At 63.4% G+C, this 55,187-nt stretch carries 58 protein-coding genes (2 of these 58 cut by a window edge); 29 read left to right on the top strand and 29 right to left on the bottom strand.

Annotation, left to right across the window (positions count from 1 at the left end; all coding sequences use genetic code 11):
• From KI611_RS03915 to KI611_RS03905, 3 genes are all read left to right on the top strand, one after another.
• Positions 1-272: the 3' portion of an alpha/beta hydrolase gene (locus tag KI611_RS03915; RefSeq protein WP_226418527.1), read on the top strand. 586 nt of this gene lie to the left of the window's left edge; only the last 272 of its 858 coding nucleotides appear in the window; its start codon lies off the left edge, out of view; its stop codon occupies positions 270-272.
• Positions 273-370: 98 nt separating this feature from the next.
• Complete coding sequence (locus KI611_RS03910; protein ID WP_226418526.1) at positions 371-637, top strand: hypothetical protein; 267 nt, start codon at positions 371-373, stop codon at positions 635-637.
• Positions 638-690: 53 nt separating this feature from the next.
• Positions 691-1,335 carry an HD domain-containing protein gene (locus KI611_RS03905; protein WP_226418525.1) on the top strand — a complete coding sequence of 215 codons (645 nt, stop codon included), beginning with the start codon at positions 691-693 and terminating at the stop codon, positions 1,333-1,335.
• Here the strand turns inward: KI611_RS03905 and KI611_RS03900 are convergent.
• A complete protein-coding gene (locus KI611_RS03900) occupies positions 1,332-2,066 on the bottom strand; it encodes a dinitrogenase iron-molybdenum cofactor biosynthesis protein (RefSeq protein ID WP_226418524.1) in 735 nt (244 codons plus the stop codon). The two genes, KI611_RS03905 and KI611_RS03900, sit on opposite strands and share 4 nt — an antisense overlap.
• Positions 2,067-2,196: 130 nt before the next feature.
• On the opposite strand from KI611_RS03900, the gene KI611_RS03895 reads away from it, so the two are divergent.
• Together KI611_RS03895 and KI611_RS03890 are read left to right on the top strand one after the other, a co-directional pair.
• Entirely contained in the window at positions 2,197-3,864 is a 1,668-nt protein-coding gene (locus KI611_RS03895; RefSeq protein WP_226418523.1) for a nitroreductase family protein, read from the top strand.
• Entirely contained in the window at positions 3,861-4,301 is a 441-nt protein-coding gene (locus KI611_RS03890) for an ankyrin repeat domain-containing protein (RefSeq protein ID WP_226418522.1), read from the top strand. The genes KI611_RS03895 and KI611_RS03890 overlap by 4 nt, the downstream gene beginning before the upstream one ends.
• On the opposite strand, the gene crcB is transcribed toward KI611_RS03890, so the two are convergent.
• Positions 4,298-4,705: a fluoride efflux transporter CrcB gene (crcB, locus tag KI611_RS03885; protein ID WP_226418521.1), complete on the bottom strand. Its 408-nt coding sequence runs from the start codon at positions 4,703-4,705 to the stop codon at positions 4,298-4,300. The two genes, KI611_RS03890 and crcB, sit on opposite strands and share 4 nt — an antisense overlap.
• Positions 4,706-4,851: 146 nt before the next feature.
• On the opposite strand from crcB, the gene KI611_RS03880 reads away from it, so the two are divergent.
• The 8 genes from KI611_RS03880 to KI611_RS03845 all read left to right on the top strand — a co-directional run bounded on the left by KI611_RS03880 (position 4,852) and on the right by KI611_RS03845 (position 13,203).
• The gene (locus tag KI611_RS03880; RefSeq protein ID WP_226418520.1) at positions 4,852-6,480 is read left to right on the top strand and encodes a methyl-accepting chemotaxis protein; all 1,629 of its coding nucleotides are present in this window, start codon (positions 4,852-4,854) and stop codon (positions 6,478-6,480) included.
• 96 nt (positions 6,481-6,576) lie between these two features.
• Positions 6,577-8,376 (top strand): glutamine--tRNA ligase/YqeY domain fusion protein, encoded by a 1,800-nt coding sequence (locus KI611_RS03875; protein WP_226418519.1) that lies wholly within the window; start codon positions 6,577-6,579, stop codon positions 8,374-8,376.
• On the top strand, positions 8,376-8,960 hold the full coding sequence (locus KI611_RS03870) for a DUF924 family protein (protein WP_226418518.1): 585 nt from the start codon (positions 8,376-8,378) through the stop codon (positions 8,958-8,960). Before KI611_RS03875 ends, KI611_RS03870 begins: the two co-directional genes overlap by 1 nt.
• A 4-nt stretch (positions 8,961-8,964) precedes the next feature.
• Positions 8,965-10,149, top strand: coding sequence for a class I SAM-dependent methyltransferase (locus KI611_RS03865; RefSeq protein ID WP_226418517.1), 1,185 nt, complete (start codon positions 8,965-8,967; stop codon positions 10,147-10,149).
• Entirely contained in the window at positions 10,146-10,958 is an 813-nt protein-coding gene (gene pyrF / locus KI611_RS03860; RefSeq protein WP_226418516.1) for an orotidine-5'-phosphate decarboxylase, read from the top strand. The genes KI611_RS03865 and pyrF overlap by 4 nt, the downstream gene beginning before the upstream one ends.
• A gap of 8 nt (positions 10,959-10,966) precedes the next feature.
• Entirely contained in the window at positions 10,967-11,842 is an 876-nt protein-coding gene (locus KI611_RS03855; protein ID WP_226418515.1) for a neutral zinc metallopeptidase, read from the top strand.
• A gap of 4 nt (positions 11,843-11,846) precedes the next feature.
• On the top strand, positions 11,847-12,386 hold the full coding sequence (locus KI611_RS03850; protein ID WP_226418514.1) for a protein disulfide oxidoreductase: 540 nt from the start codon (positions 11,847-11,849) through the stop codon (positions 12,384-12,386).
• A 4-nt stretch (positions 12,387-12,390) separates the two neighbouring features.
• Entirely contained in the window at positions 12,391-13,203 is an 813-nt protein-coding gene (locus KI611_RS03845; protein WP_226418513.1) for a peptidoglycan DD-metalloendopeptidase family protein, read from the top strand.
• A 6-nt stretch (positions 13,204-13,209) separates the two neighbouring features.
• Here KI611_RS03845 and KI611_RS03840 read toward each other — a convergent pair whose 3' ends face one another.
• The 6 genes from KI611_RS03840 to KI611_RS22090 form a co-directional block, all read right to left on the bottom strand.
• Entirely contained in the window at positions 13,210-13,782 is a 573-nt protein-coding gene (locus KI611_RS03840; RefSeq protein WP_226418512.1) for a diheme cytochrome c-553, read from the bottom strand.
• 43 nt (positions 13,783-13,825) lie between these two features.
• Positions 13,826-14,785: an alpha-ketoacid dehydrogenase subunit beta gene (locus KI611_RS03835; RefSeq protein ID WP_226418511.1), complete on the bottom strand. Its 960-nt coding sequence runs from the start codon at positions 14,783-14,785 to the stop codon at positions 13,826-13,828.
• A 10-nt stretch (positions 14,786-14,795) separates the two neighbouring features.
• Positions 14,796-15,758, bottom strand: coding sequence for a thiamine pyrophosphate-dependent dehydrogenase E1 component subunit alpha (locus tag KI611_RS03830; RefSeq protein WP_226418510.1), 963 nt, complete (start codon positions 15,756-15,758; stop codon positions 14,796-14,798).
• Positions 15,759-15,893: 135 nt separating this feature from the next.
• Complete coding sequence (locus KI611_RS03825) at positions 15,894-17,231, bottom strand: GAF domain-containing protein (RefSeq protein WP_226418509.1); 1,338 nt, start codon at positions 17,229-17,231, stop codon at positions 15,894-15,896.
• Complete coding sequence (locus tag KI611_RS03820) at positions 17,228-17,704, bottom strand: pyridoxamine 5'-phosphate oxidase family protein (protein ID WP_226418508.1); 477 nt, start codon at positions 17,702-17,704, stop codon at positions 17,228-17,230. The genes KI611_RS03825 and KI611_RS03820 overlap by 4 nt, the downstream gene beginning before the upstream one ends.
• Positions 17,705-17,794: 90 nt before the next feature.
• Positions 17,795-17,923, bottom strand: coding sequence for a hypothetical protein (locus tag KI611_RS22090; RefSeq protein ID WP_264180028.1), 129 nt, complete (start codon positions 17,921-17,923; stop codon positions 17,795-17,797).
• 65 nt (positions 17,924-17,988) lie between these two features.
• Between KI611_RS22090 and KI611_RS03815 the strand changes: the two genes are divergently transcribed.
• On the top strand, positions 17,989-18,306 hold the full coding sequence (locus KI611_RS03815; RefSeq protein ID WP_226418507.1) for a hypothetical protein: 318 nt from the start codon (positions 17,989-17,991) through the stop codon (positions 18,304-18,306).
• On the opposite strand, the gene KI611_RS03810 is transcribed toward KI611_RS03815, so the two are convergent.
• A complete protein-coding gene (locus KI611_RS03810; RefSeq protein ID WP_226418506.1) occupies positions 18,303-18,824 on the bottom strand; it encodes a hypothetical protein in 522 nt (173 codons plus the stop codon). The genes KI611_RS03815 and KI611_RS03810 overlap by 4 nt on opposite strands.
• Before the next feature lie 258 nt (positions 18,825-19,082).
• Between KI611_RS03810 and KI611_RS03805 the strand changes: the two genes are divergently transcribed.
• Both KI611_RS03805 and KI611_RS03800 read left to right on the top strand, forming a co-directional pair.
• Positions 19,083-20,336 (top strand): HD-GYP domain-containing protein, encoded by a 1,254-nt coding sequence (locus tag KI611_RS03805; protein ID WP_264180027.1) that lies wholly within the window; start codon positions 19,083-19,085, stop codon positions 20,334-20,336.
• Complete coding sequence (locus tag KI611_RS03800; protein WP_226418504.1) at positions 20,333-22,009, top strand: ATP-binding protein; 1,677 nt, start codon at positions 20,333-20,335, stop codon at positions 22,007-22,009. Before KI611_RS03805 ends, KI611_RS03800 begins: the two co-directional genes overlap by 4 nt.
• On the opposite strand, the gene KI611_RS03795 is transcribed toward KI611_RS03800, so the two are convergent.
• Positions 22,006-22,500, bottom strand: a complete 495-nt coding sequence (locus KI611_RS03795; protein WP_226418503.1) for a VOC family protein — start codon at positions 22,498-22,500, stop codon at positions 22,006-22,008. The genes KI611_RS03800 and KI611_RS03795 overlap by 4 nt on opposite strands.
• A 22-nt stretch (positions 22,501-22,522) precedes the next feature.
• The gene (locus tag KI611_RS03790; protein WP_226418502.1) at positions 22,523-23,002 is read right to left on the bottom strand and encodes an SRPBCC family protein; all 480 of its coding nucleotides are present in this window, start codon (positions 23,000-23,002) and stop codon (positions 22,523-22,525) included.
• A 186-nt stretch (positions 23,003-23,188) separates the two neighbouring features.
• Between KI611_RS03790 and arsC the strand changes: the two genes are divergently transcribed.
• Positions 23,189-23,542 (top strand): arsenate reductase (glutaredoxin), encoded by a 354-nt coding sequence (gene arsC / locus KI611_RS03785; protein ID WP_226418501.1) that lies wholly within the window; start codon positions 23,189-23,191, stop codon positions 23,540-23,542.
• A gap of 73 nt (positions 23,543-23,615) precedes the next feature.
• Here arsC and KI611_RS03780 read toward each other — a convergent pair whose 3' ends face one another.
• From KI611_RS03780 to KI611_RS03725, 12 genes are all read right to left on the bottom strand, one after another.
• On the bottom strand, positions 23,616-25,268 hold the full coding sequence (locus KI611_RS03780) for a nucleotide sugar dehydrogenase (RefSeq protein WP_226418500.1): 1,653 nt from the start codon (positions 25,266-25,268) through the stop codon (positions 23,616-23,618).
• A gap of 197 nt (positions 25,269-25,465) precedes the next feature.
• A complete protein-coding gene (gene nudC, locus KI611_RS03775; protein WP_226418499.1) occupies positions 25,466-26,245 on the bottom strand; it encodes an NAD(+) diphosphatase in 780 nt (259 codons plus the stop codon).
• Between the two features lie 19 nt (positions 26,246-26,264).
• The gene (locus KI611_RS03770) at positions 26,265-27,476 is read right to left on the bottom strand and encodes an MFS transporter (protein WP_226418498.1); all 1,212 of its coding nucleotides are present in this window, start codon (positions 27,474-27,476) and stop codon (positions 26,265-26,267) included.
• 180 nt (positions 27,477-27,656) lie between these two features.
• A complete protein-coding gene (locus tag KI611_RS03765; protein ID WP_226418497.1) occupies positions 27,657-28,109 on the bottom strand; it encodes a hypothetical protein in 453 nt (150 codons plus the stop codon).
• Positions 28,110-28,363: 254 nt separating this feature from the next.
• Positions 28,364-29,011 carry a hypothetical protein gene (locus KI611_RS03760; RefSeq protein WP_226418496.1) on the bottom strand — a complete coding sequence of 216 codons (648 nt, stop codon included), beginning with the start codon at positions 29,009-29,011 and terminating at the stop codon, positions 28,364-28,366.
• Between the two features lie 50 nt (positions 29,012-29,061).
• Complete coding sequence (locus tag KI611_RS03755; RefSeq protein WP_226418495.1) at positions 29,062-30,831, bottom strand: DEAD/DEAH box helicase; 1,770 nt, start codon at positions 30,829-30,831, stop codon at positions 29,062-29,064.
• A 153-nt stretch (positions 30,832-30,984) separates the two neighbouring features.
• On the bottom strand, positions 30,985-32,211 hold the full coding sequence (locus KI611_RS03750) for an MFS transporter (RefSeq protein ID WP_226418494.1): 1,227 nt from the start codon (positions 32,209-32,211) through the stop codon (positions 30,985-30,987).
• A gap of 128 nt (positions 32,212-32,339) precedes the next feature.
• The gene (locus KI611_RS03745; RefSeq protein ID WP_226418493.1) at positions 32,340-32,684 is read right to left on the bottom strand and encodes a RidA family protein; all 345 of its coding nucleotides are present in this window, start codon (positions 32,682-32,684) and stop codon (positions 32,340-32,342) included.
• A 256-nt stretch (positions 32,685-32,940) separates the two neighbouring features.
• A complete protein-coding gene (locus KI611_RS03740) occupies positions 32,941-33,354 on the bottom strand; it encodes a hypothetical protein (protein ID WP_226418492.1) in 414 nt (137 codons plus the stop codon).
• Between the two features lie 9 nt (positions 33,355-33,363).
• Positions 33,364-34,557, bottom strand: coding sequence for a hypothetical protein (locus KI611_RS03735; protein WP_226418491.1), 1,194 nt, complete (start codon positions 34,555-34,557; stop codon positions 33,364-33,366).
• Positions 34,558-34,627: 70 nt separating this feature from the next.
• A complete protein-coding gene (locus KI611_RS03730) occupies positions 34,628-35,734 on the bottom strand; it encodes a two-component system response regulator (RefSeq protein WP_226418490.1) in 1,107 nt (368 codons plus the stop codon).
• The gene (locus tag KI611_RS03725; RefSeq protein WP_226418489.1) at positions 35,731-38,889 is read right to left on the bottom strand and encodes a response regulator; all 3,159 of its coding nucleotides are present in this window, start codon (positions 38,887-38,889) and stop codon (positions 35,731-35,733) included. Before KI611_RS03725 ends, KI611_RS03730 begins: the two co-directional genes overlap by 4 nt.
• A 202-nt stretch (positions 38,890-39,091) precedes the next feature.
• Here KI611_RS03725 and KI611_RS03720 point away from each other — a divergent pair, with 202 nt between their 5' ends.
• The 6 genes from KI611_RS03720 to KI611_RS03695 all read left to right on the top strand — a co-directional run bounded on the left by KI611_RS03720 (position 39,092) and on the right by KI611_RS03695 (position 44,440).
• Positions 39,092-39,679, top strand: a complete 588-nt coding sequence (locus tag KI611_RS03720; RefSeq protein WP_226418488.1) for a hypothetical protein — start codon at positions 39,092-39,094, stop codon at positions 39,677-39,679.
• A 9-nt stretch (positions 39,680-39,688) separates the two neighbouring features.
• Positions 39,689-40,837: an efflux RND transporter periplasmic adaptor subunit gene (locus KI611_RS03715; protein ID WP_226418487.1), complete on the top strand. Its 1,149-nt coding sequence runs from the start codon at positions 39,689-39,691 to the stop codon at positions 40,835-40,837.
• Between the two features lie 4 nt (positions 40,838-40,841).
• Positions 40,842-41,540: an ABC transporter ATP-binding protein gene (locus tag KI611_RS03710; RefSeq protein WP_226418486.1), complete on the top strand. Its 699-nt coding sequence runs from the start codon at positions 40,842-40,844 to the stop codon at positions 41,538-41,540.
• Positions 41,527-42,735 (top strand): ABC transporter permease, encoded by a 1,209-nt coding sequence (locus KI611_RS03705; protein ID WP_226418485.1) that lies wholly within the window; start codon positions 41,527-41,529, stop codon positions 42,733-42,735. Before KI611_RS03710 ends, KI611_RS03705 begins: the two co-directional genes overlap by 14 nt.
• A 2-nt stretch (positions 42,736-42,737) precedes the next feature.
• Positions 42,738-43,937 carry an ABC transporter permease gene (locus KI611_RS03700; RefSeq protein ID WP_226418484.1) on the top strand — a complete coding sequence of 400 codons (1,200 nt, stop codon included), beginning with the start codon at positions 42,738-42,740 and terminating at the stop codon, positions 43,935-43,937.
• A gap of 83 nt (positions 43,938-44,020) precedes the next feature.
• Positions 44,021-44,440 (top strand): MaoC family dehydratase, encoded by a 420-nt coding sequence (locus tag KI611_RS03695; protein WP_226418483.1) that lies wholly within the window; start codon positions 44,021-44,023, stop codon positions 44,438-44,440.
• Positions 44,441-44,502: 62 nt separating this feature from the next.
• Here the strand turns inward: KI611_RS03695 and KI611_RS03690 are convergent, their stop codons facing one another.
• Together KI611_RS03690 and KI611_RS03685 are read right to left on the bottom strand one after the other, a co-directional pair.
• On the bottom strand, positions 44,503-45,654 hold the full coding sequence (locus KI611_RS03690; protein WP_226418482.1) for a pseudouridine synthase: 1,152 nt from the start codon (positions 45,652-45,654) through the stop codon (positions 44,503-44,505).
• Positions 45,651-45,995 carry an FKBP-type peptidyl-prolyl cis-trans isomerase gene (locus KI611_RS03685; RefSeq protein WP_226418481.1) on the bottom strand — a complete coding sequence of 115 codons (345 nt, stop codon included), beginning with the start codon at positions 45,993-45,995 and terminating at the stop codon, positions 45,651-45,653. Before KI611_RS03685 ends, KI611_RS03690 begins: the two co-directional genes overlap by 4 nt.
• A gap of 197 nt (positions 45,996-46,192) precedes the next feature.
• Here KI611_RS03685 and rplU point away from each other — a divergent pair, with 197 nt between their 5' ends.
• The 4 genes from rplU to proB all read left to right on the top strand — a co-directional run bounded on the left by rplU (position 46,193) and on the right by proB (position 49,096).
• The gene (rplU, locus tag KI611_RS03680; RefSeq protein ID WP_226418480.1) at positions 46,193-46,504 is read left to right on the top strand and encodes a 50S ribosomal protein L21; all 312 of its coding nucleotides are present in this window, start codon (positions 46,193-46,195) and stop codon (positions 46,502-46,504) included.
• 21 nt (positions 46,505-46,525) lie between these two features.
• A complete protein-coding gene (gene rpmA, locus KI611_RS03675; protein WP_226418479.1) occupies positions 46,526-46,789 on the top strand; it encodes a 50S ribosomal protein L27 in 264 nt (87 codons plus the stop codon).
• A gap of 112 nt (positions 46,790-46,901) precedes the next feature.
• A complete protein-coding gene (cgtA, locus tag KI611_RS03670) occupies positions 46,902-47,978 on the top strand; it encodes an Obg family GTPase CgtA (protein ID WP_226418478.1) in 1,077 nt (358 codons plus the stop codon).
• On the top strand, positions 47,975-49,096 hold the full coding sequence (gene proB, locus KI611_RS03665; protein WP_226418477.1) for a glutamate 5-kinase: 1,122 nt from the start codon (positions 47,975-47,977) through the stop codon (positions 49,094-49,096). Before cgtA ends, proB begins: the two co-directional genes overlap by 4 nt.
• A gap of 313 nt (positions 49,097-49,409) precedes the next feature.
• Here the strand turns inward: proB and KI611_RS03660 are convergent, their stop codons facing one another.
• The 4 genes from KI611_RS03660 to KI611_RS03645 form a co-directional block, all read right to left on the bottom strand.
• Positions 49,410-50,534 (bottom strand): porin, encoded by a 1,125-nt coding sequence (locus KI611_RS03660; RefSeq protein WP_226418476.1) that lies wholly within the window; start codon positions 50,532-50,534, stop codon positions 49,410-49,412.
• Positions 50,535-50,707: 173 nt separating this feature from the next.
• On the bottom strand, positions 50,708-51,496 hold the full coding sequence (trpC, locus tag KI611_RS03655) for an indole-3-glycerol phosphate synthase TrpC (protein ID WP_226418475.1): 789 nt from the start codon (positions 51,494-51,496) through the stop codon (positions 50,708-50,710).
• Positions 51,493-52,515 (bottom strand): anthranilate phosphoribosyltransferase, encoded by a 1,023-nt coding sequence (gene trpD / locus KI611_RS03650; RefSeq protein WP_226418474.1) that lies wholly within the window; start codon positions 52,513-52,515, stop codon positions 51,493-51,495. The genes trpC and trpD overlap by 4 nt, the downstream gene beginning before the upstream one ends.
• Positions 52,512-53,084: an aminodeoxychorismate/anthranilate synthase component II gene (locus tag KI611_RS03645; RefSeq protein WP_226418473.1), complete on the bottom strand. Its 573-nt coding sequence runs from the start codon at positions 53,082-53,084 to the stop codon at positions 52,512-52,514. The genes trpD and KI611_RS03645 overlap by 4 nt, the downstream gene beginning before the upstream one ends.
• 128 nt (positions 53,085-53,212) lie before the next feature.
• Here KI611_RS03645 and KI611_RS03640 point away from each other — a divergent pair, with 128 nt between their 5' ends.
• Both KI611_RS03640 and KI611_RS03635 read left to right on the top strand, forming a co-directional pair.
• Positions 53,213-54,223, top strand: a complete 1,011-nt coding sequence (locus KI611_RS03640) for a glycosyltransferase family 2 protein (RefSeq protein ID WP_226418472.1) — start codon at positions 53,213-53,215, stop codon at positions 54,221-54,223.
• Positions 54,220-55,187: the 5' portion of a glycosyltransferase family 39 protein gene (locus KI611_RS03635; RefSeq protein ID WP_226418471.1), read on the top strand. 505 nt of this gene lie beyond the right edge of the window; only the first 968 of its 1,473 coding nucleotides appear in the window; the start codon lies at positions 54,220-54,222; its stop codon lies off the right edge, out of view. The genes KI611_RS03640 and KI611_RS03635 overlap by 4 nt, the downstream gene beginning before the upstream one ends.

Below are 55,187 nucleotides of genomic sequence, written 5' to 3'. Positions count from 1 at the left end.
ATTACTGGCAAGCCACCTCGCCATATCACCAGCTCGACCGACGCACCGCGCCCATCCTCGCCGTCTGCTCGACGCAGCGCCCGGAATCCTGTCCCCAGGCCCAACGCTTCGTCGCCAAGGCCGAGTCCTTCGGCACCCGTGCCGCGGTTCTCGCCCAGGACCTCAGCCACCGCGAGATCAGCCTGTCGCTGGGCGGCGAATCGCGCTACACGGCGGCCATCGAAGCCTTCATGCGCGGCCTCGACAAAGGGGTGGCGGCGGCCTTGCGCTAGGCGCGCTGGCACGGCAGTTGCACCGGGCCACTGAACACGGCCTTTTACGTCGACTTTCCGACAGGGCCGCCCCACTCATGCCACCGCCGGAGTCCGCCATGCCCGCCCAGCCTTCCACCCTCGACCGCCACGGCCTGCCGATCGCCCTCGGCGACCACGTGCGCATCCTCGGCATCACGCCCGACCCGGAGATGGACGAAGACGACCTCGACATGTTTACCGACATGATCGGCTCGACCTGCCTGGTCGAGCGCATCGACGACCAGGGCAACGCCTGGGTCGCCGTCTGGTGGAACGGTTTCGAAGGCCCGTTGCTGACCACCGTCGGCCTGAGCCCGGGGCAGATGGAGAAAACGGCCGGCTAAGCTCGGCCAAGCGTACTCCCGGACGAGGTAGGATGCCGGCCGAGGAGATTTTCATGACGAATTTAGTTGAACGCGTCGCCGGGCAGGTCAAAGCCCGGTTTTTAGCCGAGAGTTCCGGACACGACTGGCACCATATCAACCGGGTTTGGCGACTGACCCGCCAGATAGCCGCCGAGGAAGGCGCCAATCGACAAATAGCGGAACTCGGTGCCTTGCTGCACGACATCGCCGACTGGAAGTTTCACGGCGGCGACGACAGCGTCGGGCCGCGCCAAGCGGCGCTGTTGCTTGGCCAGGAAGGCGCCCCGGCGAGCCTGATCGAGCCGGTCGTGGACATTGTCGCGACCATCTCGTTCAAGGGGGCCGGGGTGGCTACCGGGATGCAAACCCTGGAAGGCAAATGCGTGCAGGATGCCGACCGCCTCGACGCCATCGGTGCCATCGGCATTGCCCGCTGTTTCGCCTACGGCGGCCATGCCGGACGCCTGATGCACGACCCCGACGTGCCGCCGGTCATGCATCAGACGGCAGAGGCCTACAAGGCATCGAAAGGCCCCAGCCTCAATCATTTTTACGAAAAGCTCTTCCTCCTGAAAGAACGGATGAACACGCCGTCCGGCCGGGCGCTCGCCGAAGCGCGCCATCAGGTGATGGCCGACTTCGTCGAGCAGTTCCTCGCCGAATGGGGTGAGTCCTAGTCGTCGACCGTCGCCGCGTTGTAGTTTTTCAGACGATTCTCGGCCGCCACGCCGAGAATCTTCAGCAACCAGGGCGGTGGCGATTCGGCCATGGCCTGCTGAAAGCGGCCGATCACCTGGTCGGCCGGCCCGCCGTCCGGCAGCTTGATCGGAAAGATATCGGCGCGGATCACCTTGGCCGCCGCCGGTCCGCCGATCGAGACGACATAGACCACGTGGCAGTCCTTGATCAACTGGCAACGCCACTGGTTGCGGTCCTCGGCCAGATCGGCCTCGACCGCATCGCGGATATCGACCAGCCGGCTCGCCGTCGGCGACACCTGATAGACCAGATAGCGGATGCACGAGCCGAAATGGCCGCTCAGCTTGTCGCCGCCATCCGAGGCAATGGCCACCCGGAGCGAGCCGGGCAGGTCGCCGTCGTTATATGGCTCGATCTTCGGCAGCGAGTCGTCACCCTGCGTTTCGCCCCACAGGATGCGCACCGCCAGCTTCATCGCCTCGAGACCGATGCCGATATCTTCGCCATCCTCTTCGCCGTCGGCACTGGCAAAACCGGTTTTCAACTGGGTCACCGTCACCCGGCGCAAGTTGTCCTCGTCGATCTGTTCGCCGAGCTGGCGTTGCAACAATTCGATCAGTGCCGGCAGGCTCACCTTGGGCATGGCACGGGCCGCCAGCGCCACGCGCAGCGCGGCTTCGCGGGTAATCGGAGGTGTGGATTGTTCCATCGGTTTGCTCCTCGGTTGGGTTGGGGTTTGAACCTTCTCGCAGAGATAGTGCCAACCCAGCCAAGCCCATGATTTATAACGGGCACAGGCCTTGCTCAACAACAGCCAAACAGCAGAAAGCCCCCCAACCGTGTCGGATACCCCACAAACCAACGCCGCTGGCGCCGCCGTCGTCCGCGCCTATCACGCCCGCACCAAGCACCGCTTCGAGGCTTATGCCGAAGGCCCCGGCCAGCTCGACTGGGACGCCCAGCCGGCCGCCTTCCGCCACTATGCCGGGGCGCCGCTGAGCGAGTTACCGCTCGCCGCCGAACGCTTTGAACGCCCCTACGGCCAACTGACGGAGCCGCCGGCAAGCCCGGTCGCCCCCGACCTGCACAGTGTCGGCGCCCTGCTCGAACTGGCTTTCGGCCTTTCGGCCTGGAAAACCTGGGGCCCGAGCCGCTGGGCGCTGCGCTGCAACCCGTCGTCCGGCAACCTGCACCCGGTCGAAGCCTGGCTGTTGAGCGACGGCATCGCCGGGATCGCCAGCGGCTTGCAGCACTACGACCCGGAAAACCATGCCCTCGAAGGCCGCGCCCTGAAGCCGCCTGGGCTGGCCGCGCCCTGGCTGGCCGTCGGCCTGAGCAGCGTGATGTGGCGCGAGGCCTGGAAATACGGTGAACGCGCCTTTCGCTACTGCCAGCTCGATGTCGGCCACGCGGTCGGAGCGCTGGCCTACGCCGCCGCCCTGCTCGGCTGGGAGATTCGCCCGCTGCCGCTGGTCGCCGGACAACTGGCGCATTGCCTGGGACTGGACCGCCCCGCCGATTTCCCGCCGTCGCGCTACGCCTTTACCGAAACGGAAGAGCCGGAAATACTGCTCGCCGTGCGCGGCCCCGGCCTGTCCTTGCCGCCGCTTGGCGCGGCGCTCGCCAGTTGGCTGGACAGCGCCGACTGGCAGGGCCAGCCGAGCCGGATCGACGCCAGCCCCGGCTATCGCTGGCCGGCCATCGATCAGGTCGCCGCGGCCAGCGGCGAAGCCATCTCGCCGCCGGCTATCGCGGAATTTCCGCCCCGACCGGCCCTGCCGCCGCCCGTAACAGCGGCCGGTACGGCGCAATTGATCCGCCAGCGGCGCAGCGCCCAGCGTTTCGACCCCAAGTGCAGCCTGGCCAAAGCCAGTTTCTATCGCCTGCTCGACGCCCTGCTGCCGCGCCCGCAGGCGCCATGGCCGGCCCACCCGACGCCGCCGCGCATTCACCTGCTGCTCTTCGTGCTGCGTGTCGATGGCCTGCCGAGCGGCCTCTACCTGCTGCCGCGCAATCCTGAGGCAGCTCCCGACCTGGCCGCCGCGCTGGCCCCGGCCGACGAGCGCTTTGCCGGGCGCCGGGCGGTGGCCGACTTCGACCAGGACTGTCCGGCCCACCTTGGCCTGATCCAGCTGGCCGAGATGAACCTGCAGGAACTGCAGCGCCTGGCCCGCTCGCTGTCCTGCCACCAGGACATCGCGGCGACCAGCGCCTTCTCGCTCGGCATGCTCGGCGAATTCGCCGACGCCACGGGCGACGGTCACGGCTACCGGGAGTTGTTGCGCGAAGCCGGCCTGGTCGGCCAGGTGCTCTACCTCGAAGCCGAAGCAGCCGGGGTGCGCGGCACCGGCATCGGCTGCTTCTTCGACGACCCGGTGCATCAAGCCTTCGGCCTGAGCGGCAACCGCTATCAAAGCGTCTATCACTTCACGGTCGGCACGCCGATCAACGATGCCCGGATTGAAACCGGACCACCCTACCCCCAACGCCAGAAGGACCACCGATGACCCCCTGCCTCGCCGCTTTCCTCGAAGAACACGCCTTCCCGTCCGACGATCTCTCCGCGGCGCAGGCCGACGGCCGGTTCACGCCGCTGATGCGGGCCGCCAAGCTCGGCCGGCGGGATATCGTCGACGAGTTGCTGGCCCACGGCGTCGATCTCGAAGCGCTCAATGCCGACGGCTGCAATGCGCTGTGGCTGGCCTGCTACAACGGCGACCACGAGCTGATCGAGCAACTGATCGCGGCCGGCATCGCCATCGACAACCAGAACGGCAACGGCGCCACCTGCCTGATGTACGTCGCCTCGAACAGCAAGCCCGATCTGGTCAAACTGCTGCTCGAAAAAGGAGCCAACGCCAAACTGAAGAATTTCGACGACTTCACCGCACTCGATCTGGCGGCCTCGCTGGAATGCCTGAAGCTGCTGAAAAAAGCGGCCTAGGACCAGATACGCGTCGCGCCGACGGTCAGCAAGCCAAGGTAGGTTGCCGTCAGCGAACCGGCCAGATGCACCGAAGCGAGGCCGATCGCCCAGGCCGGCTGGCCGGCCAGCAGGCGTTCAACCACTTCGGCGGAAAAGGTCGAGAAGGTGGTCAGGCCACCGAGAAAGCCGGTAATCGCGAACAGCTTCCAGGCCAGCGGGAAGTGCGCGTTGAGGTGAAACAGACCGACGGCAATGCCGACCAGATAGCCGCCGAGCAGGTTGGCGGCCAGCGTGCCGAGCGGCAAAGTGATGAACAGCGGGTTCAAGGCCATGCCGAGCAACCAGCGCACCCACGCGCCGAGCGCGGCGCCGGCGCCGACCACGAAAAAGTTGAGAAAGGTGAAGTTGTGCAGCAGGCTCATGGGCAGCGATTGTAGCCGTTTGCCATGGCGCCCGCCAAAGCTGGACATCGCTACCCGCTGAGACTAGTCTGCCTGACGCTTGCCAAATAAATACAACAGCGGCCAACAAACGTAAATGGCCGCAATCAACAACACCAGGAGGAAATATGGGACTGCTCAATTTTCGGAGTCTGAAGGGCCGCTTGACCCTGTCGGTGCTGGTCGCCCTGCTCGGGCTGCTCGTTCTCGGCGCCTTTCAAATCGTCCATCTGCGCGGGCAATTGCTGGACGACCGCAAGGCGATGCTGCAAACCGCCGTCGACATCGCCGTAACGACCGCCAAGGGCTTTCAGGAACAGGAAAGCCGCGGCGAACTGAGCCGCGAACAGGCCCAGAAACTAGCCAAGGATGTCCTGCGCAACATGCGCTACCAGGGCAACGAGTATTTCTATATTTACGACAGCAAGGGCATCGGGATCATGCACCCGATCCGTCCCGAATACGTCGATAAGCCGCACTGGGACCGCCAGGACAAGAGCGGTGCCTACACCGTCCGCGCCCTGGTCAACGCAGCGCTCGACAAAACCGGCTTCACGGAGACCCAGACGGCCAAGCCGGGCAGCGAAGCGATGGTGCCGAAACTCCAGCGCGTCGCGCATTTCGCCCCCTGGGACTGGGTGATCGGCACCGGTCTCTATATCGACGACCTGGACGCCCTGTTCTACCAGCAGGTACGCATTGCCGCCATCGTCATCGCGCTGATTCTGCTCAGCGTCGGCGCCGTCGCCTGGTGGATCGCCCGCCGGATTCTCGCTCAGATCGGCGGCGAACCGGCCGCTGCACTGGCCGCGATGAACAAGGTCGCCGCCGGCGACCTGACGGTTTCGCTCGGTTCACCCGCCCGGGAAAGCCTGCTCGGCGAGCTCGCCCACCTGGTCGCCGCGCTGCGCACGATGATGAGTGAAATCGCCCAGGGCGCCGGCCAGGTCACCACCTCGGCCCGCCAAATCGCCGATACCTCGGCCGAAGTCGCCCAGGCGGCGGACGCCGAAACCGAGTCCACCCAGGCCATGGCCGCCGCCATGGAGGAGCTGACCGTCTCGATCACCCACGTTTCCCAGAATGCCGACGAGACCGACCGTTTTGCCAGCGGCGCCGCCGACCTCGCCATTCAGGGCGAAAGCAGCGTCAAGACGGTGGCCGACGATATCGCGGCAATGGCCGGCACGGTGGCAAAAGCGGCCGAGCAGGTGCGCATGCTCTCCACCAATACCCAGGAAGTCGCCCGCATTGCCTCGGTGATCAAGGACATTGCCGGCCAGACCAACCTGCTGGCGCTGAACGCCGCCATCGAAGCCGCCCGGGCCGGCGAGCAGGGCCGCGGCTTCGCGGTGGTGGCCGACGAGGTACGCGTTCTCGCCGAGCGCACCGAAAAGGCCACCGTCGAAATTTCCGGGGTCGTCGAACGGATCCAGAACGAAACGCTGAATACCGCGAAAATCATGGATGCCGCACTGCCGGAAGCCGACAAGGCGCGGTCCACCGCCTGCCAGACGACCGACCTGCTACAGCGCATTGCCGAAGGCTCGCGCTCGGCCCAGGGACTGGTTCGCGAAGTCGCCGCCTCGACCCGCGAGCAGAGCGAGGCGAGTACCGCGCTGGCCCAGCAGGTCGAACGCATCGCCAACCAAGTCGAACATACCGGCGAGAGCATGAGCATCACGGCCCGTGCCGCGCAGGCCCTGCTCGGCACGGCGCAAGCCCTGAAAACCGCGACGGAACGCTTCCGGCTCTAAAATAGCGGCCGCCCTCCGCGACGGCGGGGGGCATTTTTCGCGGCCAGGCGGCCTCTGCCGGTTAAAATAGCGGGATTGAAATCAGAGGTTTCCCCCGTGAGTAGCCCCAACAAACCCGAAGTCGCTCCCGCCGCCAATTTCATCAAGAACATCGTCGAAGCCGACCTTGCCGCCGGCAAGCACGCCAAGCGCCATTGGGCCGGCCAGCCCGGCACCGCCGCCGACCAGGCCAGCGGTCCGCTCGACCCGGCCAAGATCCGCACCCGTTTCCCGCCCGAGCCGAACGGCTACCTGCATTTCGGCCACGCCAAGTCGATCCTCCTCAATTTCGGCCTCGCCCAGCAGTATGGCGGCCGCTGCCACCTGCGTTTCGACGACACCAACCCGGAGAAGGAAGACCAGGAATACGTCGACTCCATCGTCGATGCGGTGAAATGGCTCGGCTGCTCCTGGGAGAGCGCCGGTGAAACCAATCTCTACTACGCCTCCAACTACTTCGACTGGATGGCCGCCTTTGCCGAATACCTGATTTCGGCCGGCCATGCCTACGTGGACAGCCAGTCGGCCGACGAAATGCGCGCCAATCGCGGCACGCTGACCGGAGCCGGCAAGGATTCGCCGTTCCGGACGCGCAGCGTCGAGGAAAACATGGCCCTGTTCAAGCGCATGCAGGCCGGCGAATTCCCCGACGGCGCCCATATCCTGCGCGCCAAGATCGACATGAGCGCGCCCAACATCAACCTGCGCGACCCGGCGATCTACCGCATCCGCCACGCCACCCACCACAACACCGGCGACAAGTGGTGCGTCTATCCGATGTACACCTTCGCCCACCCGATCGAGGATGCGCTGGAATGCATCACCCACTCGATCTGCACGCTGGAGTTCGAGGATCAGCGGCCGTTCTACGACTGGCTGCTCGAACGCCTGGCCGAAGGCGGCCTGCTGCAGCGCCCGCTGCCGCAACAGATCGAATTCTCGCGGCTTAACCTGACCTACGTCGTGCTCTCCAAGCGCAAGCTGATCCAGCTGGTTGACGAAAAGCACGTCAGCGGCTGGGACGACCCACGCCTGCCGACCCTGGTCGGCGCCCGCCGGCGCGGCTATTCGGCCGAAGGTTTCCGGCTGTTCGCCGAGCGCATCGGCGTCTCCAAGCACGACTCGCTGATCGACTACGCGCTGTTCGAAGACGCCATGCGCGAAGTGATGAACGAATCCGACCAGCGCCGCATCGCCGTGCTCGACCCGGTCAAGCTGATCATCGACAACTACCCGGCCGGTCAGGTCGAGGAATGCTTCGCGCCGAACCACCCGCTGCATCCGGAACTCGGCCAGCGCGCCGTGCCCTTCAGCCGCGAGCTGTGGATCGAAGGCGAAGACTTCATGGAAGTCCCGAGCAAGGGCTACCGTCGCCTGTTCCCCGGCAACATGGCCCGCCTGCGCTACGGCTATGTCGTCAAGTGCATCGGCTGCGACAAGGACGCGAACGGCAAGGTCGTCGCCGTGCATTGCGAATACCTGCCGGAAACCAAGTCCGGCACGCCGGGCGCCGACAGCGTCAAGGTCAAGGGCAACCTGCACTGGGTCTCCGCCGCCCAGTCCTACGCCGCCGAAATCCGCCTCTACGACCGGCTGTTCAGCGTCGCCGCCCCCGGCGCCCGACGCGAAGGGGATGCGCCCGAACTCGAACGCAACTTCCTCGACGACCTCAACCCGAACTCCCGCCAGTCGATCACCGCCCAGCTCGAACCCTGCCTGCGCGATGCCAAACCGGAGGAGCGTTTCCAGTTCGAACGCCACGGCTACTTCGTCGCCGACCGCGTGGACTCCAAGGATGGCCAGCCGGTGTTCAACCGCGCCGTCACCCTCAAGGACTCCTGGGGCAAGGCCGGCTGATGAACAGCGTCGCGCCCGCCGACATCCTCGCTTTCTGGTTCGGTCGGCCGGGAGAACCGGGGCATGGCCGGCCGCGCAGCGAATGGTTTGGCAAGGACGAGGCTTTCGACGCCGCCATTCGTCACCGCTTCCTGGCCAGCGTCGAAGCGGCGCTGGCGGGCCGGCTGGCCGACTGGGCAGACGAGCCGCACGGTCTGCTGGCCCTGCTCATCCTGCTCGATCAGTTCCCGCGCAATATTTTTCGCGGCGCGGCAAGAGCTTTTGCCGGCGACGCGCGGGCGCTGCAGCTTGCCAACACGGCGCTCGACAACGGCTGGGACAGCAAGCTGAGCGCCGTCGAAAGGCTGTTCGTCTATCTGCCGTTCGAACACAGCGAGTCCTTGCCCGACCAGCAGCGTTCGCTGGCCTTGTTCGCGGCGCTGGCGGCCGAACATCCCGGCAATGAGGGATTTCTCGACTACGCCCAACGGCACCACCGGATCATCGCCCGCTTCGGCCGCTTCCCGCACCGCAATGCCGCGCTTGGCCGCGCGTCGACGCCGGAAGAGACGGATTTTCTCGCCCAGCCGGGCAGCGGTTTCTGAAGCGATGACGGCCCGTGACGTCGCCCAGCTCGGCCAGGTATTCACGCCGCCCAAGGTCGTCGCCTTCATGCTCGACCTGTGCCGGAATTCCGGTCGGGCGCTCGAGCCGTCGGCCGGCGACGGCGCGTTCTTTCAGCACCTGCGGGCGCGCCACCCGGACAGCGTCGGCATCGAAATCGACCCCCGCGTCGCACCGCCCGGCGCCAGCCTCGGCGACTTCTTCGCCTACCCGCTCAGCGAGCAGTTCGACACCATCGTCGGCAACCCGCCCTACGTGCGCTACCAGGACGTCGCGGCGGCGACCAAGAAACAGCTCAACTCCGAGCTGTTCGATGCGCGCAGCAACCTGTTCCTGTTCTTCATCGAGAAGAGCATCCGCCACCTCAAGCCGGGTGGCGAACTGGTCTTCATCGTGCCGCGCGAATTCATCAAGCTGACCGCCGCCAAGAAGCTCAATGCCTGGCTCTACCGGCAGGGCAGCATCACGCACTTCTTTGAGACCGGCGACGTGCGGGTATTCGATGGGGCAACCCCGAACTGCTGCATCTTCCGTTTCGAGAAGGGCCGCTTCGACCGGCAGATGGTCGACGGCCGGACCTTTACCGAAGTCGACGGGCAACTGATGTTCCTGCGCGACGATTACGGCGTGCGCTTTTCCGACGTCTTCACGGTCAAGGTCGGGGCGGTCTCCGGGGCCGATCACATCTTCATGCATGCCAAGGGCAACATGGAGTTCGTCTGCTCGAAGACCGTGGACACCGGCGAAACGCGCCGCATGCTCTACGGCATCAAGCATCCGCACCTCGACAAGCACAAGGAAGCGCTGCTCGCCCGCCGCGTCAGGACCTTCGACGAAAGCAACTGGTGGCAGTGGGGCCGCGCCTTCCCGATCAACCTGCTGCCGCGCATCTACGTCAATGGCCGGACGCGCCAGGCGGAACCTTTCTTCCTGCATGACTGCCACAGTTTCGACGGCTCGGTGCTGGCGCTGTTTACCAAAAACCAGCGCCTGCCGCGCCGCGAACTGATCGAATGCACGATGATGTTGAACAAGGAAGTGGACTGGCAGGAACTCGGCTTCGTTTGCGACGGTCGATTCCTGTTCACCCAGCGCAGCCTGCAAACCTGCCTGCTGCCCGACAAGTTTTCCCGTTTTCTCCCGTCTGCCACAGCCAAGGACGCCGCATGACCTTCACTCAAATGCTCGCCGCCACCTGGCGGAAGAACAACTCGCTGCTCTGCGTCGGTCTCGATCCCGACCCGACCAAATTCCCCGCCCACCTGAAAGGCCGGGAAGACGCCATCTTCGAGTTCTGCACCAGCATCGTCGATGCCACCGCCGACCTCGTCTGCGCCTTCAAGCCGCAGATCGCCTACTTCGCCGCCCGCCGCGCCGAAAGCCAGCTCGAAGCGCTGATCGCCCATATCCACAAAAAACACCCGGGCATCCCGGTCATTCTCGACGCCAAGCGCGGCGACATCGGCTCGACCGCCGAGCAATACGCCATCGAAGCCTTCGAGCGTTACCAAGCCGACGCCGTGACGGTCAATCCGTACATGGGTCGCGACTCGGTCGCCCCCTATCTGGCCTACCCGAAGAAAGGCGTCATCCTGCTCTGCCGGACCTCCAACAGCGGCGGCTCCGACCTGCAGTTTCTCGATGTCGGCGGCGAAAAGCTCTATGAGCGGGTCGCCCGTCTGGTCACCACCGAATGGAACCGCAACGGCCAGTGCGCGCTGGTCGTCGGCGCCACCTTCCCGGCCGAAATCGCCCGCGTCCGCGAAATCGTCGGCGACATTCCGCTGCTCGTCCCGGGCATCGGCGCCCAGGGCGGCGACATCGAGGCCACCGTGCGGGCCGGCCGGACGGCCAACGGCACCGGCCTGATGATCAATTCGTCGCGCGCCATCCTGTTCGCCGGCCACGACGAAAACTATGCCAGCGCTGCCCGCCAGGTCGCCCTGGCCACCCGCGACACGATCAATCTCTACCGCTAGGAGCGACCATGCGCTTCGATGACCAACGGGAAAGTGACAACCTCGAAGACCGCCGCGGCTCGGGCGGCGGCGGTGGCCTGAGGCTGGGCGGCGGCCGGCTGGGGATCGGCAGCATTGTCATCGCGCTGGTCGCCAGCTATTTCCTCGGCGTCAATCCGCTGACCGTGCTCAACATGCTCAGCGGCGGCGGTCTGCCGGCCATCGAGCAAAGCGCGCCGGAAGCCCACCGCGGACCGGCCACCGATGAAACGACACGCTTCGTCTCGCAAGTCCTGGCCTCGACCGAAGACACCTGGCACGCCGCTTTCCAGGCCAACGGGAAGGCCTACCAGGAGCCCAAGCTGGTGCTCTTCTCGGGCGTCACGCCGACCGCCTGCGGCACCGGCCAGTCGGCGATGGGGCCGTTCTACTGCCCGGGCGACCAGAAGGTTTATATCGACCTCGTCTTCTTCCGCGAGCTGAAGGAACGCTTCAAGGCGCCGGGCGAATTCGCCCAGGCCTATGTCATCGCCCACGAAGTCGGCCACCATGTGCAGAACCTGCTCGGCATCGCCGACAAGGTGCACAACACCCAGCAGCGGGTCGGCAAGGCCGAAGCCAACGCCCTCTCGGTGCGCATGGAACTGCAGGCCGACTGCCTGGCCGGCGTCTGGGGCAAGCGCACCGATACCATGAAAAACTTCCTCGAGCCGGGCGACCTCGAAGCCGCGCTGACCGCCGCCTCGGCCATCGGCGACGACCGTCTGCAACAGCAGGCGCAAGGCCGCATCGTGCCGGAAAGCTTCACCCACGGCAGTTCGGCGCAACGCGTGCGGTGGTTCAAGAAAGGTTTCGAATCCGGCGACATGAACCAATGCAACACCTTCAAGGCAGCGCAGCTGTAAGCCTTTGAGCGATCAGCAAACGCCGCCCGCCGCAGCGCCTGCCAGACCACGCTGGCGCCGTTGGGCGGCGGAAGCCGCACTTTTCCTCGGGCTGTTCGTCGCCTTCCAGCTCTGGCAGGCGCGCGACACGCCGCGCGGCCCGGCCCCGCACTTCGCCGGCCAGTTGCTCGACGGCCAGGCCTTCGATCTGGCCGCCTGGCGCGCCCGGCATCCGGGCCAGGCCGGCCTGCTCTACTTCTGGGCCGAGTGGTGCCCGATCTGCCGGACGACGGCCGGCAACGTCAGCGCCGTCGCCGCCGACTGGCCGGTGACCAGCATCGCCGTTCAGTCCGGCTCCTCCGAGCAAATCGGCAAGCTGATGCAGCAGCGCGACTACCGCTGGTCCACGCTGCCCGACCCGAACGCCGCCATCCTCAAGCAATACGGCCAGCCCGGCACGCCGGCCTTCATCGTCATCAACCCAGCCGGCGACGTACGTTTCGTTTCCGTCGGCTACACCAGTGAAATCGGCCTGCGTTTACGCTTGTGGTGGGCCAGCCGGTAACCCCATGCGCAAACTATCGACCTTCCTTCTGGCGCTCGCCCTCACCACGCCAGCCTTGGCCCTGCCGAAGCATTCGCCGGTACCGGGCGGCATCGCCGTGATCGACCTCGGCCCGGCCAGTCAGCCGGCGCCGACCGCCCGCTGGGGCGAACAGCCGCTCGCCGTGGTCCGCGACAACGGCCGCTGGTTCGCACTGTTCGGCATTCCGCTCGACACCCTGCCCGGCGAACTCGACGTTGCCGTGGCGAGCGGCGCCGGCACAACAACCAGGACCGTCATCGTCGGCCTGAAGAATTACCCGGAACAGCGCCTGACCATCAAGGACAAGCGCAAGGTCGAACCGAATGCCGAAGACCTCGCCCGCATCGAACGCGAACAGGCCGTCACCGCGGCCATCAAGCGGCGTTTTTCGGCGACCGCGCCGGCCACCGATTTCACGCTGCCGGCCAGCGGGCCGCTGTCGTCGCGCTTCGGCCTGCGCCGCATCTTCAACGGCCTGCCGCGCAACCCGCATGCCGGACTCGACGTCGCCGTCGGCACCGGCGCTCCGGTCCAGGCGCCGGCCGATGGTGTGGTCGCCAATACCGACAATTACTTCTTCAACGGCAACACCGTGTTCATCGATCACGGCCAGGGCCTGATCAGCGCCTACATGCACCTGTCGCACATCGACGTGCGGGCCGGCCAGGCGGTGAAAAAAGGCGAGCGGCTCGGCGCGGTCGGTGCCACCGGCCGGGTGACCGGCCCTCACCTGCACTGGGCGGTCGTCCTGAACAACACGCCGGTCGATCCGGCGCTTTTCCTGCCCGGCAACTGACGCCGGCTAGCGCCCGGCGACCGGTGGCTGGTATTCCACCACCCGGTTCTTCACCGCCGGCTGCGCCATCAGGTAGACGTAGATCGCCTGCAAGTCGCGCTCGGTCAGAGTGGCCAGTGACTGCCAAGGCATCGGCGGCATGATCGGCCGGGCCGGGCCGACGTGCTGGCCGCTCTTCATCGCCCGGACGAAATCCTTGGCCGTCCAGTTGCCGATCCCGGTTTCCCGGTCCGGCGTCAGATTGGAAGCGTAGGAAAGCCCCCACGGGCCTTTGAAGGCGGTCATCGAGCTGGCGCCGGTCCAGTTCCAGTCCTCGCCTTCCAGCTTGGGTGGCGGGCTGAGCAGCAGGTTTTCCGGGTGGCCGGAAAGGCCGCGCGCCATGTCCTTCTCCGGGCCGTTCGGCCCCATTTTGAATGGCGTATGGCAATCGACACAGCCGCCATAGTTGACCAGGTAGGCGCCGCGTTTGAGGCTGGCCGCATCCGGCCCGGCCGCCGCGCTGAGCGGCAACAAGCTGCCGAGTGCTGCGACGATGGAGAGGGAGCGAACAAGGGACTGTCGGGAGTTGGGGTGCTTCATGATTTTTCCTTTTTTTTGGGTTGAAAATGGGTGAGCCGGCCGATCAGGCCCGCATCAGGCGGCGCGCCGCCGCAGCGATGGCCTCGGCCGACGGGGCACAGGCCTGTTCCAGCGGATAGCTCGAAGCGGCCGGCGCATCCGGGCCGCCGAGCCGGACAATCGGTGCCCGCAACGCAGCGAAGGCCTGTTCGGCGACCAGCGCGGCGATTTCCGCTCCGACGCCGCACAGCCGGTTGGCTTCATGGGCGACAACCAGCCGTCCAGTCTTGCGTACCGAGTCGACAATGGTCACGGTGTCGAGCGGCTTCAGCGTGCGCAGGTCGATCACTTCGGCTGCGATGCCCTCGCCGGCCAGCGTTTCGGCGGCCTGGGCACAGGCATGGACGGTCTTGCCGTAGGCGATCAGCGTGACGTCGCCGCCGCGGCGTCGTACAGCGGCCTGGCCGAGCGGCACCAGATGCTCGCCGTCCGGCACTTCGCCGGGTTGATAGAGCAGGCCGATATCCATGAAGAACAGGACCGGGTTGTCGTCGCGGATCGCCGTCTTGAGCAGGCCCTTGAAGTCGGCCGGAGTGGATGGCATGACCACCTTGAGGCCGGGGCTGTGCACGAACCACGCTTCGTTGTTGTGATTGTGCTGGGCGCCGACGCCCCAGCCGCCGCCGGTCATCGCCAGCGTGACCAGGGGAAAGGAGAACTGGCCGCCGGACAGGTAACGCAACTTGCCGGCGCTGTTGACCAGTTCGTCCATGGCGTAGCAGAGGAAAGGCGCGAAGAGCAGGTCGATCACCGGACGCAGGCCGCAGCCGGCCGCCCCGACCGCCGTTCCGGCGATGATGCCCTCGGCCAGCGGGGTGTTGCGGATGCGCCGGGCGCCGAATTCTTCGAGCAGGGCATGGCGTTTGGTCGCAGTGCCCTCGCCGAACATCAGGACCGTGGAGTCGCGGCGCATTTCTTCGGCGATTGCGGCGTCGACCGCTTCGATTGGGGTCAGGGTAGGCATGACAGTCGTCTCAGGCGTAAACATCGGTGGTCATTTCGCTCAGCGCCGGATAAGGCGAGGCTTCGGCAAAGGCCAGGGCGACGGCGATGCGGCTCTGCACCTTGTCGGCCAGCGCGGCATCCTGGCTCGCCGTCAGGCGCCCGGTGGCGAGCAGACGGTCGCGGCAAGCGGCGATCGGGTCGCGGGCCGCCCAGGCGGCGCGCTCGGCCGGATCGACATAGGCCTGATCGTCCGGCTCGAAATGACCGCGACTGCGGTAGGTATAGGTTTCCAGCAGGAACGGCCGGCCGCTCGCCCGCACCTCGGCGGCCGCCGCGCGTGCCGCGGCGAGCACGGCTTCGACATTGTTGCCGTCGACGGTCCGGGCCGGAATGTCGTAGGGCACCGCCCAGTCGGCGACGTGGTCGCGGCGCATCGTCTCGCGGCGATGCACGAAGGCCTGCCACTGGTTGTTTTCGCAGACGTAGAGGATGGGCAGATTCCACACCGAGGCGAGGTTCAGCGACTCGTGGAAAGCGCCTTCGCAGGCCGCGCCATCGCCGAAAAAGCAGACGACGATGCCAGGCTTGCCGAGCATGCCCTGGGCCAGCGCGACGCCGGTGGCCAACGACAATTCGGCACCGACGATGGTCGAGGTCAGGACGACGCCGAGCTCCTTGACCGAAATGTGCAGCGAGCCGCTCTTGCCCTGGCAGTAGCCGGCGCTGCGGCCCATCACCTCGGCCAGCAGACGGCCGGGATCGGCGCCCCGGGCGATCAGGTGGGCGGCGCTGCGATGATTGGTCAGGATCAGGTCGGCGCCGCCGAGCGCATTGACGACGCCGACCGCCGCGGCCTCCTGGCCGACCGAGGTACAGGTGCCGGGCACCTTGCCGGCGGCGCTGGCCTCGACGATTTTTTCTTCATAGGCGCGAATCAGCAGCATCTGCTCGTAGAGCTGCGGCAATTCGTTTTCGCTGGCTGGGCGGGTCATCGTTGTCTCCATCAAGAAATGATGAAAGCAAGTCTAGGCCGCGCCAAAAACCTGACAAGACGGCGCGGCGCCGCTTAAGAATCTTTTAAGAAGCGCTGAGCAAAGATTTAAGGAAAGCGGCCCGCCGCCGGAATTTCAGCCGTCGAGCAGTTGCAGCGGCTGGTCAACAGCCAGCGCGAAACGGCCCCGCCCGGTCTTGTGCAGATGGATGCCGGCGCCGCGCTCGGCGAGCCGGCGCTGGAGCAGGACCAGCCGTGCTTCGAGATTGTCGCTGACGCCCGGCAGGCGGATGCGCGAATCGAGGCGCAGGCCCTTGTTGGTGAACGAGGTACGGCGGCGGGCGACGAAATCGCTGAGCAGCGCCCAGAGAATGGCCCCGGCGACGCCCTTGATCAGGTAATCGTCATCGAGAAAAATGCTGTCGCTGCCGGCAAAATAGCGGACCAGCAAGGGCTGGCCGGAGGATTCGACTTTGCCGTGATCGTTGGCCGGCAGCTCCTCGGCCAGTTCCTCGACCTGCTGATGATAGTGAATCGCCATGCCGAGGTGGGCCGCGAAGGCGACCAGGGCGTCCTCGTCGTCGTAGCCGAAATGCAGGTCGGCGACGCTTTCCAGGTAGAGCACGCCGAGCAGGCGGTCATGGGCGACGATCGGCACGGCCAGCTGGCTGCGCGCCTCGGGCAGGCCGGGCAGCGGAATGGCGGTTTCCAGCGCATCGGCCATGCCGTCGGCCGCGGCGCTGTCGCGGATGGCCCGGCCGTAGGCGTACTCCTTGGTCATGAAGCCGATGCGGATCGGCGTCTTCTCGCGGGCGCAAATGCCGATCACCCCGGCCCCGAAGGGGATCTCCGAACCCACCCCGGATTCCGGGTAACCGCGGCTGGCCAGCGTATACAAGCGGCCGCGCCCCTCGTCATGCATCAGCAGCATGACGTGATGGAGGGCGAACTCGCTTTCGAGACAATCGAGCGCCGTATCGAGCAGGCTGGTCAGCGAAGCGCAGGTCGCCAGCCGGTTGGTGCTCCGCCGCAAGGCGGTCAGGTAATTGAGCGAAGGCGGCGGCGGGGTCAGCGTCGGACCGGGCAACTGCTCGATGCCGAGAATGCGGTAGATATCCGCGCCGCGCAGGTGAAAGACCCCGGCCATCCCGGTATGCGAGGCGATGCCGGCCAGCTTGGCCTTCATTTGCTCGAACAGCGGGCCGCTGGTCTCGGTGTGCAGGTATTCCAGCGTCAGCACGTATTGCGCGGCGGTCAGCGGATTGGTCGTCAGCAGCCTGACCCGGGCATTGACCAGGATGTTCTGCCGGGTGCGGTTGAAGAACTGGTAGGAGAGCGCGACATGCTGGTTATCGACGAACTGGACCTGCGACAGGTAGGCGAGATTGGGCACGCCCTCGCCATCGCAGGTGGCGATCAGCCCGGGGATCACGCCGTCCAGACATTCGCGGATGGTTTCGATGCGGAGGTTCATGGCGTGCCGCCGATCGACTGCCCGGCCCGCGGTCCGGGCGTCTGGGAAAAAGCCGCGCAGGGCGAGAAGGCGACCATCACCAGGGCGTCGGGCCGATAGGCGAACAGCGTCCGGACCACCGACTCGGGCACCCCCTCCGGCGCCACCTCGACGACGAAGTCCGCCAGATGCTCGGCGATCAGCGGCAGGTCGGCCGGATCGAACGGCAGCACCTCGGCATCCTCGCCTTTCAACTGCAAGGTCCGGTTGCTGCTCGGCAGGCAGAAAACGCAGGCAACCCGCCGGTTGGTACGGATGTCGGCGAGCAAGGCCGGGGCCAGCGTCGCATTGAGGAAAATGCCGACCCGCCGACCGCCGTCGAGCAGCTTGCAGCCGACGGCGCGCATCAGGTTCGGCAGATGGTCGACACCGCAGGTCGCCAGGCTGATACTGACGCTGGTCTGAATGAAAGCCGCGTTATCGGCATCAAGCATGGGCCCCCCGGTCCGGAAAGAAAGCAGACCTGCCCTAGTCTGCACGAAGAAGGCGCCCGTGGGCGCCTTCCAATTATCGCCTGAGCATGCTCAGATTTTCGGTTTGGCCGGTGTGCTCATCTGTTTGCCATCCTTCGCCTTCTCGGCGGAACAAGCCACGGCGTTCAGGCTGCCCAGCGCGAATAGCGTGGCGACCAATGCACAAATCACTTTCTTCATCAGGCTCTCCTTGCGGTTGCGGTTTGCGTTTGATCAATTTATCCGGACGTGGTTCATTACCAAACGTGCAAATCACCACCATCCACCTCCACCACGCCGCCCCCGAGCAGCCGGCTGAAGGCCAGCCGTGCAATGGCTGCGGCGTCTGCTGCGCGCTCGAAACCTGTCCGGCGGCGCGCCTGCGCTTCCTGCAAAAACAAGGCCCGTGCCCGGCCCTGGAATGGTCGACCGAAGAAAGCCGTTATCGCTGCGGCCTGCTCGCCCGGCCCGGCCATTATTTCGGCTGGTTGCCGACCAGCGCCGCACCGCTTGCACGCCGGCTGTTGGCGCGCTGGATCGCGGCCGGCCAGGGCTGCGACTGCAGCGCCAGCAGTGCGGATTAACGCAACCTGACCAGACGCGGCGAAAACATGAACAGGGCACGCTGCTGCCCGGCGTCGTCGAGCATCCAGCCGAGATTGATCATCCAGCAATAGCCGCTGCGCCCGATCGGCTTGACGCATTTCCATTGCCAGTACGGCCCCATCGCAATGCGCAGGACGCCGTAATGACCGTTGTTGCGGTTGATCGACGGATCGCCGTGAATGTGCCGCTCGCCGCCCATCGGCGCGGCAATCGGCCCCCACTTGAAACCGTACAGACTGTTGCGATAGAGCCAGGCGACTCGCGACCAATAGCCACCATTGTGCGTCGCCCGCCAGCCCGGATCACCGAGCAGGCTGTTGTCCGGCGTATCGAACCAGGCCAGCCACACCGGCAAACGCGGCTCCTTGGCCTGCCCGTTGCCATTATCGACCGGCCCCATGCGCGACCGGGCAAAGGCCGGCAAGACGGGGGTCAGAACCAGCGCCAGCAGCGACATGACGAACAACGCCACCAGATAAATCAGCCAACGAATCATGCTTGCTTGCCTTTTCGGTTCAAATGACCGGCGAGCATAACCGGCCGGCCGCAACGCGTACAGCCGCCCGCTGCCGATCGCCGTGCGGCGGCCCGATGCCCGGCAAACGCCTTGGCCGAATGGCCGGCCCGACCGGCTGGATTTGACTGGATTTATCGGATATAACTGAATCCGGCCCGTGCGTTTTTTCCGGCAGTCCAAACCAGGCAGCAAGTAATGGGGTCCCCGATAGCGATGGCAGACAGTCCAAGGATCACCATGGATCAGCTCCGGATCGGACTGTATGTCTACCTCGATCTGAGCTGGTTCCAGCACCCCTTTGCCTTCAGTCACTTCAAGATCAAGTCGGCGGATCAGATCGCGACCATCCGCGGCCTCGGGCTGAAAAGCGTGCGCTACAACCCGGCCCTCAGCGACCCGGTGTCAGCCGACCCGGACGCCCAGCAGAAACCTCCGCCGCCCCGCGAAAACCCGTCGGAATTTGTCGCCCAGGCCCTGGCGGCAAAGCGCGCGATGATGGAGCGGATCCGCGTGCAGCGCGAGGCGGCGGCGCGCATTGAAAATGCCTTCATCAATACCGCCAAGACGGTTCGCGATGTCGAGAAGAACCTGTTTACCCAGCCGGCGGAAACCGTCCGCCAGGCCACCCAGCTGGTCAGCCAGATTGCCGAGTCGATCCTCTGCGCGCCGGAACTGGCGATCCATGTGATGGGCGACAAAATGGGCGGCGAGGAACTGTATTTTCATTCCCTGAACGTCACCACGCTGGCGATGATGATGGCCCGCGACATCCAGCTGCCGCAGGAGGTGGTCGGCACGCTGGGCATGGGCGCGCTGTTTCACGACATCGGGCGCAAGGAAATCCCGAACCGCATCCTGATGAAAGCCGAGCCTTTGACCCAGGCCGAGCGCCATCTCTACGAAATGCACTGCCAATACGGCGTTGAAATCGGCCAGCGCCTGCAATTCACGCCGGCCGTCCAGGCGATCATCCGCGAGCATCACGAGCTGTTCGACGGCAGCGGTTACCCGCAAAGGCTCAAGGGCGAGTCGAGCGGCCTGCTCTCGCGGATTGTCGCGCTGACCAACCATTACGACGAGTTGTGCAATCCGCCCAATATCGCCGATGCGCTGACCCCGCACGAAGCGCTCTCGCTGATGTTCGCCAAGCTGCGCAACAAGTTCGATCCGAAACTGCTGCAGGTTTTCATCCGCTGCCTGGGCGTCTATCCGCCGGGGACCATCATCCAGCTGTCGAACGGCGTGATCGGCATGATCGCCACGGTAAACACTGCCAAGCCGATGAAGCCGATGGTCGTCATCTACGATGCCGAGATTCCCAAGGATGAAGCGATCCTGGTCGATCTGGAGCGCGAAACCGACCTCAACATCGCCAAGGCGATCCGGCCGGCGCAGGTGCCCGGCGAAATCTACAACTACCTCAGCCCGCGCAAGCGGGTCAGCTATTACTTCGATGCCGGTCAGCCCGGCCAGGCAAAGGACACGGCATGAGCAGCCTGGAACGGCTGATGCTCGACCACAGCCCGAGCATGATGCTGCTGGTCGAGCCGAAGGATCTGCGCATCGTCATGGCCAATCACGGCGCCGCCCAGACCCTCGGCTACCCGGACGAAGCGCTGCTGACGATGACCATCACCGACATCGAAAGCTCCTTGCCGGATGTCTTCTACTGGGAAGACGTGCGCAATGGCCAGTACCTCGACATCGACGGCCAGGAAGGTCTCTACCAATGCGCCGACGCCTCGCTGCTCACCGTCATCAAGTCGGTGCGCGTCGTCGCCCATGCCGGCGAGCCGCTGCTGCTGGTCCAGGCCCGGGACATCCAGAACGAGCGCCAGGTCGAGGATGCGCTCGAACAGACCCTGTCGCAGTTGCGGGCGACCCTCGAATCGACCGGCAACGGCATTCTGGTGATCGACTGGCACGGCAGGATCGCCAGCATGAACCGCCTGTTCAGCACGATGTGGAACATCCCGGAAGACCTGCTGCTCGAACACAACGATGCGGCGATTCTCGAACGGCTGACCGACCAGGTGGTTGAAGCCGATGCCTGCCGGACGCGGCTGCAGGCAATTGTCGACAGCATCGAGACCGAGGAACTTTTCCGGCTCAAGGACGGCCGCGTTTTCGAATGCAAGTCGCGGCCGCAATATCTCGGCGAACACATTGTCGGCCGGGTGTTCGGCTACAACGACATCACCGAGCGGACGCGCGCCGAAGAAGCGCTGCGCGATTCGCGCGACAAGCTGGAAGAACGCGTCCGCGAACGAACCGCCGACCTGGAGTCGGCGAATGCCAGCCTGCTGGCCGAAAAAACGCGGCAGACCGAACTGATCAAGAAGCTGGAAGAAGCCCAGAACCAGCTGTTGCAGTCGGAAAAGATGGCCTCGATCGGCCAGCTGGCGGCCGGCGTGGCGCACGAAATCAACAATCCGGTGGGCTTTGTGAACTCCAACCTCGGCACCCTGCAGCGCTACGTCAATGACATGCTGCGCCTGCTGACCGCTTACGAGCAGTTGGAAGGATCGCTGGTGGACGATTTGCTGCTGGACATCAGGCAATTGAAGAAGGAGATCGACGCCCCGTACATGCGCGAAGACATCGGCGTACTGCTCACCGAATCGCTCGACGGTTTGCAGCGCGTGCGACGCATCGTCCAGGACCTCAAGGAATTCTCGCACGTCGACCGTTCGGAACTCGAGCGGGTCAAGCTGGAGACGGGGCTGGACAGCACCCTCAACGTCGTCTGGAACGAACTCAAGTACAAGGCCAAGGTCGTCAAGGAATACGGCGATACGCCGCAGATCGAGTGCTTCCCGTCGCAACTCAACCAGGTCTTCATGAATCTGCTGATCAATGCCGCCCACGCCATCGAGGAGCGCGGCCAGATCACCATCCGGACCGGCCACGACGCGGAAAACGTCTGGGTCGAGGTGGAAGACACCGGCAAGGGCATCGCCCCCGAACACCTCGGGCGGATCTTCGAGCCGTTCTTTACCACCAAGGAGGTCGGCAAAGGCACCGGACTCGGGCTGTCGCTCTCCTACGGGATCGTCAGCAAACATCGCGGACACATCGAAGTGAGCAGCGAAGTCGGTCGCGGTTCGCTGTTCCGCGTGGTGCTGCCGCGCGATGCAGCCGCTGCCGGCGGCGCCCCGGCCTAGCCGGCGTAGGCCTGCTGCAGAGCGGCGATGTCGAGCTTCTTCATCTGCAGCAGGGCGGCCATGACGCGTTCGGACTTGCCCGGATCCGCATCGGCCATCATCGTCGCCAGTACGCTCGGCACGATTTGCCACGACACCCCGTATTTGTCGCTGAGCCAGCCGCATTGCTGCGCCGCTTCGGCGCCACCGGCCGAAAGCTTGGCCCAGTAGTAATCAAGCTCTGACTGGCTGTCGCAATTAACCTGCAGGGAAATCGCTTCGTTGAACTTGAAGACCGGGCCACCGTTCAAGGCGGTGAATGTCTGGCCAGCCAGTTCAAAGACCACGGTCAGGACACTGCCGGCCGGTTTGCCATGAATTTCGCGCCCGGCTTCGCCATAATGGCTGACGCTGACAATCCGGGCGTTGCTGAAAATAGAGCAGTAGAACTGCGCGGCCTCTGCGGCCTGGGTATCGAACCACAGGCACGGCGTAATCTTTTGCAGTTGCATGGGATGTCCTCTGTCGGGTGGATCAGAGCGTCGCCACGAGTTCAGCCAGCTGATCGGTAGCCAGCCCCCAGCCGGCGTGAAAACCCATCGCCTCATGCGCCTCGCGATCGGCCACCGTCCAGTGACGGACGCGCGCCGTGTACCTGGTCTGGCCGCCCGCCGCCTCGAAGCTGATGATCGCCGTCATGAACGGCTTTTCCGAAGGCTCCCAGGCCGCGGTATAGGCATCGGTAAACACCAGTCGCTGGTTGGGCACCACCTCAAGATAGATGCCGCGATTCGGAAACTCCTGGCCTTCCGGGCCGCGCATCACGATCAAATTCGAACCGCCCGGCCGGACATCCATCTCGGCGTGCGCGACAGTCCATGGACGAGGCGTGAACCACTGCCTGAGCAAGGCGGGTTCGGTCCAGGCGCGAAACAGTTTTTCGCGCGGCGCATCGATCAGACGGGTCAGGAGCAGTTCGCGCTCCGGATCGAAAGCCTGCTGTGATGTATTCATCGTCATGCCTCCTCGGTGCCTTTTCCGGCCGTGAGAAATTCACCCGAACGACGTGCTGCGGCCGCGACGCCGGACGTGGCGAGCGTTTGTTTTTGATTTATAGCGCAGCAGGAAGTTCCCCCGGTGCCCGACGGCCCGGGTTGGTTACAATCCTGCCCCGCCCCTTGAACCCTGGAAACTGCCCCCATGAACGCCAGCACGCTCTACCACAACCCGCGTTGCTCGAAATCCCGCGCCGCCCTCGCCCTGCTCGAGGCCCGCGGCATCGCGCCGCAGATCGTCGCCTATCTTGAGCAAGCCCCGTCGCCGGGCGAAATCGGCGTCCTGCTCGGCCAGCTCGGACTGACCGATGCGCGGAGCCTGATGCGCCAGGGCGAAGCCGAATACAAGGAACTTGGCCTCGCCAACCCGGCGCTCAGCCAGGAAGCCCTGATCGCCGCGCTGGCGGCAAACCCGCGCCTGATCGAACGCCCGGTTTTCGTGCACGGGGAGCGGGCAATCATCGGACGCCCCCCGGAAAAGGTGCTGGAAATTCTCTGATCCGCTCGCCAGCGGCAAAAAGCGAAAAGGCGCCTCGGCGCCTTTTCGCTTTTTCACTTGCGGCCGGCGCCGGTCAATCCTTGCGCACGGCCTGTTTGAGGCGCTGGATATGGCCGCGCCCCAAGCCTTTGACCTCGCAGCCCAGTTCGAAATAGCGGCTGATCGTGGCATCGTCGAGCAGGCCGAAACAGTCGATGACGGCAATCGGCCGCCCGGCCCAGGCGACCACCTGCTCCGCCGTCAGACCCCGGTAGGCGTCGTGCGGCACGGCCAGGATCAGCGCGTCGACACCCTTTAGCGCCTGCTCGAGATTGTTTTCGACCTTCAACTGTGACAGCTCGTCCTGGTTGCGAAAAAAGCGCTTCCACGACAGGCCCGAGGTCGGGTAGCTGTCTTGCTCGGCGAATTCCCACCACTGTTCGACATAGGGATCGTGCGCCCGCATCTCGGCGCCCATTTCGGCCAGCTTGCGGACCACCAGCTCCGAACCACTGTAGCGGGTGTCGCCGACATCCTGGCGATAGGAGGCGCCGGCGATCAGCACCTGCGAGGCGGCGATGTAGCGATCCATGTTGCGCAGCGCATCGCGCGTCAGTTCGGCGACGTGCAACGCCCGCGTGTCGTTGATATCGACCGCCACCGGCGTGATGCGGAAAACCTTGTCGCCGTCCTCGAAGCCGAGAATGTGCTTGTAGGCCCAGTAGCCGAGGCCGCCGTCCTTGGGCAGGCAATAGCCGCCAATGCCCGGGCCTGGGAAGATCATGTTGCTGTGCGTCGGCCGCAGCTTGATGGCATCGACCACCTTGACCAGATCGACGCCGTTACGCTCGGCGAAGATCGACCACTCATGGAGGTAAGCCAGGATGGTCGCCCGGTAGCTGTTCTCGACGATCTTCGCCGTTTCCGATTCGATCGGTCGGTCCATCACCGTCAGCGGGAATTTCTCGGTATTCAGCACTTCGCGCAGAAATTTCTCGACCCGCGCCCGGGCCGGCGCGTCGCAACCGGCGCAGACGCGCCAGAAGTCGCGGATGCTGGCGACGTATTCGCGGCCCGGCATGACCCGTTCGTAGGAGTGGGCCAGCAAGGGAACGGCTTCGATGCCACGCCCGGCGAACGCCTTCTTCAGGATTGGCCAGGCGACGAACTCGGTCGTCCCCGGCGCCACCGTCGTTTCGATCAGGCTCAGGCAATCCGGCCGGATATGCTGGCCGACCGTCTTCAGCGTCGCCTCCAGCGCCGCCATGTCGCATTCGCCCGACTTCATGTTACCGAGTTCCTGCTTCAGGAAATCGCACTGCACGTCGATCACCACGCAGTCGGCCAGATCGAGCACCTGGCTGTTGTAGCTCGCGGTCAGCGTCTTCTTTTCCAGCACGCAGCGGCCGATCAGCACATCGACCTGCGGGTCTTCGGCCTTGACCGGCGAGACGCCGCGATTGAGCAGCGGAATCTTCCAGAACGACCGTGTCGACGGGCGCTGGCAACCGATGACGAACTTGCTCGGCCGGCCGTCCTGATCTTCGCAGTCGGCGACGATGGCCGCCATCACCGCGCCGACGAAGCCAACGCCCATCACCACCACGACCTCCTGCCCGCGGGCCCGCGCCGCATCGGCCAGCGCCTTGACCCGCGCGTACTCGGCGGCATAGTCGGAAGCCTCCGGCAGGGCGAATTCTTCTCCCTGCGGCGAGGTGGAAATTTTGCTTTGCGTTGCCGACGACATAGGAACTCCTGATCTTGTTTGAATTTTGTCGCGTTTGCCGTTGCGATTTGCGGTGCGGATCTTCGGCTCCGGCCAGGCGCCTGGCGTCGGCCTCCCCGGCCACCCGCTCAAATCCACGCTGGATAAGTTACACCCATCCCGCGGCGGCAAACGATAACAAATTCACGGCCGGCCCAAGGCAACCGGCCAACCGGCGATCAGGCCACGGCGGGCGGTTGCCGGGCCGCGTCGATCAGTCGCCGGGCAATACTGATCGGCTCCGGCAGCAGCGGCAGCGCGTCGAGCGAGAACCAGTCGGCGGCTTCGATTTCGCTCGGGTCCGGGGTGATCGTCCCGCCGGCGTAGTCGGCAAAGAAGGCGACCATCAGCGAGTTGGGGAATGGCCAGGGCTGGCTGTGGAAATAGCGCAGGTTGGCGATTTCGACGCCGACCTCCTCGCGGACCTCGCGGGCGGCGCACTCCTCCAACGTTTCGCCGGGCTCGACGAAACCGGCCAGGGCGCTGAAAACGCCCGGCTTGAAATGCGGACTGCGGCCCAGCAACAGCTTGTTGCCATCGCGCACCAGCACCATGACCGCCGGCGAAATGCGCGGGTAGGCGAGCAGCCCGCAACTCGGACAGCTCATCGCCGCTTCGCCGGATTTCATCAGCGTCCGGCTGCCGCACTTACCGCAGAAACGGTGGTTGGCCTGCCAGTCCAGCAACTGCGTCGCCCGGCCGGCCAGAGCAAAGGTTTCCGGGCCGGCCAGCTGGAAGATGGCGCGCAGCGGCGTGGCCTCGCCGCCGGGAATGTCCGGGAATGCGGCGACATCGACCGCATGGCAGGGCTGGCCGTGCAATTCGCCAACGTACAGGGCGTTTTCCGGATCGCCGAAAGCGGCGGCCGGGCCGGATGGGAAAAGTCCGCCGTCAGCGTTGGCTGGCATGGCCAGCAGTCGATGTTCGCAGCGCAAAATCCAGTAAGCCGTTTTACTCATGATCACTCCACCATCCGTTCTAGGCATGCCGCCCGTGCATCACGATACGCGCGGCGAACCACATCGCCAGCAGGTTCGCCGCGACCGCGACATAACCGACCAGCGGGTAGCCGACGATCCGGCCGCCGGCATCGAGCGAGGTCAGGAAACCGGCCAGCGTCGTCGCCAAACCCATGGCCAGCGACTGCACAGTGCCGTTCAGCGACATGAAGGTGCCGCGCAGCTTGGGTTGGGCGGCCGACGCGATGATCGCCATGGCCGGAATCATCCGCCCGGAAGTCAGCACGAAGAAGGCGGTAGTGCAGATCAGCCAGATCGACAGCGGCACCGCCCCGGCATGCGTCACCGCCAGCAACGGCAGGATGGCGAGCAGCGCCACCCAGCGGTAAACCTCGACCTTGCCGTGCTTGTCGGCCCAGTGCCCGATCAGGCGGGCGCTGATGAAGGTGGCGAAGCCGCCGACCAGATAGACGATGGGAATGTCCTGCTGGGCAATGCCGACGTTATTCACCGCATAGACGGTGATGTAGGGAATCACCGTGAAGCCGGAAAAAATAATCAGCGCCGAAAACAGCAAGGCGCCCAGATGGTTGCGATCCCCCAGCACGCTGAAGGTCGCCGACAGCAGATGGGCGCGCTTTTCCTCGCCCAGGTGATGCCGCAGCTCCGGCAGGAAGCGTAGGCCGATGGCCAGGAAAACCACGCTCAGCGCGGCAATCAGCATGAACGGCGCGCGCCAGCCGAGATGATTGGCCAGCCACAGCGACAAGGGTACGCCGGCGATCGTCGACACCGAAAAGGCGCTGGAGACGATGCCGCTGGCCCGCGCCCGCCGGGAAAACGGAATGGCATCGCCGATCATGGTTTGGATCAGCGCCCCCATGATGCCGCCGAACACCCCGGCCAGACCGCGCGCCAGCATCAGCATCGAATAACTCGGGGCCAGCCCGCAGGCCAGCGTCGCCAGCGCAAACAGGGTGAAGCTGATGAGCAGCAGGCGCTTGCGCTCGAACAAATCGACGAAAGTCGCCGCCAGTATTCCGGAAAGAGCCGCGCTGAAACTGTAGGACGCCACCAGCAAGCCGAACTCGTGCGTCCCGATGCCGAACGCCCCCATCAGGATCGGCCCAAGCGGCATCATGATCATGAAATCCAGCACATGGCTGAACTGAATGCCGGCCAGCGTCAGCAGGAAGAAACGTTCGGCGCGGGGGGAAAGCTCGGTGGACATGGACGGGGAAAGGCTTAGCTATCGGCGGGTGCGGCCGGCAAGGATACGCGCTTCGGCTTGGGCGGCAACAATGCTCGGCAGAGGAAAGCCGCAAGACTACGAAGCCGACCAAGCCCCGGAGAAGCCGGAAATACCAAAACACCTCACGCATCACACCAGCAATACGACCGGCAATTCCTGTCAAAGCCGACAGCTCAGCACGAGACGCTCGCCCGCCCTGACCTCGATCTCATCATTCGTGACGCGGGTGATCTTGCCGGCCGACTCGTAAGTGTCGCCGCACAGTTTCCAGAATATCCGCAAGCCGGGAAGCAGATCGATTTCCCGTTGCAGCACGATACCCAGCGGATCGGCGTCAAACGCGGCAACCCGATAGAGGCGATAGCGAACCACTCCCGAACCGGCTTCGTCGAGCATGCCGTCGCTGAACGGCGCCGAGAAAGACATCACCAGCCAGCACAACAAACTGATCGGCAGGACCGGCAAGGCGAAAATAAAGGCGGCCCGGCGAATGTCACCGCGCGGAGAAGCAAAGCCTGCCCAGACGAGGCTAAAGGGAATGGCCAAGGCGAGCGCCAGACCGACCTGCGCATTGATGCCCCACAAGTCGACCTCGAAAGGGAAACCGGTCAAGCCGATGCCTGCAATGACAACAAGAATGGCAGTAAATACCAGACGGCAGATGAGGGATGCGGGGAGAATTTTCAGTTATCTACACTCAAACAAAATGACGAAGAGAATTAGTTTTGATAAAAATAAAATTACTCCGCCCACTATTTTTAACCGAAAAAATTCGCCAAATTCGAAATATGCAAAATCAAAACCTCTCTAACCCCCGATACCCCTGGAGTCTGCCACTATTTCTATAGTGCTTTTGTCTCCCATTTTTATGGTAGCTTCGGCAGTGTAAGCGTTGCCTTTCCTTTATCTGCATATTCAACTATTACCGACATTCTTCGATAGTGTGCCATAAGCAACTTTAACGATATCTCGGGATCTCCGGTATGTTCATGAAGCTCTTTTAGACTTTTGAAGCCAAGATTTTTTGCAAGTTCTGTACACATTGAATTGAATGCCTTCATTTCTCCTGCAGTAGAAGTCAGTCTCTCTACCGTTTCCTTGCGACGAGCTGCATTGACTTCAAGTATTAATTTGTTCGCTTTTTTGTATACGTTAGCAGCACTTAACGCAGCGCCGGACAATACAGCAATCGCAGTTGCAACCTGATAAGCAACATTAATGTTTAGAAACAAATCCAACCAACCCGGTGATGCTTTCTGAATTGACTTTATTTTTGGTCGATCAAGCAGTGGTATCTGATTTTTAAAAACAGTGAAAATATTTACATAGCTATACCCTCCGCGCCAAGGATATTCGCGCAACGCAAAGTTAATTCTTTCTCTATCCCGCGGTTGCAGTTCTGAATCAAGGCAATAGATAAATGCATAACACTGAGACAACGCATGAGGAAACTCATAGAGATCCTCAAGCTCCCAATCTTCATTCAAAAGTACACGATAACTATCAGGACTCACAAACACCTCCTAAATAAGTTCACATTAAAACCATAATAAAAAAGTTCAACTCACCCAACCACCACCAACTCCCTCGTCGCCCGCGTCATCGCCACATACAACAACCGCGCCTCCTCATCCTTCCGCCCGTCATCCACCGTCCTGCCTGCCCCCGGTATCGCGACCAGCGGAAACTCCAGCCCCTTGCAGCTATGCATGGTCAAAAACTTCACGGTGTCTTCCTTCTCGGCAAAGGTGATGTCGTCCTGATAGGTCACCGGGATGCCGGCTTTTCTTAGCGTGGCGAGTACCGGTTTGCCGATGCCGTAGTCGCGGTAGATCACCGCCATGTCGCTCCACGGGGTGCCGGTTTTGTGGGCTTCCTTGAGGTGTTTGGCGATGTAGTCGGCTTCTTCCTGAATGCTGGGTAGCTTGATGAGCAGTGGTTTCGGGCCGTGCCGGCCGGCGCTGATCGGGGCGACGAGCGGGACGCCGTCTTCGTCCGAGGCGGTCGGTTTGAGCAGTTCGCTGGCGATGCCGCTGGCCAGTTCAAGGACTTCCTGAGTGTTGCGGTAGTTGATCTTGAGGATGGTGGTGCGGCCCTGGGCTTGGATGCCGAGGCTTTTGAAGCTGAGTTTGCCGCGCTGGTCGCGGCCGTAGATGGATTGGGCGTCGTCGTAGAGGACGAGCAGCGAATTGGTGGCCGGGTTGACCATCTGGGCGGCGAGCTTGAGCCACGCGGGCTGGAAGTCGTGGCCTTCGTCGATCAGCACGGCGTCGTACTGGCCGGCCGGGATGATGTTGGCGTCTACGGCGCGGATGATGCGGTCGACCATTTCGCCGAAGAAGGCGTTCTTGTCTTCGTTGCTGGCGGGCAGCCCGGCGTTGTAGGCGAGCAATTGCGCCCGGCACCACTGGTGGAAGGTCTGCACCACCACCTTGTCGGCCAGGCCCTTGCTTGCCATGGTCCGCCCCAGGCGCTTGGCCAGGGTCTGGTTGTAGCAGAGCACGAGGATAGGCCGGGCGCAGACTTTGGCGAGGTGTTCGGCGCGGTAGCCGAGGATCAGCGTCTTGCCGCTGCCGGCCACGCCGTGGATGACGCGATGGCCTTCGCCGAGGCTGCGCGCCAGTTGTTCCTGCTGCAGGTCCATGACGCGGACGATGTCGGGGATTTCCAGCTCGTCTTCGGCGAACAGTCCGTTCTGGCTCGGCGCGGCGATGCGGATTTCGGGAAAGAGGTGCCAGCGGATACGGTCGATCTGCGGCAGCGCAAGCGGCACGCTGCGGGTAAATGGCAGCATGCCCCAGAGCCGTTCCTGAAAGGCTTCGACCTCGGCCGCTTCGCTCATTTCGTCCTGGCAGAGGACGCGGTGCGGCTCGATGACTTCGCCGAGGTTGGTGCTGTCGAACTGCTTGCGGCTGATGTTGGCAAGGACGATGCCGTAGCCCCACGGAAAAAGCAGCGTGCCTTGCAGCCGGCCGCTGTTGATGGTCAGTTGCGGGTCGCGCTTGAGCAGATCGACGACTTCATGGGCGTATTGCCGGGCCTGCTCCAGCGGGCTGACCTGGCGCTTGAGGCCGTTCGCGGTGAGCAGGCTGACGCTTTGCCGGTCGATTTCCTGAATGCTGTCGAGCCGCCAGTCCTTGACTTCGAGCACCAGCAGGCCGCGCCGCGGGTTGAAGACGACGAAGTCGGGATGCACATTGCGCGGGCCGAGCGGGACGTCGTACCAGATCAGCCAGTCCTCTTCGAGCTTGTCTTCGAGGCGGCGGGCGAGGCGTTTCTCGCCGCCGGTCATGCGTGAAACGCAAGTCCCGATGGCCGGAATGAGTGTCGCCATAACCCCCCTGCTATTTATGACTTTCAGTTGCCAAATTATGCCACGCGGAAAGGCGCGAAATACTTGATTGCTCGGGGGTTTCGGGCGATGGCCGGGATCGTTGCCGTTTATCTGGCGAAGCGTGTGGCGTTCAAGCCGACGGCACGGCGGCGGTCATCGCCAGCCGGATGGGGTATCGGCGATTAGGCCGCCGACCGGGCGGGGTTTGCGGTAGGCGAGGCGCACCCAGGTGAGCAACTGGCCGATAACGAGCAGCCCGAAACTCAATTGGTAGGCGGTTGCGAGGCTGGCGCCGCCGAGGCGGAAAGTATCGATCATGGCGCCGAGGCCCCATTGCAGACCGAAGGCGCCAAGCAGAATGAGCATGTTCAGCGCGCTGTTGGCACGCCCCGCATAGGCGGCCGGAAAGGCTTGCGAAATCAGCGTATAGGCCAGGCTGTTGAGACTGAAGCACAAGCCGAGCAGCGGCCAGATCAGCAGCCCGCCGGAACGGGGCATCAGGACCATGCCGCCGATACCGAGCAGGGCAAGCAGCATTCCGGTGCGGTACAGCATCGCCAGCTTGATGCCACGCCGGACCAGCGGCGTGGCGAATACGCCGATCAGCATCATGCCGACCAGGACGGCAACGTTCATGCCGGTCAACTGGGCGGCGGTCGCCATCTTGTCGCCATCGGTATGAACGCTAATCCAGCGGGCGGCCCACAAGCCCTGCAAAGCGTTGAAGCCGCCGGAGAAAAAGAATGCCGCCGGCGCAATACGCCAGAATTTTGGCGCCCGAAGGATCAGCCGGAATTCGCCGAATTGCCGACGCAGGTCATTCTGCCCCGCCGCTTGCGGGGCGCCCGATGGCGATTCGGGAACCGCCAGGAAGATGGCAACGGCGACCAGCAAGGTGATGCCAGCGCCAAACAGGCAAACCTCCCGCCAGGCGGCAATCCCCAGCAAATACTCCAGCGGGGCGGCGGCAACGATGGCCCCGACGCCGCCGGCCACCATGATCCAGCTGGTCAGCGAGGCCAGACGCTTTTTCGGGTAGGCCATGGCGAAGGCCTTGAGCGGCCCCATCAGGCAGGCGGAAACGCCGAGCCCGATCACCGCCCGGCCGACGGTCAGCATAGTCAGATCCTGCGCCGTGCCGTAGATAACGGCCCCGGCGGCAGCCACGACCAGCAGCGCCGATTCGACACGGCGCGGGCCGTAGCGGTCGAGCAACACGCCGACCGGCAGCTGGGCAAGGGCGAAAGCGAGAAAATAGGTGCTGGTCAGCAGCCCGAGAGCACCATCGCTCAGATCGAGTTCCTGGCCGATCAATGGCGCAATGACCGCATTGGCGGTCCGATAGACATACGACAGGAAGAACCCGGCGGCAAACGGCAAAAAAAGCTGAAGCCATGGAACATCGGCCTTTTCAGCGGAATCACGTGCAGCCAAAACGCCCCTTTAACTTATGCTTATCCGATGGCCGGATTATGCCTCATGGGAATCAGGGCGATGGCAAAAGTGGATCAGAGGGCGGCGGTCAAGGCCATTTCAACCTTGAATTCCGCCTTGGCCAAGCGGGCCTCGATACAGGCGCGGCTAGGCGCGCAGCCGTCGGGCAACCAGGCGTCCCAGACGACGTTCATGGCATCGTAGTCGGCCATATCGGCGAGGTAGATGGTGACCATCAGCAAGCGCGATTTGTCGCTGCCGGCCTGGGCCAGCAGGCGTTCGACACCGGCCAGCAGGCTCTGGGTCTGCTCGGTGATATCGGCATCGAGATTCGACGGGACTTCGACCAGATAGACCGTGCCGTTGTGCACGACACTGTCGGAGTAACGGCGGGTGGTGCCGTGGCGCTGGATAGGCATGTGATTTTCCTGAAAGCAGGAAGCCCATACTTTTCGGGTATGGGCTTCGGTTACTGCGCCCCGGCACTTTCGGCTGGGGCATACGACATTACGCCGTTATGGAGTACTACACGGTAATCTCAAGAAGTGCTTCCGTTGATAACTGCCATAGACTCTCCTGCAACGCAGCATCGACTGCCACTACATGTCGGGCCTGCTGCTAACCACGACACAAGTTCACCTTACCACTCTGAAAAAAAATAGCTAGGCGTTGCTCCTAGCGTTTGTAAATAATGTTGGTACCGGGCGGCACCCTTGATAAGGGCGCGTAGCCGACCGCTCCGGGCGTCGCAATGACGTAGCTGATCAGCTCGTCGACGTCGGCCAGTTCCTGCGGCGGCGCCCCCTTGCCGACGTAACGCCGAACCAGCCAGTAACCGGTGTATTGCTCTTCGTTCTGGTCGAAAATCATTTCGAGAAATTGCTGACGAACGCGATGCCCGGGCGGCAGGCTGACCGGCACGGCCGACTGCCGGTTGATCGACACGATGCGACCGGTGTACAAGCGCTGCAGGGTTGGCAGATCGGCCTTCGGAATACTCTGATAGGCGATGACGACGACCGGATCTTCAGCCGCCGGCAGCGGGTTGCTCAACGCTATCAGCAGCAGGGCAAGCGTGCTTTTTCGCATGATGCCGGCTTAAAAAGTCAGGCTATAGGAGAGCGAAAAAACATTGAGGCGCTGGTCGGCGCTGTCGGCATCGATAAAACTGGAAACGATGCCGCTCTGGGTATGGGCCCATTCCGCCTTGATCAGGCTGCTTGGCGTCAGTCGGTACGAAGTGCCGATTGCTGCGGTCCATTGATCGTAGGGGACGACGATATCCGCCGCCAGTTTTTGCGACTTGTTGATCAGGCTGGCATCGTACGGCGCGGGCAAGGGCGGCACCGTGTTTCCGTTGATCGCCTTGTATTTTTCCAGCGCGCTATCGGTCGATTTCATCTTGGCGTAATAGACATACGGCGTCCACTTGCCAACGCGCTTGGCCACCGCCAGATAAGCCCCCCAGCGACTCAAGCCTTCGCTGAGGCTGTTGACTTCCATCCGGGCATATTCGGCCGTCACCTTGATATCGGCGGGAAGCTTGAAGCTGGCACCGATCGTTTGCACCGGGATGAGCAGTTTATCGACGCGGCGGCCGCTATTCAGGTCATAGTAGCCGACCCCCGGCGCGATCGTCCGGAAAGGAATTTCGGCGTGCGTCGGCTCACCACCCCGCGTCGCCTCGACCTCATGCACCCCGATCCGGAAGGTGTTGTCGATATCGCGCGTCGTCAGCACCAGGCCGCTGCTCTTGATATCGACCGGCAAAAACCAGCTGCCGGGCGAGACGGTGACGTCATGTATCTCCCGCCCGTAGTAGCGCCAGTGCGTCTTCGCTTCGCCGGTGTAGGCCTCGAGCGTCCAGTCGAAACGGTCGGCGAGCCATGTCTTGCTGATGCTCAGGCCGAGCACGTCGGTCGTCGGGGCGATCGAATAGACCTCCATCGGCAGGCGGGCAAGATCGAAGGTGGCACCGACATCGGTATTCTCGGTATTCAGCATCAACGGCAGGCGCAGCTTGCCGACCCGGATCAACCAGTCGTCAACCGGCCGCCACGAGATGAAAGCCCATGACAGCGTGGCATCCCAGCGCGAATCGCTCTTCACCGAAGGGGCGAGCTTGCCTTGCAAGGTGGCGCCCCATTGCTGGTTGAACTTGAGATCGAGTTGCGCGCCGAAGATGCTGTCCCGGTTGAAGCTGCCCTGGTCATCGATGAAGCGCTGATATTTGTACGGCTGATCCGACTGGGCATAGCCAAGCGTCGCGAAGCCCGACCAGGTCAGGTCCACGGCGCCGGCCGTTAGCGGAAGAAGGAGTGCCAGAGGCAACAAATACTTGAATCTCATATTGCTTCGGATTTTAAACCCTGTAGTCGACCGTATCGTCGGCAAGTAAGGTCGCCACCCTTAAAAACTCGTCTTCCAGGGCGAGAAATGCATCGATCAGGGCCGGGTCGAACTGCTTGCCGCGCTGCTCGACGAGCAGACGCACCGCCTCTTCATGACTGAAAGGCTCCTTGTAGGGACGCCGGGAGCGCAGTGCATCATAGACGTCGGCCACCGCCATCAATCTGGCCGCCAGCGGGATGCTCTCACCTTGCAGCTGGTCAGGATAGCCGGTGCCGTCCCAGCGTTCATGGTGATTGCGGGCAATCTGGCTGGCGAAGTGGAGCAGCAGGTTGTCCTCGCCCATTTCGTGCCGTGTCCGGGCCAGCATACTTTCGCCCTTGATGGCATGGGTCTTCATGATTTCGAACTCTTCCGGCGTGTGCCTGCCCGGCTTGAGCAGAATGTGATCGGGAATGGCGATCTTGCCGATGTCGTGCAGCGGCGCGGCCTTGGCGATCTGGTCGATCTGCTCCGGCGTCAGGAAGGCGCGATCCCGCTCCTGTTTGCTGAGAAACTCGGCCAGCAGCCGGACATAGGTCTGGGTGCGCCTGATATGGTTGCCGGTGCACTCGTCGCGAAACTCGGCCAGCGACACCATGACCCGGATCGAGGCCTCCTGCAGATGCAGCACTTCGCTGACCTGGCGCTCGACCTCGGCCTGCAGCCAGGCGCTCTGGTCCTCCAGGAAGGTTTGCCAGCCCTTGATCTGCAAATGGGTGCGCACCCGGGCCAGGACGATGGACGGGGCAATCGGCTTGTGGATGAAGTCGACTGCGCCAAGTTCGAAACCCAGCTCCTCATCCGCGGCATCGGTCTTCGCGGTGAGAAAGATGACCGGGATCCCGGCCGTTGCCGGGTTGGCCTTCAGGCGCCGGCAGACCTCGTAGCCATCCATCTCCGGCATCATGATGTCGAGCAGGATCAAGTCTGGCAGTTTACTGGTCGCCAACTCCAGCCCGCGCTCCCCACTGTTGGCGAGTTTGACGCGATACTGGGTGCGCAGCAGATTGTTGAGCAGGCTCAGGTTGGCCGGCGTGTCGTCGATGACCAGCACGGTCGGTCGGCTATCGGGGTTCATTGGGTCTCCTCACGTGGCGCGGTGTTCGCCAGGGCGGCCAGCGCCTCGTCGATGTTCCATTGATTGATGGCACGCTCGATCGCCGCCAGTTGCAGCGGGGAGTACAGGACGGCGAGGCGGGCTTTGTTGCTGCGCCACAACTCTTCGGCTTCGCCATCGCCTTCGCTGAGGTGGCGGCGCAAGCGATCGAGCAAGCCATTGAGGTTGGCAGAAATGGCAGGTGGCGCAGGCTCGCTGGCGACGCCCGGCAATCGATCCAGCTTGTCGAGCAGCGGCCGCAACAGCTCATCGACCGTGGCAATTTCGCCGGACGGATTGGCAGCCCCGGCCTTGATCGCGTTTTCAAGGGCGACCACGGCCTGCTGCAGGGACGTCATGGCAAAGGTTCCGGCCAGCCCCTTGAAAGAATGAATTTGTCGCTGCGCGGTTTCGTGATCGCCGATTGCCATGGCTTCCTTTAACTCGCCGACAAACCGCCGGCCGTCCCCGGCAAAGTGCTTAAGCGACCGCGCCACGAAGGGAATTCGCCCACTGAAGCGGCGCAGCAACAGCGCTGAATCGATCTCCGGCATGGCATTCAGCGCTTCGATGAAAGGCAGCTCCCGGGCATTGGCGGGCATATCCATGGCCGACACCGGCGCCGTTTCCGCCTGCCGTAAATAGGGGCGAAGCGCCTCGACCAGCGCCTCCGGCTCGAAAGGCTTGACGATGTAAGCGTCCATGCCGGGCGTCGCCAGCCGTTGCCGGTCGCCGCCCAACGCGTGCGCCGTCATCGCGAGGATCGGCAGGTCCTTGAAGCGGGCATCGGCGCGAATTCGCCGCGTCGCCTCGCGCCCGTCCAGCACCGGCATTTCGAGGTCCATCAGAACGGCCGCGTAATGATCGGGCGGCAAGGCGAACAGCCGGTCGAGCGCGAGCTGTCCATTGACGGCGATATCGACCCTGGCTCCCCAGCCGCGGAGCATTTCGCTGGCCACCTGCCGATTGATTTCGTCATCCTCGACGAGCAGCAACGGCATCCCGGCCAGCCGCCCGGAACGCAACCCTTTGTACTCGGAAACCGGCGGGCTTTCCGGACTCGCCGCTGCACCACAGATGCGCCGCAAGACGTTGGGCAGCAACGGCTTCTGGACATACTCGCTAACCCCCGGCTGGCTGACTTCGGCCCGTAACAGCGCGGCATCCGCCGCCGACACGACAATGGTTTTTCTCGGCAAGGCGATCCCCTGCGCCAGCAGCCCTTCGACCACCCCGCTCCCCGAGATGCCGGGCATCAACCAGTCGAGCAACAGCACATCGTAGGGCAGGCCCGCCGCGCTGGCGGCGACCAGGCGGGCCAGGGCATCCTCGCCGCTGGAAGAGCGATCCACCTGCCGACAACCCAGTGTGACCAGCATGTCGGCCATGCTGTCCCGCGCCGCCGGGTAGTCATCGACCACCATGGCCCGCTGGCAGATCGGACCGGCATCTTGGTCGAGCGCCACGTCGGCGGCGAGCGGCAGGCGCACGGAAAAATGGAACACACTGCCACGGTCGACCACGCTTTCGGCGGCAATTTCACCACCCATCGCCTCGGCCAGATGTTTGGATATGCTCAGGCCGAGACCGGTGCCACCATATTTCCGGGTCGTCGAACCATCGGCCTGGGTAAACTCCAGGAACAGCCGGCTTACCTGCTCGGCCGTCATGCCGATCCCGGTATCTTCGATATTGAAAACCAGGGTCGAGATCCGGGCCTCGCGACTCCGCTCGCTGACCGTCAGCCGAACATGGCCGGCTTCGGTGAATTTGACGGCGTTGGTCAGCAGATTGATCAAGATCTGCCCCAGGCGCAACGGGTCGCCGATCAACGCCGGAAAATCCGGCGCCAGCCGGTAATCGAGGATCAGCTCGAGGTGTTTGCCTTCGGCCCGGTGCTGCACCATGAACAGGGCATTCTGGACGACCGACTCGACCTCGAACTGGGTGGCCTCGAGCGCGACCTTGCCGGCCTCGATTTTCGAGAAGTCCAGAATGTCGTTGAGGATGCCGAGCAGCGAACGCGCCGCCGCATGGATTTTGGCGACGTACTCGTGCTCGCGCGGCGGCAGCCCGGATTTCATGGCGAGATAGGCCATCCCGAGAATGGCATTCATCGGCGTCCGGATCTCATGACTCATGTTGGCCAGAAAGATCGATTTGGCCTCGGTCGCTACCTCGGCTTTCGCTCGGGCTTCGAGCAATGCCTGCTGCACGTTTTCGCGCTGCCGGATGTCGGCCTCGATGGCTGCCGCCATGCCGTCCATCGTCGTCGCCAAAGCCTGCACTTCATCGACGCCATGCACATCGCCGACCCGCGCGCCGAAGGATTTCCCGGCCAAAGCCGTGGCCGTTCGATGCAGCAAGGTCAGGGGATCGAGCAAATGCCTTTGCAGGTAACGGTAACAAAGCAGAAGCACCAGGCCGGTGCCGATCAGCAGGAAAATGGCTGAGATAATCCAGTTTTGCAGCGCTTCCGAGGCGTGCTGCAGATTGCTCGCCGTCCGCTGATCGACCAGCCCGCTCAGTTCCTCGACGGCCAGCGCCAGTTCGGCGCGCAGCTTGAGATAGGGCGGCTGATGCAGCAAGGCGCCGGCAAACTCGCGCTGCGGCTTGGCCTCCGAGACGAATTCCTGCGCCTCCGGATCGTAGAGCCCCTGGGTCGCGGCAAATGCCACCTGCTCGATCTGCTTCATCTGCTCGGTAATCTGGTGTATCCGCTGCACCACCGCCTGCTCGCCGACATCGAAGCCGAGCTGGGCGGTCCGCTCGACCAGCGGCCGAACCTGACCGGCGGTCGGCGAGAGGTGCGCTTTCGTCCCGGCAATCACCTGCTCCCAATAAGCGGCCGAAAAATTTTCGGGTCGCGGCTTGGCCCCTTCACGAATGGCGAGAATATCGTAGTAATAGATCAGGAAGCGCGGGTTGGCTGTGCTGATGTAGGAACTGACCAGCCGCCCGAGCAGATCGACCTCATGCCGCACCTCGTCCATCAGGGCCATCGAACTCTGCCGATGCCGGGTCGCCGCGCTCGCCTCGTTGAAACCGGAGAGCGCGCCGAACGTCACCCCGCCGATCAGCACCAACATGCCGGTCAGCGATAAGGAAACGGCGAGAAAGGCCCGACGCAGATTCACGCGGCTCCTTTGTCGGCCCAAGCGAATGGGCCAGACCCCACTGCAGAAATCACTTTGTCTCCTGCCGATTCGGCGTTTTATGTGAATTGAATCATATGCCAATTCACTTGCCGGCAACCGTCGAATTTATCTTTGCCGGCCTTGTTGGTCTATGCCCGGCTATCGTTCAGAATAGCGCAATGCCCCATTACCCATTCGGCCCATGGATAACCTGATCAAGGACACCGCAACCCTTGAGCTTTTCTGCTGGCTCGAGCCGGGAAGCGACTTGCCCGGCTGGGACATTCTCAAGGGCAGCCCGTTCGGCGCCACCTTGTCGTCGCCGGAAGGCGGCGGGCCGACGGCCGGCGACCAGCTGGTTTCGGTGCAGAATTACTTCGCCGAATATCACTTGGAATATTTCCGCCAGCGCCGCTACAACCATTTCCCGAGCCGCCTGCACGCCTTGTTGTTGTTCGCCACGCGAACCGATGCGATGACCTTCCGGAGCAAGCATCCGCAACGCGTATTCGGTAAGAATCTCTCCTGCGCCACGACCACCGGCGCCTATCTGTGCTCCTTCCATGACGCCAGCTGGCTCGATTACCTGCGCCTGCCGCACAGTCTGTCGCTCAGCGCCCTCGATGAAGTAGCCGAACACTACTGGTCGGGGCGCACCGTCGAAGAAATCGGCCTGACTTTCATGAATGAGCCCTGGCCGGAACCGCCGGTCATCGAGGCGCTCTACCAGGGAGCGCTCGAACCGGACCGGGCGCATGCCCAATCCGGCTGGCTCCCCGGCTTTCGTTAGGAATCCCGCATGCGCCGTATCCTGATCGTCGTCACCATCGTCGTCCTGCTCGGCCTGGGGCTGTTCTGGTTCAACCGCCCCAAGCCGATTCCGGTCGTCCTCAAGGAAGTTGCCGAAGGCAAGGTCGAAGCGACGCTGGCCAACACCCGGGCCGGCACCGTCGAAGCCTGCCAGCGCACCAAGCTGTCGACCATCGTCGGCGGCCGGATCGAGTTCCTCGGCGTCAAGGAAGGCGACAAGGTCAAGAAGGGGCAGTTGTTGCTCAAGTTATGGAATGACGACCAGCAGGCCCAGGCTGCGCTGAGCCAGACGCAGATCGTGCTGGCCGGCAAACGCGCCGAGGAAGCCTGCATTGCCGCGACGAACGCCGAAAAGGAAGCCAGCAGGCAGACCGAATTGCGCAAAAAGGGATTCGTTTCGACCAGTCGTGAAGAAGCCGCCCGAACCGATGCCGAAGTCCGCCGCGCCAGCTGCAATACGGCCAAGGCCGACATCGCCCAGGCCCAGGCCCGGTTCAAGGCGACCCGCGTCGAACAGGGGCGCGTCGCGCTGTACGCCCCGTTCGACGGCACCGTGGCGAAGATCGTCGGCGAACTGGGCGAGTATTCGACGCCCTCGCCGCCCGGCGTGCCGACGCCGCCGGCCATCGACCTGATCGACGACTCCTGCCTCTATGTCAAGGCGCCGATGGACGAGGTCGACGCCCCGAAAATCAAGCCCGGCCAGCCGGTCCGCATCACCCTCGACGCCCTGCCCGGGCAAACGCTGCCGGGCAAGGTCCGGCGCGTCGCGCCTTATGTCTCGGCGGTTGAAAAGCAGGCGCGGACCGTCGATATCGAAGTCGACTTCGACCAGCCCGAGGCGGCCGCCGCCCTGCTGGTCGGTTACAGCACCGACGTCGAGATCATCCTCAGCGGCCGCGACAAGGTGCTACGCATTCCGACCGCCGCCATCCAGGAAGGCGGCCGGGTGCTGCTGTTCAACGCCGAAAGCGGCAAACTGGAAGAGCGGCAGATCAAAACCGGCCTGACCAACTGGGAGTACAGCGAAGTGCTGGAAGGCCTGAAGGCCGGCGAGCGCATCGTCACCTCGCTCGAAAAGGAAGGCGTCAAGGCCGGTGCGACGGTGACGCCGGACGACAAAGCCAAGGCCAGGTGAGCGCATGGCGCTGATCGAACTGAGCGGCATCGAGCGCGTCTTCCAGCTCGGCGATTCGACGGTGCACGCGCTGAACGCGCTGAACTTATCGATCGCCGCCGGCGAATATGTCGCCGTGATGGGCCCTTCCGGCTCCGGCAAATCGACCCTGCTCAATCTGCTCGGCCTGCTCGACCGGCCCAATGCCGGCACTTATCAACTGGAAGGCCGCGACGTCACGACGTTGTCGCCCGACGAGCAGGCGCAGGTGCGCAGCGAGCGCATCGGCTTCGTCTTCCAGAGTTTTCATCTGGTGCCGCGCCTGAGTGCCGCCGAGAACATCGCCCTGCCGATGATGCTGGCCGGCATCCCGGCCAAGGAGCGGCGCGACCGCGTGGCCCGCGCCTTGGCCAGCTTCGCGCTGGAAAACCGCGCCGACCACCGGCCCGACCAGCTGTCCGGCGGCCAGCGCCAACGCGTCGCCATTGCCCGCGCCACCATCATGCAACCGGCGCTGATCCTGGCCGATGAGCCGACCGGCAACCTCGACCGCCACACCGGCGAGGAAGTGGTCAACCTGCTCGAAGCGCTCAACGCCAGCGGCGTCACGCTAGTCGTCGTCACCCACGACCAGGCCATGGGCGCCCGCGCTCGACGCCAGTTGGTGATGGAGGACGGGCGGCTGCGGCACGACAGCGGGGCCACTGCCGATGCGCCTGGCTGACACCCTGCGCTTCGCCCGCGATGCGGCGGCCGGCTACCCGATGCGCACGACGCTCTCGGTGCTGGCCATGTCGATCGGCGTCGCCGCCGTTGTCATCCTCACCGCGCTGGGCGACGGCGCCCGGCGTTACGTCGTCGGCCAGTTCTCGTCGATCGGCACCAATCTCGTCATTGTGCTGCCCGGCCGTTCCGGCACCGGCGGCTTCAACCCGGCCAACGCCATCACCACGACACCGCGCGACCTGACCATCGACGATGCCGGCGCCTTGCGCCGCGCCCCGGCGGTCAGCCGCGTCGCACCGCTCACCGTCGGCACCTCGGAAATCAGTTTTGGTGGCCGCCTGCGCGAAATCATGGTGGCCGGGGCGACCAGCGAATTCATTCCGATCCGCAATTTCGAGCTGGCCCAGGGTAGCGGCCTGCCCGAGGAGGACTGGAATCGCGGCTCGCCGGTCGCCGTCATCGGCGCGAAGATTCGCGAAGAACTGTTCGGCAACGAGCCCGCCGTCGGCAAGCTGATCCGCGTCGGCGACCGCCGGCTGCGCGTCGTCGGCGTGCTCAAGTCGGTCGGCCAGGGACTCGGCATGGATACCGACGAACTGGTCATCGTGCCGGTTTCGCTGGCCCAGGCCATGTTCAATTCCAACACGCTGTTCCGCATCCTGGTCGAAGCGAGGAGCCGCGAGGCGATTCCCGACGCCAAGGAGCAGGCGATGGAAATCCTCAAGCAGCGCCATCGCGGCGAGGAAGACGTCACGGTGATCACCCAGGATGCCATCCTCGCCACCTTCGACAAGCTGCTCGGCGCGCTGACCATGGGCGTCGCCGGTATTGCCGCGATCAGCTTGGCGGTGGCCGGCATCCTGGTGATGAACGTGATGCTCGTCGCCGTCACCCAGCGCACCGGCGAAATCGGCCTGCTCAAGGCGCTCGGCGCCACGGCGCGGACCATCCGCCTGGCCTTTCTGGCCGAGGCGGCGATGCTGTCCACGGTCGGCGCCGTCGTCGGCTACCTGCTCGGCCAGCTCGGCGCCTTTGCCCTGCGCCAGGCCTTTCCGGTGTTTCCGGCCTACCCGCCCGACTGGGCGGTGATCGCCGGACTGTCCACGGCGCTGCTGACCGGCCTGCTGTTCGGCGTCATGCCGGCCCGCCAGGCTGCCCGGCTCGATCCGGTGCAAGCCCTGATGAAGCATTAGCCATGCTCCTCGCCGACTCGCTCCAGCTCCCCCTGCGCGCCATCACCGCCCAGCGCCTGCGCAGCTTCCTGACGCTGCTCGGCATTGCCGTCGGCATCGCCGCGGTGATCCTGCTCACCTCGATCGGTGAAGGCATCCATCGCTTCGTCCTCGGTGAATTCTCGCAATTCGGCACCAACGTCATCGGCATCCATCCCGGCAAGACCAAGACGGGCGGTACCGCACACGGTCTGCCGTCGAGCGCCCGGCCGCTGTCACTCGAAGATGCCACATCACTGCACCGCCTGCCGCATATCCTCGCCGTCACCCCCAACGTGCGCGGCAACGCCGAGGTCGAAGGCAACGGCCGGACGCGGCGGACGCTGATCTACGGCGTCAATGCCAATTTGCCGAAAATATTCCGCTCGACACTGCAAAGCGGCCAGTTCCTGCCGACCGACGACGAAGGCAGCGCCCGTGCCTTCGTCGTGCTCGGCAGCAAGGTCAAGAACGAGCTGTTCGGCAGCGACAACCCGCTTGGCCAGCGCCTGCGCATCGGCGGCCTGCATTTCCGGGTGATCGGCGTGATGGCGGCCAAAGGCCAGTTCCTCGGCATCGACCTCGACGACACCGTCTTCATTCCGGCCGCCCGTGCCCAGGAGTTGTTCAATCGCGAGGGCGTCGACGAGATCAACGTCGCTGCCGAAGAAGGCGTGCCTTCGGCCATTGTCGCCCGCGCCATCAAGGAACGCCTGATCGCCCGCCATGGCCGCGAGGATTTCACCATCGTCACCCAGGAAGAGATGCTGAAAACGCTGTCCAACATCCTCAACGTACTGACCATGGCGGTTGGCGCGCTCGGCGGCATTTCACTGCTCGTCGGCGGCGTCGGCATCGTCACCATCATGACCATTGCGGTGACCGAACGGACCGGCGAAATCGGCCTGCTGGTCGCCCTCGGCGCCCCCCGGCGGACCATCCTGCTGCTCTTTCTCGGCGAGGCGGTGGCCCTCTCGGCGCTCGGCGGCCTGCTCGGCCTGCTGCTCGGCATCGGCCTCGCCCAGCTGATCCATTTCGCACTACCCACCCTGCCGGTACACACGCCGCTCAGTTTCGTCCTGCTCGCCGAGAGCGTCGCCATTGCCATCGGTCTCGCCGCCGGCGTTTTACCGGCACGCAATGCGGCCCGCCTCAACCCGGTGGAAGCCTTGCGCACCGAATAAACCGCGCCGAATCGCGGCAGGAAAATGCCCGTCTGGCATGCTAAAGTTCAAATAACAAATTTCATAACCCTGAGAAAATAGCCATGACCTATTACATCGAAGACCTGCAGCCTGGCATGAGTGCGACCATTGGCAAGACCATCACCGATGCCGATATCGTTCTGTTCGCTGGCGTCTCAACCGATACCAACGCCGTTCATCTCGATGAAGAGTTCGGCAAGACCACGCCGTTCGGTGGCCGCATCGCCCACGGCATGCTCTCGGCCAGCTTTATCTCGGCCGTCCTCGGCGCCCACCTGCCCGGCCCCGGCACCATCTATCTGGCGCAGACCCTGAAGTTCAAGGCCCCGGTCCGCCCCGGCGACACCGTGAAGACCACGGTCACCGTCAAGGAAGTCATCGCCGCCAAGAAGCGCGTCATCCTCGAAACGACCTGCAAGGTCGGCGAAACCGTCGTCATCGAAGGCGAAGCGACCGTGATGATCGGCAACAAGCCGGCCTGATCGCACACTGCGCGCGAAAAAAAGCCCGGTTCAGCGACCGGGCTTTTTGTTGCCAGCAGCAATCAGAACGACTCGTCGGGCCGTAAAAACCGCCACTGCCCGAGTTGCAGATCGCCCAGTTTGACCCGGCCGATGCGTACCCGCTTGAGGCCGATGACGCGCAGTCCGACCAGTTCGCACATCCGGCGAATCTGGCGCTTCTTCCCTTCCTTCAGGATGAAGTGCAACTGGTCCTCGTTCAACTGCTTGACCCAGGCCGGCTTGAGCGGCTTGCCGTCGAGTTCCAGGCCATGCTGCAAGAGTTTCAGGCCACCGGGAATCATCTCGCCACTGACCCGGACGAGGTATTCCTTTTCCACCAGACTGTCTTCGCCAATCAGCTTCTTGGCGATCCGGCCATCCTGGGTGAACACCAGCAGGCCGGTCGAATCGATGTCGAGCCGCCCGGCCGGGGCCAGACCGCGCAACATCCACGGCTTGAACTCCGGATCGCCCGACTGGCGAACCCAGCTTTCGGCTGAAATCAGCGTCACCGCCGGCTTGCAGTCGGCTTCCGGCTGGCCGGAAACATAACCGATCGGCTTGTTGAGCAGGATGGTGACCTGCTTGGCCTGATCCAGCTTGGCTTCCTTGGATATGGAGATTTCGGCATTGGGATCGATACGCGAACCCAGTTCGGAAATCTGCTCGCCATTGACGAAGACCCAGCCGCGCTCGATCCATAGATCCGCCTCGCGCCGCGAACACATCGCCCGTTCGGACATCACCTTGGACAACCGGACACCTTCCGGCACATCGGCCGGGTCGCGCGGCGGTCGCGGGGGTACCGGCGCACGGTCAGCACGGGCCAGCGGACGCGCATCGCGCGCTTTCCCACCCCGCATCTGATCGCGCGGACGAGGCGGCGTAGTTGCCGCAGACGGCTTCTTGAACGGCCGTTTTTCAGCCGTTCTGGCCGGCACGGCGGATTTAATCGGGCTCAAAGTCCCCGTCGGACGCTCGCGCACCGCGGGCACCGGCGGCACTTCCGCCTTACTTTCTACCTCGCCGTCGTCCCGACCGGCTGCCGCTTGAGGAGCCGGGGCCGGACGCGGCTTCCGTGCCGGTGCGGGCGTCGCCGCACCCTCCGGCTGCCGCCACTTGGCCCACGGGTCGCCACCGGCCGCATCGCTCGGTGGCCGTTTGGGTTTACGCTCGTTGCCGAAATCGCTCATTGGATACCGAGCAATTCAACCTCGAAGACCAGCGTCGCATTCGGCGGAATTACGCCGCCCGCCCCGCGGGCGCCATAGCCGAGTTCGGGCGGAATGGTCAGCTTGCGCGTGCCGCCGATCTTCATGCCCTGGACGCCTTCATCCCAACCGGAAATCACATGGCGCTGGCCGAGCGGAAAATCGAAAGGATCGTTGCGGTCCTTGCTCGAATCGAACTTGCTGCCGTTGGTCAGCCAACCGGTGTAATGGACGACGACGTGGTCGCCGGCTTTGGCCTCGGCGCCTTCGCCAATAACGGAATCTTCGTAGATCAGGCCGGAGGCCGTGGTAATTTCAGCCATGTATAGCTCCAGATTTGCGGAGTCGTAGCGACTCTCGAATCCCTCCTCGGCCGCTGGGAGAAGGACCGGGGAAGAGAGGTGGTGGAAAGGCCGAAAGTTTACCACAAGCGCACCACAAGGCTTTGACTTCGTGGCAGTTTTCCGTATAATGCGCGGTTCTTTGTAGCACCCTTTGTATTATTTTCGGAGTCCAACCCATGTATGCGGTCATAAAAACCGGCGGTAAGCAGTATCGCGTTACCAATGGTCTAAAACTTAAAGTAGAACAGATACCGGCAGACGTTGGCGCAGAAGTTACCCTTGACCAGATCCTCATGGTAGGCGAAGGCGAGTCGGTACAGATCGGCGCCCCCTTCCTTGCTGGCGCCACCGTTAAAGCCACCGTGGTTTCCCACGGCCGCCACGACAAGGTCAAGATCTTCAAGATGCGTCGTCGTAAGCATTACCAAAAGCATCAAGGCCATCGTCAGAACTACACCGAACTGCGCATCGATTCGATCGCCGCCTAAGTTCAGACAAGGAGCTAATAAATGGCACACAAGAAAGCAGGCGGTAGTTCACGTAACGGCCGCGACTCACATGCCCAACGACTCGGCGTCAAGCGCTACGGTGGTCAGTTCGTTCTCGCCGGCAACATCATCGTTCGCCAGCGCGGTACTGAATTCCACCCGGGCGAAAACGTTGGCTGCGGCAAGGATCACACCCTGTTCGCACTGAAGGACGGCGTCATTCAATTCTCCATCAAGGGCTTGAAAAAGCGCCGCGTGGTGACCATCGTTCCTGCCGCCGAATAAATTCGGCACGGCGGAAACAAAAGCCCTATCCGCCGGATAGGGCTTTTTAATTTATGTCGCCGGATTTTCCGGTGATGGCAACGTGGCCCTGGGCCGGATGTAGAGGCGGAACATGAAATTTATCGACGAAGCAAAAATCTACGTCAAGGCCGGCGACGGTGGCAACGGCGCGGCCACGTTCCGCCGCGAAAAATACATCCCGATGGGCGGCCCAAATGGTGGCGACGGCGGCCGCGGCGGCAGCATCTACGTTGTCGGCGACCGCAACATCAATACCCTGGTCGACTATCGCTACACCCGCAAGTTCATCGGCAAGCGAGGCGAGAACGGTGGCGGCGCCGACCAATACGGCGCCGGCGGCGACGACATCATCCTGCGCATGCCGGTCGGCACAGTGATCAAAGATTTGAACACCGAGGAAATCCTCGCCGACCTCGACCAGCACGATAAAAAGGTCCTGCTCGCCAAAGGCGGCAAAGGCGGCCTCGGCAATATCCACTTCAAATCCAGCACCAATCGCGCCCCGCGTCAGTGCACCAAGGGCGACCAAGGCGAAGAACACGAGCTGACGCTTGAGCTGCGCGTCCTCGCCGACGTCGGCCTGCTCGGCCTGCCCAACGCCGGCAAAAGCACGCTAATCCGCGCCATCTCCGCAGCCCGCCCGAAGGTTGCCGACTACCCCTTCACGACGCTGCACCCGAATCTCGGCGTGGTTCGCGTGGACTCCGAAAAGAGTTTCGTGATGGCCGACGTACCGGGCCTGATCGAAGGCGCCGCGGATGGCGCCGGCCTCGGCATCCGCTTTCTGAAGCACTTGCAACGCACGCGCATCCTGCTGCACCTGGTGGACATTGCGCCGATCGACCCGGATTCGGATCCGGTCCGCGACGCCAAGGCGATCGTCGGCGAACTGATCAAGCACGACCCGGAACTGGCCAACAAGCCGCGCTGGCTGGTCCTCAACAAGCTCGACCTGATTCCCGAGGAAGACCGCGAAGCAGCGGTGAAAAACTTCCTCAAGGCCTACAAGAAAGCCACCAAGTACGACGGCCCCTACTTCCCGATTGCCGCCATCAGCGGCGAAGGCACCAAGCCGCTGATCTATGCGATCCAGGAAGCCCTGGAACAGATGGCTCGCCCGGAAGTCGATGACGACGAACCCGAAACAGCCAGCAACGAAGACGCATGAACAAAACCCGCCTCGCCAAAGCCAAACGCCTCGTCGTCAAAGTCGGCTCGGCGCTGGTTACCAACAACGGAGCCGGCCTCGACCTCGCGGCAATCGACGACTGGGCGCGTCAAATCAGCGTTCTCCAGCAGCAGGGGAAGGAGGTCGTGCTGGTTTCGTCCGGCGCCATCGCCTGCGGCATGCAGCGCCTCGGCTGGGAAAAACGCCCGAAATCAGTCCATGAATTGCAGGCCGCCGCTGCCGTCGGCCAGATGGGACTGGTTCAGGTCTACGAAGGCGCCTTTGCCAAGTATGGCCTGCAGACCGCGCAAATTCTCCTGACCCACGACGACCTGGCCGACCGCAAGCGCTATCTCAACGCCCGCTCGACCCTGATCACGCTACTTCGACTCGGTGTGGTACCGATCATCAACGAGAACGACACCGTCGTCACCGATGAAATCAAGTTCGGCGACAACGACACATTGGGCGCCCTGGTGGCCAACCTGATCGAAGCCGAAGCCCTGATCATCCTGACCGACCAGATCGGCCTGTACACCGCCGACCCGCGCAAGGATCCTAATGCGACGCTGATCCGCGAAGCCACGGCCGGCGACGAGTCACTGGAAGCCATGGCTGGCGGCGCCGGCACCTCGATCGGCAAGGGCGGCATGATCACCAAAGTGATCGCCGCCAAACGCGCCGCCCGCAGTGGGGCACACACGGTCATTGCCAGCGGTCACGAGACAGACCCGATCATTCGGCTAGCCAACGGAGAATCGGTCGGCACGCTGCTCGTCTCGCAAACCCAGGCACTTGCCGCACGCAAACAATGGCTGGCCGACCACCTGCAACTTGCCGGGCGCTTGATTCTCGACGACGGCGCGATCAACGCCCTGAAATCCGGTAAAAGCCTGCTGCCGATTGGCGTCTTAAGCACCGAAGGCGAATTCGAGCGCGGCGCAGCCGTTGCCTGCGTCACCCAGGAAGGTCGCGAAGTCGCCCGTGGCCTGAGCAACTATGGGAGCGGCGAAGCCCGCCTGATCGCCCGGCACTCGACACCAGAGATTGAATCGATTCTGGGCTACGTCGACGAACCCGAAATGATCCACCGCGACAACCTGATCCTCTTCAGCTAACCCTAAATCATCAAACAAAAAAACCGGGGCGAGCCCCGGTTTTTTGTTTACCGCTGAGAAGCGGAGCACGAACCAATACTCGATCAAGCCAAGAGCAGTCCCCTGCGTCAGCAACAGCAGGAAATGCGCAAACAGACCACTTGAATGATTCGGCGCTTACGACTGAAGACCTTGATGCCTTGTTCGACCTATTGCACAAGGTGCGCCTGTTGGCGCCACCCCAACTTGCTAAATCACTTACGAAACAGAAGAGGCAAATAAAAACGGACGCCGAAGCGTCCGTTCTCTAATCTAAAAAGACGATTAAGTCAGATTAGAAAGCGTGGTTGATACCAACGCCGAAGGTCGTGCCGTCACCAAAACCACCAACAGCATTGGCAGCATTGTGGGTGCCAAGAGCGGAGTTAGCAGTGGTGCCGCCAGCCAGGGCTGCGTACTTTGCACCATAGGACAGATCGGTGTAATTCACAGCGGTGTAGAGGGTGGTGCGCTTAGACAGCGGATGGGTGTAACCCAGAGCGTAGCTAGTAGCGGAACCGCCGGCCGAGGTACGGTTTTTGCCGTTCTGGTCGAGGTAAGCAACGTTAGCGTGGATGTTGCCCTTACCAACCGGAACCACTGCACCCAGGGAGTACAGTTCGGTCTGAGCAGCTTGCTGCAGCTGCTTACCACCGAAGTCGGACAATTGAGCCGTGGCAACAATCTTCACAACCTTGGCATCGAAGCTAGCGCCAACGAAATGGACTTCTTCAATACCGCCAGCAACGTTCGCCCACAGAGCGCCGGTACCGGTCAGGGAGGTGTCAGCGTGTTGGAAGACGTAATCAACATTCACCGGACCAGCAGCGTAGCGCAGGCCAATGCCGTAACCTTCATTGGAAGCCATATCGTTACCGCCTTCACCAGCACGGTAAATTGCTTCACCTTGGAAGCCAGCGATAGTCGGGGAAACGTACTTGATGGAGTTATTCCAGCGAGCATTGCTGCCAACGACGGCGGAGGTGCCGGTTGCGCTTTGCAGGGTCACCAGGGCGCTAACAACAGAACCGCCGAAAGCGTCGTTACGGATACCAGCGCCATAGGCAGGAGCATACTGACGACCAAGGGTCAGCGTACCGGCCTTGGAGTCCAGACCGACGAAAGCTTGACGTTGGAAAGCACCGTTATCAACGGAAGCTTGCGAACCATTATCGATGTTGAAGCCTTGCTCGAGAACGAACACAGCCTTGACACCGTTGCCCAGATCTTCCGTGCCCTTGAAACCCAGACGCGAGCCAGCCAGAACACCGGATTGAACGGCCATGCCATCCGTACCCTTGGAGTTATGGACGTAGAAAACGCCAGCATCAGCAATACCGTAGATGGTGACGTTGGATTGGGCGAAAGCAGCGGTAGAAGCCAGACCAGCGATGGCCAGAGCAATAATCTTCTTTTGCATCAGAAAATCTCCTTAGTGGTTAGTTTTTAATCCGATCTTGCGAACCGATTAAGCTTTACCTCTCGGATTGAGAAGTTGAAAGCGATTGTCGCAAAGAGCGGAAGGCAGTAGCAACGAGTGTTTGGCATCGGAAGATGATTCAGCCGAGCTTTGTTGTTTCGGCGCAACAGCACTCAGGCGAACAAACGCGCCAATTCGCTGCCCGGCTCAGGGGCGCGCATGAAGGCTTCGCCGACCAGGAAGGCTTCAACCTTGTTGGCACGCATCAATGCGACGTCTTCCGGCTTGATGATGCCGCTTTCGGTAACGACGATACGCTCGGCCGGAACGCGGGCGAGCAGGCCAAGTGTTGTATCGAGCGTCACTTCGAAGGTGCGCAGGTTGCGGTTGTTGATGCCGAGCAACGGGGTTTTCAGTTGCAGCGCGGCATCGAGTTCTTCGCCGTTATGCACTTCGACGAGCACGGCCATGCCGTAAGCCTGTGCTTGGGCTTCGAGTGCCTGCATTTCCGGCAGCGTCAGCGCGGCGGCGATGAGCAGGATGCAGTCGGCGCCCATGGCACGCGCTTCGGCCACTTGATAGGCATCGACCATAAAATCCTTGCGCAGCACCGGCAACTGGCAGGCGGCGCGGGCGGCCTGCAGGTATTCCGGGCAGCCCTGGAAGTACTGGCGATCAGTCAGCACCGACAGGCAGGCGGCGCCGTGCGCTTCGTAGCTGCGGGCGATTTCGGCCGGCTGAAAGTCGGGGCGGATGATGCCTTTCGAGGGGCTGGCCTTCTTGATTTCGGCAATCACCGCCGGCTGGCCGCCAGTGATCTTGCGTCGAATGGCGCCGACGAAATCGCGTGGCGCCGACTGGGCGGCGGCTTCGGCCTCAACGGCAGCGAACGGTTTGACGGCCAGAGCGGCGGCGATTTCCTCGCGCTTGGTGGCGACGATCTTGTTGAGAATGTCGCTCATGCGAATTGCTTGGTGCTGTTGATGAACTGTTCGAGCTTGGCGCGCGCTGCACCGGAGACGATCATCTCGAACGCCTGATCGACGGCATCGGCCAGCGTTGCCGCCTGACCGCTGACGTAGATGCTGGCTCCGGCATTGAGGGCGACGATGTCGCGCGCCGCGCCGAGCTTGTTGTCGAGGGCGCCGAGGAGAACGGCTTTCGATTCCTCGACATTGGCGACGCGCAGCACTTTCGGATCGTGCACCGGCAGATTGAACTGTTCCGGGTGGATTTCGTATTCGCTGATCCGGCCATCCTTCAATTCGCCGACCAGCGTGCTGCCGGAGATGGAAATTTCATCGAGGCCTTCGCGGCCGAATACCGTCAGCGCCCGGGTGCTGCCGAGGCGTTGCAGCACGCGCACCAGGATGCCGACCAGATCGGCGTGGAAAACGCCCAGCACCTGCTGCGGCGCATTGGCCGGATTGGTCAGCGGGCCGAGAATATTGAAGATGGTCCGCACGCCGAGTTCGCGGCGCACCGGGGCGGCATGCTTCATGGCGCTGTGGTGGTTCGGGGCAAACATGAAGCCGACGCCGGTTTCGGCAATGCACTGGGCGACCTGAGCGGGCTGCAGATTGATATTAACGCCGAGCGACTCGAGGACATCGGCGCTGCCCGACTGGCTTGATACGGAACGTCCGCCATGCTTGGCGATCTGCGCCCCGGCGGCGGCGGCGACGAACATCGCGGCAGTCGAAATATTGAAGGTATGGGCGCCATCGCCCCCGGTGCCGCAGGTATCGACCAGCCGCGCCACGTCATCGACCTGCACCTTGGTAGACAACTCACGCATCACCGTCGCCGCGGCGGCTATCTCGCCGATGCTTTCCTTTTTGACGCGCAGGCCGATGATGATGGCCGAGATCATCACCGGCGAAACCTCGCCGCTCATAATCTGCTGCATCAGCGACACCATTTCGTCGTGGAAAATTTCGCGGTGTTCAATCACGCGCTGGAGGGCGGCTTGCGGAGTCATTTCTTGTGTTCGTCCAGAAAGTTTTTAAGCAGATCGTGACCGCGCTCGGTCAGGATCGATTCGGGGTGAAACTGCACGCCTTCGACGGCCAGTGTCTTGTGCCGGACCCCCATGATTTCGCCATCCTCGGTCCAAGCGGTGACTTCCAGACAGTCGGGCAGGCTTTCACGCTCGATGGCCAGCGAGTGGTAGCGGGTGCAGGTCAGCGGATTGGGCAGGCCCTTGAAAACACCGATATCCTTATGGTGCACCGGCGACACCTTGCCGTGCATCAGTTTCTTGGCGTGCACCACCTTGCCGCCGAAAGCTTCGCCAATCGCCTGATGACCGAGGCAGACGCCGAGCAAGGGAATCTTGCCGGCAAATTCGCCGATCGCCGCCAGCGAAACACCGGCCTGGGCGGGGGTGCCCGGGCCAGGCGAGATGACCAGATAGTCCGGCTTGAGACGGGCAATGTCGGCGATGCTGATCGCGTCGTTGCGGTAGACCTGAACATCCTGACCCAACTCGCCGAAGTACTGGACGATGTTGTAGGTGAAGCTGTCGTAATTGTCGATCATCAGCAACATGCAGTCGGTTCCTTGCCGGTTACGGTAAACATCAAATTCTACAACAAGCCCCCGCCCCAGCGCGCCGGCCGGCAAGCGGGGTGAGCGAGTTTCACGTTAAAATGCCGCCTTTCCCGCCGGATCTACCCATGAGCGCCGCCCTCTCCATGCCCCCGCACAGCCTTTCCATCGTCGTCCCGTTCTACAACGAGGAAGAGAACATCGCGCCACTGGTCAAGCGCGTGCATGAAGCCCTGGTCGGCTACGAGAATCCATGGGAATTGGTGCTGGTCGATGACGGCAGCAGCGACGCGACGGTCGAACGCGCTGTCCAGGCGGCCAAGGAGTACGGCCCGCACGTGCGCATCGTCGAACTGACCCGCAACTTCAAGCAGACGGCGGCGATGCAGGCCGGTATCGATGCGGCGCGCGGCGACGTGATCGTGACCATGGACGGCGATCTGCAGAACGATCCGGTCGACATTCCGCGCATGGTCGCCCGGCTGTTGAACGAAGACCTCGATCTGGTCGCCGGCTGGCGCCAGAACCGCCAGGACGGCCTGTTCCTGCGCAAGATTCCGTCGAAGATCGCCAACAAGCTGATCGCCCGGATGACCGGCGTCCATCTGCGCGACTACGGCTGCAGCCTGAAAGCCTTCCGCGGCAGCGTCATCAAGAGCGTCCGGCTGTACGGCGAAATGCACCGCTTCATCCCGGCCTGGCTGGCCACCGTCACCACGCCGCGGCGGATCGCCCAGGAGCCGACGACGCACCACGCACGCACCGCCGGCGTTTCCAAGTACGGCATTTCGCGGACTTTCCGCGTTATTCTCGATTTGATCGCCGTCTACTTCTTCATGCGCTTCCGTGCCCGGCCCGGCCATTTCTTCGGCGGCATCGGCCTCGCTCTGACGGCGCTTTCCGGCCTGATCATGACCTGGCTGGCCTGGGTCAAATTCGGCCTCGGCGAGAACATCGGCGGCCGGCCGCTGCTCATCGTCGGCATCGGCACGCTGATTGCCGGCATCCATTTCATCACCACCGGCGTACTGTCCGAGTTGCTTGCCCGCATCTATTTCGAGTCGGGCACCATCCGCTCCTACGCGGCCCGTCCCGAGCGCCTGTTGAACGCCGACGAAGGTTGGCACAAGCCGGCGTGAGTTCCGCGTTCGGCCGCCCAACCGACCTGAAATCCGGCGGCAAATTACTGTTCGGCCTGGCGGCGCTGCTGCTTGCCTGGCGCTTCTGGGTGGTGCCGCAACTGGGCATCACGCTTTATGTCGACGAAGCGCAATACTGGACCTGGGCGCAGCACCTCGACTGGGGCTACTTCTCCAAGCCGCCCGGCGTCGCCGCGCTGATCTGGCTATCCACCGCGCTGTTCGGCGACGGCCTGCTCGGCGTCAAGGCGCTGGCCATGCTCTGCTATCCGCTGGCCGCCGCCGCCTGCTGGGCCATCGCCCGCCGCCTCTACGACCAGCGCATCGCCTTCTGGGCGGCGCTGACCGTGCTGACCTTGCCGATGTTCGGCTGGCTCGGCCTGTTCGTGTCGACCGACGCCTTGCTCACCCTGTTCTGGGTGCTGGCGCTATGGGCCTATCTGCGGGCGCTCGACAGCGATGCCTGGGCCGACTGGCTGCTGCTCGGCGGCGTCTGCGGCCTCGGCCTGCTGTCGAAATACACCATGGCGGTCTGGCTCGGCGCCGCCTTCCTGCATCTGCTCGCCGGCCATCGGCCACGGCTGGCTTCGGCCAAACCCTGGCTGGCCGCCGGGTTGGCGCTGCTGATCCTGACCCCCAATATTTACTGGAATTTCACCCACGACTTTCCGACCCTCAAGCACACCGCCGACATCACATTGAACAAGAAGGCGGCCGGTGGCCTGGCGCCGCTGGCTGAATTCTGGGCGGCGCAGTGGATTTCCTTCGGCCCGATCGTCGGCAGCGTTTTCTTCATTCTGCTCGCCCAGGCCCGGCAGAGCTGGCGCGACGACCGGACCCGGCTGTTGCTGTGGTTCGCCCTGCCGCTGTGGCTGGTCGTTTCAGCCCAGGCGCTCAAAGGCGGCGCCAATGCCAACTGGGCGGCTCCGGCCTTTGCCCCCGCCGCCATCGCCGCCGTCGCCTG

It is taken from the genome of Dechloromonas denitrificans, from assembly GCF_020510685.1.
GTDB classification, from domain to species: Bacteria; Pseudomonadota; Gammaproteobacteria; order Burkholderiales; family Rhodocyclaceae; genus Azonexus; species Azonexus denitrificans_A.
Note: the sequence above shows the minus strand (reverse complement) of the source record. Positions and strands in the feature narration are given on the sequence as shown.

What these genes read in the sequence shown, in the direction of transcription:
- KI611_RS03910 (WP_226418526.1), top strand. Translation starts at nt 371, where the DNA reads ATGCCCGCCCAGCCTTCCACCCTCGACCGCCACGGCCTGCCGATCGCC.
- KI611_RS03905 (WP_226418525.1), top strand. Translation starts at nt 691, where the DNA reads ATGACGAATTTAGTTGAACGCGTCGCCGGGCAGGTCAAAGCCCGGTTT.
- KI611_RS03900 (WP_226418524.1), bottom strand. Translation starts at nt 2,066, where the DNA reads ATGGAACAATCCACACCTCCGATTACCCGCGAAGCCGCGCTGCGCGTG.
- KI611_RS03890 (WP_226418522.1), top strand. Translation starts at nt 3,861, where the DNA reads ATGACCCCCTGCCTCGCCGCTTTCCTCGAAGAACACGCCTTCCCGTCC.
- crcB (WP_226418521.1), bottom strand. Translation starts at nt 4,705, where the DNA reads ATGAGCCTGCTGCACAACTTCACCTTTCTCAACTTTTTCGTGGTCGGC.
- KI611_RS03880 (WP_226418520.1), top strand. Translation starts at nt 4,852, where the DNA reads ATGGGACTGCTCAATTTTCGGAGTCTGAAGGGCCGCTTGACCCTGTCG.
- KI611_RS03870 (WP_226418518.1), top strand. Translation starts at nt 8,376, where the DNA reads ATGAACAGCGTCGCGCCCGCCGACATCCTCGCTTTCTGGTTCGGTCGG.
- KI611_RS03865 (WP_226418517.1), top strand. Translation starts at nt 8,965, where the DNA reads ATGACGGCCCGTGACGTCGCCCAGCTCGGCCAGGTATTCACGCCGCCC.
- pyrF (WP_226418516.1), top strand. Translation starts at nt 10,146, where the DNA reads ATGACCTTCACTCAAATGCTCGCCGCCACCTGGCGGAAGAACAACTCG.
- KI611_RS03855 (WP_226418515.1), top strand. Translation starts at nt 10,967, where the DNA reads ATGCGCTTCGATGACCAACGGGAAAGTGACAACCTCGAAGACCGCCGC.
- KI611_RS03845 (WP_226418513.1), top strand. Translation starts at nt 12,391, where the DNA reads ATGCGCAAACTATCGACCTTCCTTCTGGCGCTCGCCCTCACCACGCCA.
- KI611_RS03840 (WP_226418512.1), bottom strand. Translation starts at nt 13,782, where the DNA reads ATGAAGCACCCCAACTCCCGACAGTCCCTTGTTCGCTCCCTCTCCATC.
- KI611_RS03835 (WP_226418511.1), bottom strand. Translation starts at nt 14,785, where the DNA reads ATGCCTACCCTGACCCCAATCGAAGCGGTCGACGCCGCAATCGCCGAA.
- KI611_RS03830 (WP_226418510.1), bottom strand. Translation starts at nt 15,758, where the DNA reads ATGACCCGCCCAGCCAGCGAAAACGAATTGCCGCAGCTCTACGAGCAG.
- KI611_RS03825 (WP_226418509.1), bottom strand. Translation starts at nt 17,231, where the DNA reads ATGAACCTCCGCATCGAAACCATCCGCGAATGTCTGGACGGCGTGATC.
- KI611_RS03820 (WP_226418508.1), bottom strand. Translation starts at nt 17,704, where the DNA reads ATGCTTGATGCCGATAACGCGGCTTTCATTCAGACCAGCGTCAGTATC.
- KI611_RS22090 (WP_264180028.1), bottom strand. Translation starts at nt 17,923, where the DNA reads ATGAAGAAAGTGATTTGTGCATTGGTCGCCACGCTATTCGCGCTGGGC.
- KI611_RS03810 (WP_226418506.1), bottom strand. Translation starts at nt 18,824, where the DNA reads ATGATTCGTTGGCTGATTTATCTGGTGGCGTTGTTCGTCATGTCGCTG.
- KI611_RS03805 (WP_264180027.1), top strand. Translation starts at nt 19,083, where the DNA reads ATGGATCAGCTCCGGATCGGACTGTATGTCTACCTCGATCTGAGCTGG.
- KI611_RS03800 (WP_226418504.1), top strand. Translation starts at nt 20,333, where the DNA reads ATGAGCAGCCTGGAACGGCTGATGCTCGACCACAGCCCGAGCATGATG.
- KI611_RS03795 (WP_226418503.1), bottom strand. Translation starts at nt 22,500, where the DNA reads ATGCAACTGCAAAAGATTACGCCGTGCCTGTGGTTCGATACCCAGGCC.
- KI611_RS03790 (WP_226418502.1), bottom strand. Translation starts at nt 23,002, where the DNA reads ATGAATACATCACAGCAGGCTTTCGATCCGGAGCGCGAACTGCTCCTG.
- arsC (WP_226418501.1), top strand. Translation starts at nt 23,189, where the DNA reads ATGAACGCCAGCACGCTCTACCACAACCCGCGTTGCTCGAAATCCCGC.
- KI611_RS03780 (WP_226418500.1), bottom strand. Translation starts at nt 25,268, where the DNA reads ATGTCGTCGGCAACGCAAAGCAAAATTTCCACCTCGCCGCAGGGAGAA.
- nudC (WP_226418499.1), bottom strand. Translation starts at nt 26,245, where the DNA reads ATGAGTAAAACGGCTTACTGGATTTTGCGCTGCGAACATCGACTGCTG.
- KI611_RS03770 (WP_226418498.1), bottom strand. Translation starts at nt 27,476, where the DNA reads ATGTCCACCGAGCTTTCCCCCCGCGCCGAACGTTTCTTCCTGCTGACG.
- KI611_RS03755 (WP_226418495.1), bottom strand. Translation starts at nt 30,831, where the DNA reads ATGGCGACACTCATTCCGGCCATCGGGACTTGCGTTTCACGCATGACC.
- KI611_RS03745 (WP_226418493.1), bottom strand. Translation starts at nt 32,684, where the DNA reads ATGCCTATCCAGCGCCACGGCACCACCCGCCGTTACTCCGACAGTGTC.
- KI611_RS03740 (WP_226418492.1), bottom strand. Translation starts at nt 33,354, where the DNA reads ATGCGAAAAAGCACGCTTGCCCTGCTGCTGATAGCGTTGAGCAACCCG.
- KI611_RS03730 (WP_226418490.1), bottom strand. Translation starts at nt 35,734, where the DNA reads ATGAACCCCGATAGCCGACCGACCGTGCTGGTCATCGACGACACGCCG.
- KI611_RS03720 (WP_226418488.1), top strand. Translation starts at nt 39,092, where the DNA reads ATGGATAACCTGATCAAGGACACCGCAACCCTTGAGCTTTTCTGCTGG.
- KI611_RS03715 (WP_226418487.1), top strand. Translation starts at nt 39,689, where the DNA reads ATGCGCCGTATCCTGATCGTCGTCACCATCGTCGTCCTGCTCGGCCTG.
- KI611_RS03710 (WP_226418486.1), top strand. Translation starts at nt 40,842, where the DNA reads ATGGCGCTGATCGAACTGAGCGGCATCGAGCGCGTCTTCCAGCTCGGC.
- KI611_RS03705 (WP_226418485.1), top strand. Translation starts at nt 41,527, where the DNA reads ATGCGCCTGGCTGACACCCTGCGCTTCGCCCGCGATGCGGCGGCCGGC.
- KI611_RS03700 (WP_226418484.1), top strand. Translation starts at nt 42,738, where the DNA reads ATGCTCCTCGCCGACTCGCTCCAGCTCCCCCTGCGCGCCATCACCGCC.
- KI611_RS03695 (WP_226418483.1), top strand. Translation starts at nt 44,021, where the DNA reads ATGACCTATTACATCGAAGACCTGCAGCCTGGCATGAGTGCGACCATT.
- KI611_RS03690 (WP_226418482.1), bottom strand. Translation starts at nt 45,654, where the DNA reads ATGAGCGATTTCGGCAACGAGCGTAAACCCAAACGGCCACCGAGCGAT.
- KI611_RS03685 (WP_226418481.1), bottom strand. Translation starts at nt 45,995, where the DNA reads ATGGCTGAAATTACCACGGCCTCCGGCCTGATCTACGAAGATTCCGTT.
- rplU (WP_226418480.1), top strand. Translation starts at nt 46,193, where the DNA reads ATGTATGCGGTCATAAAAACCGGCGGTAAGCAGTATCGCGTTACCAAT.
- rpmA (WP_226418479.1), top strand. Translation starts at nt 46,526, where the DNA reads ATGGCACACAAGAAAGCAGGCGGTAGTTCACGTAACGGCCGCGACTCA.
- cgtA (WP_226418478.1), top strand. Translation starts at nt 46,902, where the DNA reads ATGAAATTTATCGACGAAGCAAAAATCTACGTCAAGGCCGGCGACGGT.
- proB (WP_226418477.1), top strand. Translation starts at nt 47,975, where the DNA reads ATGAACAAAACCCGCCTCGCCAAAGCCAAACGCCTCGTCGTCAAAGTC.
- KI611_RS03660 (WP_226418476.1), bottom strand. Translation starts at nt 50,534, where the DNA reads ATGCAAAAGAAGATTATTGCTCTGGCCATCGCTGGTCTGGCTTCTACC.
- trpC (WP_226418475.1), bottom strand. Translation starts at nt 51,496, where the DNA reads ATGAGCGACATTCTCAACAAGATCGTCGCCACCAAGCGCGAGGAAATC.
- trpD (WP_226418474.1), bottom strand. Translation starts at nt 52,515, where the DNA reads ATGACTCCGCAAGCCGCCCTCCAGCGCGTGATTGAACACCGCGAAATT.
- KI611_RS03645 (WP_226418473.1), bottom strand. Translation starts at nt 53,084, where the DNA reads ATGTTGCTGATGATCGACAATTACGACAGCTTCACCTACAACATCGTC.
- KI611_RS03640 (WP_226418472.1), top strand. Translation starts at nt 53,213, where the DNA reads ATGAGCGCCGCCCTCTCCATGCCCCCGCACAGCCTTTCCATCGTCGTC.